Source organism: Paracoccus benzoatiresistens (genome assembly GCF_026913015.1).
GTDB lineage: Bacteria > Pseudomonadota > Alphaproteobacteria > Rhodobacterales > Rhodobacteraceae > Paracoccus > Paracoccus benzoatiresistens.
The window spans coordinates 1-55,954 of the sequence record NZ_JAPTYD010000006.1; the positions used below are offsets into that span (position 1 = coordinate 1).

Annotated in this window: 53 protein-coding genes and 1 riboswitch (1 of these 54 cut by a window edge); of the genes, 29 read left to right on the forward strand and 24 right to left on the reverse strand. The window is 67.9% G+C overall.

What is annotated here, in order from left to right:
- Window positions 1-41: 41 nt before the first annotated feature.
- The 3 genes from OU682_RS06540 to cysQ form a co-directional block, all read right to left on the reverse strand.
- Entirely contained in the window at window positions 42-938 is an 897-nt protein-coding gene (locus tag OU682_RS06540) for a UTP--glucose-1-phosphate uridylyltransferase (protein WP_268941271.1), read from the reverse strand.
- A 178-nt stretch (window positions 939-1,116) separates the two neighbouring features.
- On the reverse strand, window positions 1,117-1,917 hold the full coding sequence (locus OU682_RS06545; protein ID WP_268941272.1) for a 3-deoxy-manno-octulosonate cytidylyltransferase: 801 nt from the start codon (window positions 1,915-1,917) through the stop codon (window positions 1,117-1,119).
- Window position 1,918: 1 nt separating this feature from the next.
- Window positions 1,919-2,716 (reverse strand): 3'(2'),5'-bisphosphate nucleotidase CysQ, encoded by a 798-nt coding sequence (gene cysQ, locus OU682_RS06550; RefSeq protein ID WP_268941273.1) that lies wholly within the window; start codon window positions 2,714-2,716, stop codon window positions 1,919-1,921.
- Between the two features lie 132 nt (window positions 2,717-2,848).
- On the opposite strand from cysQ, the gene OU682_RS06555 reads away from it, so the two are divergent.
- The 8 genes from OU682_RS06555 (at window position 2,849) to OU682_RS06590 (ending at window position 12,378) form a co-directional block, all read left to right on the forward strand.
- Window positions 2,849-3,670 (forward strand): ABC transporter permease, encoded by an 822-nt coding sequence (locus OU682_RS06555; protein WP_268941274.1) that lies wholly within the window; start codon window positions 2,849-2,851, stop codon window positions 3,668-3,670.
- 165 nt (window positions 3,671-3,835) lie between these two features.
- Window positions 3,836-5,752, forward strand: a complete 1,917-nt coding sequence (gene dnaK / locus OU682_RS06560) for a molecular chaperone DnaK (RefSeq protein WP_268941275.1) — start codon at window positions 3,836-3,838, stop codon at window positions 5,750-5,752.
- 81 nt (window positions 5,753-5,833) lie between these two features.
- Window positions 5,834-6,997, forward strand: a complete 1,164-nt coding sequence (dnaJ, locus tag OU682_RS06565; protein ID WP_268941276.1) for a molecular chaperone DnaJ — start codon at window positions 5,834-5,836, stop codon at window positions 6,995-6,997.
- Between the two features lie 48 nt (window positions 6,998-7,045).
- Entirely contained in the window at window positions 7,046-7,813 is a 768-nt protein-coding gene (radC, locus tag OU682_RS06570; RefSeq protein ID WP_268941277.1) for a RadC family protein, read from the forward strand.
- Window positions 7,814-8,050: 237 nt separating this feature from the next.
- Window positions 8,051-8,611, forward strand: a complete 561-nt coding sequence (gene petA, locus OU682_RS06575; RefSeq protein WP_268941278.1) for a ubiquinol-cytochrome c reductase iron-sulfur subunit — start codon at window positions 8,051-8,053, stop codon at window positions 8,609-8,611.
- Between the two features lie 12 nt (window positions 8,612-8,623).
- On the forward strand, window positions 8,624-9,946 hold the full coding sequence (petB, locus tag OU682_RS06580; RefSeq protein WP_268941279.1) for a cytochrome b: 1,323 nt from the start codon (window positions 8,624-8,626) through the stop codon (window positions 9,944-9,946).
- 13 nt (window positions 9,947-9,959) lie between these two features.
- A complete protein-coding gene (locus OU682_RS24110; RefSeq protein WP_329609789.1) occupies window positions 9,960-11,387 on the forward strand; it encodes a cytochrome c1 in 1,428 nt (475 codons plus the stop codon).
- A 109-nt stretch (window positions 11,388-11,496) separates the two neighbouring features.
- A complete protein-coding gene (locus tag OU682_RS06590; protein WP_268941280.1) occupies window positions 11,497-12,378 on the forward strand; it encodes a ribokinase in 882 nt (293 codons plus the stop codon).
- Here the strand turns inward: OU682_RS06590 and phoB are convergent.
- The 8 genes from phoB to mutS all read right to left on the reverse strand — a co-directional run bounded on the left by phoB (window position 12,363) and on the right by mutS (window position 22,176).
- Window positions 12,363-13,052, reverse strand: coding sequence for a phosphate regulon transcriptional regulator PhoB (gene phoB / locus OU682_RS06595; protein WP_268941281.1), 690 nt, complete (start codon window positions 13,050-13,052; stop codon window positions 12,363-12,365). The two genes, OU682_RS06590 and phoB, sit on opposite strands and share 16 nt — an antisense overlap.
- Before the next feature lie 4 nt (window positions 13,053-13,056).
- Window positions 13,057-13,782, reverse strand: coding sequence for a phosphate signaling complex protein PhoU (phoU, locus tag OU682_RS06600; protein ID WP_268941282.1), 726 nt, complete (start codon window positions 13,780-13,782; stop codon window positions 13,057-13,059).
- Window positions 13,783-13,806: 24 nt separating this feature from the next.
- The gene (gene pstB, locus OU682_RS06605) at window positions 13,807-14,607 is read right to left on the reverse strand and encodes a phosphate ABC transporter ATP-binding protein PstB (protein ID WP_268941283.1); all 801 of its coding nucleotides are present in this window, start codon (window positions 14,605-14,607) and stop codon (window positions 13,807-13,809) included.
- A 20-nt stretch (window positions 14,608-14,627) separates the two neighbouring features.
- The gene (pstA, locus tag OU682_RS06610; protein WP_371832216.1) at window positions 14,628-15,989 is read right to left on the reverse strand and encodes a phosphate ABC transporter permease PstA; all 1,362 of its coding nucleotides are present in this window, start codon (window positions 15,987-15,989) and stop codon (window positions 14,628-14,630) included.
- Window positions 15,986-17,191: a phosphate ABC transporter permease subunit PstC gene (gene pstC / locus OU682_RS06615; RefSeq protein ID WP_268941284.1), complete on the reverse strand. Its 1,206-nt coding sequence runs from the start codon at window positions 17,189-17,191 to the stop codon at window positions 15,986-15,988. The genes pstA and pstC overlap by 4 nt, the downstream gene beginning before the upstream one ends.
- Window positions 17,192-17,260: 69 nt before the next feature.
- The gene (locus OU682_RS06620; RefSeq protein WP_268941285.1) at window positions 17,261-18,289 is read right to left on the reverse strand and encodes a substrate-binding domain-containing protein; all 1,029 of its coding nucleotides are present in this window, start codon (window positions 18,287-18,289) and stop codon (window positions 17,261-17,263) included.
- A gap of 141 nt (window positions 18,290-18,430) precedes the next feature.
- Window positions 18,431-19,531: a chorismate synthase gene (gene aroC / locus OU682_RS06625; RefSeq protein ID WP_268941286.1), complete on the reverse strand. Its 1,101-nt coding sequence runs from the start codon at window positions 19,529-19,531 to the stop codon at window positions 18,431-18,433.
- Window positions 19,528-22,176 carry a DNA mismatch repair protein MutS gene (gene mutS / locus OU682_RS06630; RefSeq protein ID WP_268941287.1) on the reverse strand — a complete coding sequence of 883 codons (2,649 nt, stop codon included), beginning with the start codon at window positions 22,174-22,176 and terminating at the stop codon, window positions 19,528-19,530. Before mutS ends, aroC begins: the two co-directional genes overlap by 4 nt.
- 48 nt (window positions 22,177-22,224) lie before the next feature.
- A riboswitch (TPP riboswitch) is annotated at window positions 22,225-22,325 on the forward strand.
- A 29-nt stretch (window positions 22,326-22,354) separates the two neighbouring features.
- Here mutS and OU682_RS06635 point away from each other — a divergent pair.
- From OU682_RS06635 to OU682_RS06645, 3 genes are read left to right on the forward strand one after another with little or no spacing between them, the layout of a single operon-like run.
- Entirely contained in the window at window positions 22,355-23,350 is a 996-nt protein-coding gene (locus OU682_RS06635; RefSeq protein ID WP_268941288.1) for a thiamine ABC transporter substrate-binding protein, read from the forward strand.
- A complete protein-coding gene (locus OU682_RS06640) occupies window positions 23,326-24,873 on the forward strand; it encodes a thiamine/thiamine pyrophosphate ABC transporter permease ThiP (protein ID WP_268941289.1) in 1,548 nt (515 codons plus the stop codon). Before OU682_RS06635 ends, OU682_RS06640 begins: the two co-directional genes overlap by 25 nt.
- Window positions 24,866-25,558, forward strand: coding sequence for a thiamine ABC transporter ATP-binding protein (locus tag OU682_RS06645; protein WP_268941290.1), 693 nt, complete (start codon window positions 24,866-24,868; stop codon window positions 25,556-25,558). Before OU682_RS06640 ends, OU682_RS06645 begins: the two co-directional genes overlap by 8 nt.
- On the opposite strand, the gene truB is transcribed toward OU682_RS06645, so the two are convergent.
- The 3 genes from truB to rbfA form a co-directional block, all read right to left on the reverse strand.
- Window positions 25,555-26,448 (reverse strand): tRNA pseudouridine(55) synthase TruB, encoded by an 894-nt coding sequence (gene truB, locus OU682_RS06650; protein ID WP_268941291.1) that lies wholly within the window; start codon window positions 26,446-26,448, stop codon window positions 25,555-25,557. The genes OU682_RS06645 and truB overlap by 4 nt on opposite strands.
- 66 nt (window positions 26,449-26,514) lie before the next feature.
- Window positions 26,515-27,270 carry a phosphodiester glycosidase family protein gene (locus OU682_RS06655; protein ID WP_268941292.1) on the reverse strand — a complete coding sequence of 252 codons (756 nt, stop codon included), beginning with the start codon at window positions 27,268-27,270 and terminating at the stop codon, window positions 26,515-26,517.
- Window positions 27,260-27,679 (reverse strand): 30S ribosome-binding factor RbfA, encoded by a 420-nt coding sequence (gene rbfA / locus OU682_RS06660; protein ID WP_268941293.1) that lies wholly within the window; start codon window positions 27,677-27,679, stop codon window positions 27,260-27,262. The genes OU682_RS06655 and rbfA overlap by 11 nt, the downstream gene beginning before the upstream one ends.
- Before the next feature lie 75 nt (window positions 27,680-27,754).
- On the opposite strand from rbfA, the gene dapB reads away from it, so the two are divergent.
- Window positions 27,755-28,591: a 4-hydroxy-tetrahydrodipicolinate reductase gene (dapB, locus tag OU682_RS06665; protein WP_268941294.1), complete on the forward strand. Its 837-nt coding sequence runs from the start codon at window positions 27,755-27,757 to the stop codon at window positions 28,589-28,591.
- 24 nt (window positions 28,592-28,615) lie between these two features.
- Here dapB and OU682_RS06670 read toward each other — a convergent pair whose 3' ends face one another.
- Complete coding sequence (locus tag OU682_RS06670; protein WP_268941295.1) at window positions 28,616-29,227, reverse strand: COG3650 family protein; 612 nt, start codon at window positions 29,225-29,227, stop codon at window positions 28,616-28,618.
- A gap of 102 nt (window positions 29,228-29,329) precedes the next feature.
- On the opposite strand from OU682_RS06670, the gene tsaE reads away from it, so the two are divergent.
- From tsaE to trxA, 5 genes are read left to right on the forward strand one after another with little or no spacing between them, the layout of a single operon-like run.
- Window positions 29,330-30,730, forward strand: a complete 1,401-nt coding sequence (gene tsaE, locus OU682_RS06680; protein WP_329609790.1) for a tRNA (adenosine(37)-N6)-threonylcarbamoyltransferase complex ATPase subunit type 1 TsaE — start codon at window positions 29,330-29,332, stop codon at window positions 30,728-30,730.
- On the forward strand, window positions 30,718-31,386 hold the full coding sequence (locus tag OU682_RS06685) for a nucleotidyltransferase family protein (protein ID WP_268941296.1): 669 nt from the start codon (window positions 30,718-30,720) through the stop codon (window positions 31,384-31,386). Before tsaE ends, OU682_RS06685 begins: the two co-directional genes overlap by 13 nt.
- Window positions 31,379-34,348 (forward strand): double-strand break repair protein AddB, encoded by a 2,970-nt coding sequence (gene addB, locus OU682_RS06690; RefSeq protein ID WP_268941297.1) that lies wholly within the window; start codon window positions 31,379-31,381, stop codon window positions 34,346-34,348. Before OU682_RS06685 ends, addB begins: the two co-directional genes overlap by 8 nt.
- The gene (addA, locus tag OU682_RS06695) at window positions 34,341-37,715 is read left to right on the forward strand and encodes a double-strand break repair helicase AddA (protein ID WP_268941298.1); all 3,375 of its coding nucleotides are present in this window, start codon (window positions 34,341-34,343) and stop codon (window positions 37,713-37,715) included. Before addB ends, addA begins: the two co-directional genes overlap by 8 nt.
- A gap of 59 nt (window positions 37,716-37,774) precedes the next feature.
- Entirely contained in the window at window positions 37,775-38,095 is a 321-nt protein-coding gene (gene trxA / locus OU682_RS06700; protein WP_268941299.1) for a thioredoxin, read from the forward strand.
- 36 nt (window positions 38,096-38,131) lie between these two features.
- Here trxA and OU682_RS06705 read toward each other — a convergent pair whose 3' ends face one another.
- The gene (locus OU682_RS06705; RefSeq protein WP_268941300.1) at window positions 38,132-39,034 is read right to left on the reverse strand and encodes a capsular polysaccharide export protein, LipB/KpsS family; all 903 of its coding nucleotides are present in this window, start codon (window positions 39,032-39,034) and stop codon (window positions 38,132-38,134) included.
- A 94-nt stretch (window positions 39,035-39,128) separates the two neighbouring features.
- Between OU682_RS06705 and hslV the strand changes: the two genes are divergently transcribed.
- A complete protein-coding gene (gene hslV / locus OU682_RS06710) occupies window positions 39,129-39,686 on the forward strand; it encodes an ATP-dependent protease subunit HslV (protein WP_268941301.1) in 558 nt (185 codons plus the stop codon).
- Between the two features lie 47 nt (window positions 39,687-39,733).
- On the opposite strand, the gene OU682_RS06715 is transcribed toward hslV, so the two are convergent.
- From OU682_RS06715 to OU682_RS06725, 3 genes are read right to left on the reverse strand one after another with little or no spacing between them, the layout of a single operon-like run.
- A complete protein-coding gene (locus OU682_RS06715) occupies window positions 39,734-40,225 on the reverse strand; it encodes a pyridoxamine 5'-phosphate oxidase family protein (RefSeq protein ID WP_268941302.1) in 492 nt (163 codons plus the stop codon).
- A gap of 16 nt (window positions 40,226-40,241) precedes the next feature.
- Window positions 40,242-40,826, reverse strand: a complete 585-nt coding sequence (locus OU682_RS06720) for a GNAT family N-acetyltransferase (protein WP_268941303.1) — start codon at window positions 40,824-40,826, stop codon at window positions 40,242-40,244.
- Window positions 40,827-40,833: 7 nt separating this feature from the next.
- Window positions 40,834-41,073 (reverse strand): BrnA antitoxin family protein, encoded by a 240-nt coding sequence (locus OU682_RS06725; protein WP_268941304.1) that lies wholly within the window; start codon window positions 41,071-41,073, stop codon window positions 40,834-40,836.
- Window positions 41,074-41,252: 179 nt separating this feature from the next.
- Between OU682_RS06725 and hslU the strand changes: the two genes are divergently transcribed.
- Both hslU and OU682_RS06735 read left to right on the forward strand, forming a co-directional pair.
- Window positions 41,253-42,560, forward strand: a complete 1,308-nt coding sequence (gene hslU / locus OU682_RS06730) for an ATP-dependent protease ATPase subunit HslU (RefSeq protein WP_268941305.1) — start codon at window positions 41,253-41,255, stop codon at window positions 42,558-42,560.
- A gap of 54 nt (window positions 42,561-42,614) precedes the next feature.
- Window positions 42,615-42,791, forward strand: a complete 177-nt coding sequence (locus tag OU682_RS06735) for a PLD nuclease N-terminal domain-containing protein (RefSeq protein ID WP_268941306.1) — start codon at window positions 42,615-42,617, stop codon at window positions 42,789-42,791.
- Between the two features lie 243 nt (window positions 42,792-43,034).
- Here the strand turns inward: OU682_RS06735 and OU682_RS06740 are convergent, their stop codons facing one another.
- On the reverse strand, window positions 43,035-43,616 hold the full coding sequence (locus tag OU682_RS06740; protein WP_268941307.1) for a Smr/MutS family protein: 582 nt from the start codon (window positions 43,614-43,616) through the stop codon (window positions 43,035-43,037).
- Window positions 43,616-44,272, reverse strand: a complete 657-nt coding sequence (locus tag OU682_RS06745; protein ID WP_268941308.1) for a Tim44/TimA family putative adaptor protein — start codon at window positions 44,270-44,272, stop codon at window positions 43,616-43,618. The genes OU682_RS06740 and OU682_RS06745 overlap by 1 nt, the downstream gene beginning before the upstream one ends.
- A 106-nt stretch (window positions 44,273-44,378) precedes the next feature.
- On the opposite strand from OU682_RS06745, the gene OU682_RS06750 reads away from it, so the two are divergent.
- From OU682_RS06750 to OU682_RS06760, 3 genes are all read left to right on the forward strand, one after another.
- Window positions 44,379-44,915, forward strand: a complete 537-nt coding sequence (locus OU682_RS06750) for an FxsA family protein (RefSeq protein ID WP_268941309.1) — start codon at window positions 44,379-44,381, stop codon at window positions 44,913-44,915.
- An 86-nt stretch (window positions 44,916-45,001) separates the two neighbouring features.
- Window positions 45,002-45,517 carry a protein-export chaperone SecB gene (secB, locus tag OU682_RS06755; RefSeq protein ID WP_268941310.1) on the forward strand — a complete coding sequence of 172 codons (516 nt, stop codon included), beginning with the start codon at window positions 45,002-45,004 and terminating at the stop codon, window positions 45,515-45,517.
- Window positions 45,518-45,522: 5 nt separating this feature from the next.
- Window positions 45,523-46,131, forward strand: a complete 609-nt coding sequence (locus OU682_RS06760; RefSeq protein WP_268941311.1) for an HD domain-containing protein — start codon at window positions 45,523-45,525, stop codon at window positions 46,129-46,131.
- A 41-nt stretch (window positions 46,132-46,172) separates the two neighbouring features.
- Here OU682_RS06760 and OU682_RS06765 read toward each other — a convergent pair whose 3' ends face one another.
- From OU682_RS06765 to OU682_RS06775, 3 genes are all read right to left on the reverse strand, one after another.
- Window positions 46,173-46,484, reverse strand: a complete 312-nt coding sequence (locus OU682_RS06765; RefSeq protein WP_268941312.1) for an H-NS histone family protein — start codon at window positions 46,482-46,484, stop codon at window positions 46,173-46,175.
- Window positions 46,485-46,560: 76 nt separating this feature from the next.
- Window positions 46,561-47,121 (reverse strand): ActR/PrrA/RegA family redox response regulator transcription factor, encoded by a 561-nt coding sequence (locus tag OU682_RS06770; protein ID WP_268941313.1) that lies wholly within the window; start codon window positions 47,119-47,121, stop codon window positions 46,561-46,563.
- A 65-nt stretch (window positions 47,122-47,186) separates the two neighbouring features.
- Window positions 47,187-47,816: an SCO family protein gene (locus OU682_RS06775; protein ID WP_268941314.1), complete on the reverse strand. Its 630-nt coding sequence runs from the start codon at window positions 47,814-47,816 to the stop codon at window positions 47,187-47,189.
- An 87-nt stretch (window positions 47,817-47,903) separates the two neighbouring features.
- Between OU682_RS06775 and OU682_RS06780 the strand changes: the two genes are divergently transcribed.
- The 6 genes from OU682_RS06780 to OU682_RS06805 all read left to right on the forward strand — a co-directional run.
- Entirely contained in the window at window positions 47,904-49,220 is a 1,317-nt protein-coding gene (locus OU682_RS06780; RefSeq protein WP_268941315.1) for an ActS/PrrB/RegB family redox-sensitive histidine kinase, read from the forward strand.
- A gap of 62 nt (window positions 49,221-49,282) precedes the next feature.
- Window positions 49,283-50,860, forward strand: coding sequence for a PAS-domain containing protein (locus OU682_RS06785; RefSeq protein WP_268941316.1), 1,578 nt, complete (start codon window positions 49,283-49,285; stop codon window positions 50,858-50,860).
- A 310-nt stretch (window positions 50,861-51,170) separates the two neighbouring features.
- Complete coding sequence (locus OU682_RS06790; RefSeq protein WP_268941317.1) at window positions 51,171-53,048, forward strand: TRAP transporter large permease; 1,878 nt, start codon at window positions 51,171-51,173, stop codon at window positions 53,046-53,048.
- A gap of 34 nt (window positions 53,049-53,082) precedes the next feature.
- On the forward strand, window positions 53,083-54,099 hold the full coding sequence (locus OU682_RS06795) for a TRAP transporter substrate-binding protein (protein ID WP_268941318.1): 1,017 nt from the start codon (window positions 53,083-53,085) through the stop codon (window positions 54,097-54,099).
- Window positions 54,099-54,899, forward strand: coding sequence for an IclR family transcriptional regulator (locus tag OU682_RS06800; protein ID WP_268941319.1), 801 nt, complete (start codon window positions 54,099-54,101; stop codon window positions 54,897-54,899). Before OU682_RS06795 ends, OU682_RS06800 begins: the two co-directional genes overlap by 1 nt.
- Window positions 54,896-55,954: the 5' portion of an acetyl-CoA acetyltransferase gene (locus tag OU682_RS06805; RefSeq protein ID WP_268941320.1), read on the forward strand. 111 nt of this gene lie beyond the right edge of the window; 1,059 of the gene's 1,170 nt are visible here — the first part of the coding sequence; the start codon lies at window positions 54,896-54,898; its stop codon lies off the right edge, out of view. Before OU682_RS06800 ends, OU682_RS06805 begins: the two co-directional genes overlap by 4 nt.

Below are 55,954 nucleotides of genomic sequence, written 5' to 3' on the forward strand. Positions count from 1 at the left end.
AGCCCGCACCCCCCGTCACCAGTACAGTCTGCGGCATACGCTTATTCGGCCGCCCGGCGCATCGACATGATGTCGTGAAGATATTCGGCGAATTCTTCCTTCAGTTCTTCCCGCTCCAGCCCGAAGGCCACGGTGGCCTGCAGGAAGCCTGCCTTGGAGCCACAGTCGAAGCGCTGGCCGCGGAAGCGCAGGCCATAAACGCCGCGCCCGGCCTCGATCTCGTCCGCGATGGCGTCGGTCAGCTGGATCTCCCCGCCGGAACCCGCCTTCAGCTTGTTCAGGTTCTGCATGACGGTCGGCGCCAGGATATAGCGCCCGATCACCGCCAGGTTCGAGGGCGCGGTTCCCAGCGGCGGCTTCTCGACCATGCCGCGCGCCTTGACGATGGCGCCCATGTCCTCGGCCACGTCCAGGACGCCATAAGCCTGCGCCTTTTCGGGCGCGACCTCCATGGTGGCGACCATGCTGCCGCCGGTCTCGCCATAGGCCTCGATCATCTGCTGCAGGCAGGGCGGGTCGCCCATGATCACGTCGTCGGTCAGCACCACCGCGAAGGGTTCGTCATCCGCCACCAGGCGGCGCGCGCACCACACCGCATGACCCAGGCCAAGCGCCTTGTGCTGGCGGATATAGGCGATGGCGCCCGATTCCATGTTGGTGCCGCGCAGGACTTCCAGCAGGTCGTTCTTGCCGGACTTCTTGAGGCTGCTTTCCAGTTCGTGCGCGTGGTCGAAATAATCCTCCAGCGCGCCCTTGCCGCGCGAGGTGACAAAGATGAACTCGGTAATGCCCGCGGCCCGCGCCTCGTCGATCGCATATTGGATCAGCGGCCGGTCGACCAGCGTCATGATCTCTTTCGGGATGCTTTTCGTGGCGGGAAGAAACCGCGTGCCCAGACCAGCTACGGGGAAGATGGCCTTGGTTACCTTGCGAGTCATTGTGTTGACACCTTTGTTCAATCCTTGCGGCAGCCAGTGGCCGGACGCAGCATAACGCCAAATCACCCGCAAAAGCTGCATCCCGCAACCCGAATGATAACGGCGTCGGCAGTTTGGCGCCAATGCAATCGCGGGAAATCACATTTGATTTTCAGCAAATGCGACTGATCGGCCGTTTTCAGTCCAGATTCATCGCCGCCATCATGACTTCCAGACGTGAAACGTCTTCGGGATTGTTCAGTTCCCAGAACTGGCGGCCACGGGACTCGACCTCGACGCACAGAATCCGGCGCCCGCGCTCCAGAAAACGCAATTGTTCCAGCCCTTCCAGCCGCTCCAGGGTGCCTTCGTCCCAAGTGGCGTATTCGGCCAGGGCAGCCGGGCGATAGGCATAGACGCCGACATGGTGGAAGACCGGGCTTGGATCGTCAGAACCGAAATCGCCGGACGCGAAGGGGATCACTTCCTTGGAAAAGTAAAGCCCTTGGCGGTCATGGCCGAAAACCGCCGTTGTCCCGCCGACGCGGCCCGCATGGCGGTCGGCGATCAGGTCGGCGCGCATCCGTCCGGTGCAGCGCAGGACCGGAGTCGCCACGTCCGATGCGGGATCGGCGCGAAGGCCCGCCACCAGATCCTCGACGAACCAGGCGGGGGTCAGGGGCGCGTCGCCCTGCAGGTTCACCACGATCTCGGGCGACAGGCCCAGGTTGGCGACAGCCTCGGCGCAGCGCTCGGTGCCGTTGCGACAGGTGGTGGAGGTCATCACGACCTCGGCCCCGAAACCCTGCGCATGATCGCGGATGCGGCCGTCGTCGGTGGCCACCACCACGCGATCCACGCCGGACACCGACATGGCCGCGTCCCAGCTGCGCCGGATCAGGCTGCGCGCCTGGCCCGAGGCGCCGCGCAGATCGACGAGGGGCTTGCCCGGGTAGCGGGTCGAGGCATGGCGGGCGGGAATGACGATCAGCACCGACATCTCAGGCCCGGATCAGCAGAACGCCGGGTGCGAAGGCGATGAAGAAGGGATTCTCGAAGCCCGGCTTGCCATAGGTCAGGGGCGCGTGGTCGTCAAAGCGCACGACTTCGCCCCCCGCGCCGCGCAGCACCGCGTCGCCCGCCGCCGTGTCCCATTCCATCGTGCGGCCAAGGCGCGGATAAAGATCGGCCTCGCCAGTCGCGACCAGGCAGAACTTCAGCGAGGATCCCGCGCTGGTCATGTCGCGCACCCCGTATTGCGCGATGTAATCGTCGGTGGCCGCGTCCCGGTGGGACTTGGAGGCCACGACCATCAGCGCGCGATTGTCGGGGATCGGGTTGACGCCGATGGGAATGGTCTGGCCGGGCATGTCGCCGAACGGGCCATGTTCCTCGACGGACCGGCCGTCGGCGGTGGTATAGAACAGCCGCCCCTTGGCGGGGGCATAGACCACGCCGCGCAGGGGCACGCCATCTTCGACATAGGCGATGTTGACGGTGAAGTCGCCGCGCCGCTGCACGAATTCCTTGGTGCCGTCCAGCGGGTCGACGATCAGGAAGGTCCGCGCGCTCTGCGCATGGCTCGCGGCCTGTTCCTCGGTGATCAGCGGGATGTCGGGAAACGCCGCCTGCAACCCGGCCGAGATCAGCGCATCCGCTGCTTCGTCCGCGATGGTGACGGGCGATGCGTCGGACTTGGCGCGGACGTCGAAATCCTCGGCCTCATAGATTTCCATGATGCGCGCCCCGGCCTGCAACGCGAGGCGCCGCATTTCCAGGGTCAGTCGTTCAAATTGCATCCAGTTTCCTTCCACGACAGCCGGTTCAGCGCAGCCCTGCCGATTGTGACGGCGGCCAAGCTCTCTTATGATCGGGGCGGACGGCTTGGGCAAGCGCCCGCAAGCCGGCAGGCAAGAAGGCGGGCGCAGGCATTGTTCAACGGCCGGAAGAACGACACGATCATCCAGGCTGCGGGAACGACGCTTGGCCTGATCTATCACCAGACGGTCTACAACCTGCGCAACGACCACCGCAACGCGATCGTGGGCCTGCTGCTGACCATCATGCAATCGCTGATCTTCGTGGCCTTCTTCCTGTTGTTCTTCCTGCTCTTCAAGATCCGCAGTTCCCCGATCCGGGGCGATTTCATCCTGTACATGCTGTCGGGCATCTTCATGTTCATGGTCCATGTGCAGGCCTCGGGCGCGGTGGCAGGCAGCCACTCGGTTTCGGGCGGGCTGGTCAAGCACGAACCGCTGAACCCGGCGATCCTGATCGCCTCGGCGGCCCTGGCGGTGCTGTATCGCCAGACGGTCAGTTGCGTCGCGATCCTGTGGCTGTACCACGTCGTGATCGCGCCGGTCCATTTCGACTACTGGCCGGGCTCTCTGGGGATGTATCTGCTGGCCTGGTTTTCGGGGGCCTGCACGGGGCTGGTCTTTCTGGGCATCAGGCCATGGTCGCCGCGCGCATCGAAGCTGGTGACCACGGCCTATCAGCGCATCAACATGTTCGCGTCCGGAAAGATGTTCGTTGCCAACGTGGTGCCGAATGCCATGCTGCCCTGGTTCATCTGGAACCCGCTGTTCCACATCATCGACCAGCAGCGGGGATTCCTGTTCATCAACTACACGCCGCTGAAGACCGACCCGCTTTACGCGCTGTGGTTTTCGCTGGCCGCGATGATGATCGGGCTTTTGATCAACTTCACCACCCGCAAGTACGAATCGCTCAGCTGGAGCGCGGCCGACTGAGGCTGCGCAAATTGACCTCATCGGGCGCTTGCGGGGCTTGAAACCATCCCTATATACACCCCCGAAGCGTCCGGGCAGCCGGACCTGACGAAGTTTTTGGGATCGGGCCTCGGGGGCCATAACGGACCCGAAGTCCAGACAAATCGCCGCAAGAAGGAAACATGTATGTCTAAAGTCATCGGCATCGACCTCGGCACCACGAACAGCTGCGTCGCGATCATGGACGGCAGCCAGCCCAAGGTCATCGAGAACAGCGAAGGCGCCCGCACCACGCCCTCGATCGTGGGCTTCACGGATGGCGAGCGTCTGGTCGGCCAGCCTGCCAAGCGCCAGGCGGTCACGAACCCCACCAACACCGTTTTCGCCGTCAAGCGCCTGATCGGCCGCCGCATCGGCGACGAGGCCGTCGAAAAGGACAAGAAGCTTGTCCCCTACAACATCGTGGACGGCGGCAACGGCGATGCCTGGGTCGAGGTGAAGGGCGACAAGTATTCCCCCGCGCAGGTCAGCGCGATGATCCTTCAGAAGATGAAGGAAACCGCCGAATCCTACCTGGGCGAGACGGTGACGCAGGCCGTCATCACGGTTCCCGCCTATTTCAACGACGCGCAGCGTCAGGCGACCAAGGACGCGGGCAAGATCGCGGGCCTGGAAGTCCTGCGCATCATCAACGAACCGACCGCGGCCGCCCTGGCCTACGGCCTGGACAAGAAGGACAGCAAGACCATCGCGGTTTATGACCTCGGCGGCGGCACCTTCGACATCACCATCCTGGAAATCGACGACGGTCTGTTCGAGGTGAAGTCCACGAACGGCGATACGTTCCTGGGTGGCGAAGACTTCGACATGCGCATCGTGAACTACCTCGCCGAGGAGTTCAAAAAGGAGCATGGCGTCGATCTGACCAAGGACAAGATGGCCCTGCAGCGCCTGAAGGAGGCTGCGGAAAAGGCCAAGATCGAGCTGTCCTCGTCCTCGCAGACCGAGATCAACCAGCCGTTCATCTCGATGGACAAGAACAGCGGCACCCCCCTGCACCTGGTCATCAAGCTGACCCGCGCCAAGTTGGAAAGCCTTGTCGCCGACCTGATCAAGCGCACGATGAAGCCGGTGGCCGACGCCATCAAGGACGCTGGCGTGTCGAAGTCCGACATCGACGAGATCGTCCTGGTCGGCGGCATGACCCGGATGCCCAAGGTGATCGAGGCCGTGACCGAGTTCTTCGGCAAGGAACCCCACAAGGGCGTCAACCCCGATGAGGTCGTGGCGCTTGGCGCGGCGATCCAGGCCGGCGTGCTGCAGGGCGATGTCAAGGACGTGGTCCTGCTGGACGTGACGCCCTTGTCACTGGGCATCGAGACCCTGGGCGGCGTGTTCACCCGCCTGATCGACCGCAACACCACCATCCCGACCAAGAAGTCGCAGATCTTCTCGACCGCCGAGGACAACCAGAACGCCGTGACGATCCGGGTGTTCCAGGGCGAGCGCGAGATGGCGGCCGACAACAAGCTGCTGGGCCAGTTCAACCTGGAGGACATCCCGCCTGCGCCGCGCGGCCTGCCGCAGATCGAGGTGACCTTCGACATCGACGCCAACGGCATCGTGTCGGTCAGCGCCAAGGACAAGGGCACCGGCAAGACGCAGAACATCACCATCCAGGCCTCGGGCGGACTGACCGACGAGGACATCGAGCGGATGGTGAAGGACGCCGAAGCCAATGCCGACGCCGACAAGCAGCGCCGCGAGCTGGTCGAGGCCAGGAACCAGGCCGAAAGCCTGATCCATTCGACGAAGAAGTCGCTGGAAGAACATGGCGACAAGGTCGACGGTTCCACCGTCGAGGCGATCGAACTGGCCATCGGCGCGCTGGAGGAATCGCTGAAATCGGACGACGCGGGCAAGATCCGCGGCGGCATCCAGAACGTGATGGATGCGTCGATGAAGCTGGGCGAGGCCATCTACAAGTCGCAGCAGGCGCCGTCCGACGCAGGCGGCGAGGATGGCGACCAGCCGCGCAACGTCGATGACGACATCGTGGATGCCGATTTCGAGGATCTCGGCGAAAACAAGAAGCGCGGCTGATCCGGGCCGCACCCTTTCGGGGCCGGTCCGTGCGACAAACGCGGGCCGGCCGTTTCGTTGGGGAACCAGACAGGACAGAAGATGGCCAAGCGTTGTTATTACGAGGTTCTGGGCGTGACACGCGGGGCCTCGGCCGAGGAAATCAAGAAGGCCTATCGCCAGAAGGCGAAGGCGCTGCATCCCGACCGCAACCAGGACAATCCCCAGGCCGAGGCGCATTTCAAGGAAGCCAACGAGGCTTATGATTGCCTCAAGGACGAACAGAAGAAGGCGGCCTATGACCGGTTCGGCCACGCGGCCTTCGATGGTGGCATGGGCGGCGGCTTCAATGGCCGCGGCGCTCATCCGGGCGACTTCGGCACGGCTTTTGCCGATGTGTTCGAGGATTTGTTCGGCGACATGATGGGCCGCAGCAGGGGTGGCGGTGGCGGGCGGTCCCGCGCGCAGCGCGGCCAGGACCTGCGCTACAACCTGCGCGTCAGCCTCGAGGAAGCCTATACGGGGCTGAAGAAATCCATCACCGTCCCGGGTTCCGTCGCCTGCGAGGAGTGCGAGGGCACCGGGGCCGAGGGCGCGACCCAGCCGTCCGCCTGCCCGACCTGCGCCGGCATGGGCAAGGTCCGCGCCCAGCAGGGCTTCTTCACCGTCGAGCGCACCTGCCCCACCTGCGGCGGTCAGGGCCAGATCGTCAAGAACCCCTGCAAGGCCTGCCACGGCGCCGGCCGGATCGAACGTGAGCGCACCTTGTCGGTCAACATCCCGGCCGGCGTGGAAACCGGGACCCGCATCCGCCTGGCGGGCGAGGGCGAGGCCGGGCTGCGCGGCGGTCCTGCGGGCGATCTCTATATCTTCATCGAGGTCAAGGAACACGCGATCTTCCTGCGCGACGGCAAGATCCTTGCCTGCCAGGTGCCGGTCAGCATGGCGACCGCCGCGCTTGGCGGAGAGGTCGAGGTGCCCACCATCGACGGCGGCCGCGCCCGCGTGAAGGTTCCGGCGGGCAGCCAGTCCGGCCGGCAGATGCGCCTGCGCGGCAAGGGCATGCCACCCCTGCGCCACGGCCCCGGTGCCGCGGGCGAGGCGGGTGACATGCTGATCGAACTGGTGGTCGAAACTCCGGTCAACCTGACGGCCCGCCAGCGCGAGTTGCTGCGCGAGTTCGAGGCCGAGCAGGCCGACAACAGCCCGCAATCGGACAGCTTCTTCGACAAGGTCAAGAGCTTCTGGGACGGCATGCGGGGCTGACGGGCCGCATTAACCCTTTCTTCACCGGCACGGGTCCATGCTGATGCCATGGACCCGAATCGCACCTTTGGCGAAATGCCCCTGCCCCTGTTCCAGCCCGCCCCGGACGAGGCGGACCCGGTGCCGCTGGCGCCGGGCAAGGCGCCCTCCTATCTGGCGGATCACCGGGCCCGGCTCCGCGACCGCTTCATGAAGGGCGGCGCGACCGCCATGCCCGACTACGAGATGCTGGAACTGGTCCTGTTCCGCGCCATTCCGCGCCAGGACGTCAAGCCGCTGGCGCGGCGCCTTGTCGAGACTTTCGGCGATTTCAACCGCGTGCTGACCGCCCCGGCGGCGCGGCTGGAACAGGTTGATGGCGTCGGACCCGCCGTTGTCACCGAACTGAAGATCGTCGAGGCCGCGGCACAGCGCATGGCGCGCGCCAAGGTCATGCACCGCCCGGTGCTGTCGGGGTGGGACGCGCTTCTGGATTACTGCCACACGGCCATGGCGCACCGGGAGATTGAGCAGTTCCGCGTCCTTTACCTCGACCGCAAGAACGTGCTGATCGCGGACGAGGAACAGGCCCGCGGCACGGTCGATCACGTGCCCGTCTATCCGCGCGAGATCATCCGCCGCGCTCTGGAACTGAATGCCTCGGCGCTGATCCTTGTGCACAACCACCCGTCGGGCGATCCGACCCCGTCAGAATCCGACATCGCCATGACGGCCCGCATCGCCCAGGCCGCCGACAGCATGGGCATCACCATCCACGACCATCTGATCATCGGCAAGTCGCGCGAACTCAGCTTTCGCAGCCAGGGCCTGCTGTAAGGGTCCTCACTGGCTGTCTCGGCAAAACGGCGATTTTGACAGCCCGGACCCCGGCCCTGCGACGAAATGCCAGCGCGACAAAATTCCAACATGAGCCGATGGATGGACCAGCACTGGCAGGCATACCGGCTGGACTGACAGATAATTGAAGGCTAGAACCGCCGGCGCGAAGGCTGCGATCACGCGGCCCGGATTGTCGTATCGGCCGGTCCTTCGGCCTGAATTGGAGAATGACCCGTGTCCCACGCAGACGAACACGTAGGCACCCGGAGGGATTTCCTCTATTATGCCACGGCGGGCGCAGGCACGGTGGCTGCCGGAGCCGCCGCCTGGACGCTTGTGAACCAGATGAATCCCTCGGCCGATGTCCAGGCGCTCGCCTCGATCCAGGTCGATGTCAGCGGGGTCGCGGAGGGCACCCAGCTGACCGTCAAGTGGCTGGGCAAGCCCGTGTTCATCCGCCGCCGCACCCCCGAGGAGATCGAGGCCGCCCGCGCAGTCGATGTGGGCGAACTGATCGATCCCAACGCGCAGAACGCCAACGACCCGACGGCCCCCGCCACCGACGAGAACCGCACCCTGGACGAGGCCGGCGAATGGCTGGTCCAGATCGGCGTCTGCACCCATCTGGGCTGCGTGCCGATCGGCGACGGCGCCGGCGACTTCGGCGGCTGGTTCTGCCCCTGCCACGGTTCGCACTACGACACCGCCGGGCGCATCCGTCGCGGCCCCGCGCCGCAGAACCTGCATATTCCCGTCGCCGAGTTCCTCGACGACACCACCATCAAGCTGGGCTGAGGAGGGATCTCGATGGCCGGAATTCCGCACGACCATTACGAGCCCGGGACGGGCTTCGAAAAGTGGCTCCACCGCCGCCTGCCGATTGTCGCGGTGATCTATGACACGATCATGATCCCCACGCCCAAGAACCTGAACTGGATGTGGATCTGGGGCATCGTCCTGATGTTCTGCCTGGTGCTGCAGATCGTCACCGGGATCGTCCTGGTGATGCACTACACGCCGCATGTCGACATGGCCTTCGCCAGCGTCGAACACATCATGCGCAACGTGAACGGCGGCTACATGCTGCGCTACCTGCACGCGAACGGCGCATCGCTGTTCTTTGTCGCGGTTTATCTGCACATCTTCCGCAACCTTTACTACGGCAGCTACAAGGCGCCGCGCGAAGTCACCTGGATCATCGGCATGCTGATCTATCTGGCGATGATGGCGACCGCCTTCATGGGCTATGTGCTGCCCTGGGGCCAGATGTCCTTCTGGGGCGCGACCGTGATCACCGGCCTCTTTGGCGCGATCCCGGGCGTCGGCGGCGCGATCCAGCAATGGCTGCTCGGCGGACCGGCCGTGGACAACGCCACGCTGAACCGCTTCTTCTCGCTGCACTACCTGCTGCCCTTCGTCATCCTGGGGCTGGCGATCGTCCACGTCTGGGCCTTCCACACCACCGGCAACAACAACCCCACCGGGGTCGAGGTGCGCCGCACCAGCAAGGAAGACGCAGCCAAGGACACCCTGCCCTTCTGGCCGTATTTCGTGATGAAGGACCTGTTCGCGCTTAGCGTCGTGCTGGTCCTGTTCTTCGCGGTGGTGGGCTTCATGCCGAACTACCTGGGCCATCCCGACAACTATATCGAGGCGAACCCGCTGGCGACCCCGGCCCACATCGTCCCCGAATGGTACTTCCTGCCCTTCTACGCGATCCTGCGCGCCTTCACGGCCGATGTCTGGATCGTGCAGATCGCCAGTTTCCTGTCCTTCGGCATCATCGACGCCAAGTTCTTCGGCGTTCTGGCGATGTTCGGCGCGATCCTGGTCATGGCGCTCGTGCCCTGGCTGGACACCAGCCGGGTCCGTTCGGGCCGCTATCGCCCGCAGTTCAAATGGTGGTTCTGGCTGCTGGCCTTCGACTTCGTGCTGCTGATGTGGTGCGGCGCCATGCCGGCCGAGGAACCCTATGCGACGATCTCGCTGATCGCATCGGCCTACTGGTTCGCCTACTTCCTGGTCATCCTGCCGCTTCTGGGCGTGATCGAGAAGCCCGAGCCGATGCCCGCCACGATCGAGGAAGACTACCTTGCGCATTACGAATCGCCCACGCGCATGGCCGAGTAAGGAGAGCGACACAATGATCCTGAGAACCAAGACGCTCTCGGCCGCTCTGGCCCTGGCGATCTCTGCCGGGGGCACGGCCCTTGCGCAGGACGCGGCAACCCCCGTCCCGGCCCCGCAAGGGGGCCAGACGCAGCAGTCGTCCGAACCGACCGCCACCCCGGCCCCTGCCGGGCAGACTGACGCCGGGCAAGCCGGCGCGGCTCCGGCCGAGGCGCCCGGCGCTCCGGCCGAGGCCGGGTCGGGCGTGACGCCGAGCGGGGAAAGGGCAACCGCCCCCACGCAGTCGTCCGAACCGGTGACGACCCAGGACCCTGCCGAGGAAACGCCGATGGAGGCCCCCACGGTCCCGTCGGCGGCCCAGACCGACACAGTCGAGGAACCCGGCGCCGGGACCGGCGATGCCGCCCCGGCCGAAGGCACGACCGAGGCGGCACCCGCCGCCGAGGAAGCGCCCGCTGCCGAGGGAGCCGCCCCGGCCGAAGCACCTGCTGCCGAGGCACCTGCCGAGGAAGCGCCTGCTGAGGAAGCGCCTGCCGCGGAAGCCGAGGCTGCGGGCGAGGAAGCGGGCGGTCCTGCGGCCAATGCCGCCCAGATGACCGAGGGCCAGGAAGCCGCCGTTCCGGCGGAAACGACCGGGCAAGTCGTCGCAGAAGAAGGCCATGACGACATCGAGGGCCATGCCGCCGAGGGCGAGCAGCCGGCTGCAGATCACGGCGCCGCGCATATCGAGGACATCGCCTTCAGCTTCGAGGGACCGTTCGGCAAGTTCGACCAGTTCCAGCTGCAGCGCGGCCTGCAGGTCTATACCGAGGTCTGCGCCGCCTGCCACGGCATGAAGTTCGTGCCGATCCGCACGCTGCACGACAATGGCGGCCCCGGCCTGCCCGAGGATCAGGTCCGCGCCTATGCCGCGAACCTGACGCCGGTGCTCGATCCCGACACCGGCGAGGAGCGCCCGCGCTTGCCGACCGACCACTTCCCGACGGTCACCGGCGACGGCATGGGTCCCGACCTGTCGCTGATGGCCAAGGCCCGCGCGGGCTTCCACGGCCCCTATGGCACAGGCATCAGCCAGCTGGTGAATGGCATCGGCGGACCGGAGTATATCCACGCGGTCCTGACCGGCTATACCGGCGAACAGGTCGAACAGGCAGGCACGGTGCTTTACCAGAACACCGCCTTCCCCAGCGGCAACATTGCCATGCCGCCGCCCTTGTCGGATGACCTGGTCACCTATGAGGATGGCACGCCCGCGACGGTCGACCAGATGGCCCGCGACGTGTCGGCCTTCCTGATGTGGACGGCCGAACCAAAGCTGACCTATCGCAAGCAGGTCGGGCTGGTTTCGGTGCTGTTCCTGATCGTGCTGACCTCGCTGCTGTATCTGACGAACAAGCGGCTGTGGGCGCCCCACAAGCGCAAGCTGCACCACAAGCACTGATCGGCAATCCCGACGATCCGGACGCGCCCCTTGCGGGGCGCGTTTTTCATTGCTGGACAAGCCGCGCGCTTCCGGCAACATCGCCGCAAGCAGCGGAGGATGCGCTTTCATGGCAATCTGGAATCTCGGTTCGATCAATATCGACCATGTCTATCGGCTGGACCACCTGCCCCGTCCGGGGGAAACGCTGGCGGCGGCCAGCTATGTCCAGGGACTGGGCGGCAAGGGCGCGAACCAGTCCGTCGCCTCGGCATGCGCGGGAGCCGACACCCATCACCTGGGCGCCATGGGGCCCGCCGACGACTGGGTCATCGACCGCCTGTCCAGGCGGGGCGTCGTGTCCACCGACATCCTGCGGCTGAGGGACCAGGCCACCGGCCATGCCATCATCCTGCTGGACGGCCAGGCCGAAAACGCGATCGTCATCCATCCCGGCGCCAACCGGGCAATGACGCCCGACATGCTTGCGGGGCCGCTGTCGGAAATCAGGCCGGGCGATACGCTGCTGATCCAGAACGAGACCAGCTGCCAGGTCGAAGCCGCCCGGACGGCCCGCGAGGCAGGCGCCCGCGTGATCTATTCCGCCGCGCCCTTCGACATCGAAGCCGTGCGCGCGATCCTGCCCCATGTCACGATCCTGGCCGTGAACGCGGGCGAGGCCGAGGCCTTGTTCGCGGCCATGCCCGGCGACCTGCCGGTCGAGGGCCTGCTGATCACCCGCGGCGCGGAAGGGGCCGAATATCGCGACCTGACCACCGGCACCATACACCGGCAGGCGGCGTTCAAGGTCCATCCTGTCGATACGACGGGGGCGGGCGATACCTTCGCGGGCTATTTCGCGGCATCGCTGGACCGCGGCGATCCGGTGCCGGAAGCCCTGCGCCTGGCCTCGGGCGCGGCCGCGCTGAAAGTGACACGGCCCGGCGCCGGAGAGGCGATCCCCACATTGCCCGAGGTGCTGGACTTCCTGGCCGGTCAGCCCAGCGAATAGCCGGTGCCGCGCACGGTGCGGACCGGATTGTTGCCGCCGTTCTGCATCAGCGCCTTGCGCAGCCGGCCCACATGCACGTCGATGGTGCGGGTATCGACATAGATGTCGCGCCCCCAGACCCTGTCCAGCAGCTGTTCGCGCGTCCAGACCCGGCCCGGCTTTTCCATCAGCGTGGACAAGAGCCGGAATTCCGTCGGCCCCAGATGCAGCGCCTGGCCCGCGCGAAAGACGCGATGCTCGGCCGCATCCAGGATGATGTCCCCGAAGGACAGCCTTTCGCCCATGCTGGCGGGCCGCGTCCGGCGCAGCTGCGTGCGCAGCCGGGCCATCAGCTCGACCACCGAATAGGGCTTCACCACATAATCGTCGGCCCCGGTTTCCAAGCCCCGGACGCGGTCGGTTTCCTCGCTGCGGGCCGACAGCATGATGATGGGGATGGATCGCGTCGCCGGATCGGCCTTGACCTGGCGGCAGACCTCGATGCCCGACACCTTGGGCAGCATCCAGTCCAGAACCATCAGGTCGGGCTGTTCCTCCTGGACCAGCAGCAGCGCGTCCTCGCCATTGTCGGCGACCACGACCTCGAAGCCCTCGGCCTCGAGGTTGTATTGCAGGACCTCGCGCTGCGCGCCCTCATCCTCGACCACCAGGACGCAGGGGGATTGCCGCGCCACGGCGTCACACCCCTGCGCTTGCGTCCGGACCCATGCCCGGCACGCTGTTGTCCTTGGGGCGGCTTTCGTCGGGCAGTTCGCCGGTCACGAGATAGATCACCTGTTCCGCGATGGCGGTGGCGAGATCGCCCATCCGTTCGACGTTCTTGGCGATGAAATGCAGGTGCATGCAGGCGGTGATGTTGCGCGGGTCTTCCATCATGTGGGTCAGGAACTCGCGGAACAGGGCGTTGTACATCTGGTCCACTTCCAGGTCGCGCTGGCGCACGTCCTCGGCCAGTTGCGCGTCGCGGCGGATATAGCTGTCCAGCGCGTCCTGGACCATCTTCCCGACCGCGTGGCTCATTCGGCGCAGCGCCAGGCCCGCCCCGTCGATGGGCGGCATCTGGGCCAGCACATGGGTGCGCTTTGCCATGTTCTTGGCATAATCGCCCACCCGTTCCAGCGAATGGGCGATCTTCATCACCGCCAGCACCATGCGCAGGTCGGTGGCCGTGGGCGCGCGCAGCGCGATCAGCCGGGCGGCTTCCTCGTTCACCTGCAGTTCCAGCGCGTCGATGGCCTTGTCGCGGCGGCGGACCTGTTCGGCCAACTCCTCGTCACGGGTTTCCAGCGCCGTGGCGGCGTCCGAAATGGCGGCCTCGACCATGCCGCCCATCTTGACGGCCAGGGCCTGGATCGTTTCCAGGTCGCGGTCGAAGGCCGATAAGATGTGCTTCTCGCGGTTCATGAATCCTGCCCCTTGTGTGAAATGTCAGCCGATCCGGCCCGAGATATAGGCCTCGGTCCGACTGTCCCTCGGCTTGGTGAAGATGTCGTCGGTGTCACCGTATTCGACCAGGTTCCCCAGGTGGAAGAAGGCCGTCTTCTGGCTGACCCTGGCTGCCTGCTGCATCGAGTGCGTGACGATCACGACCGAGAACTGTTCGCGCAATTCCTCGATCAGTTCCTCGATCTGGGCGGTGGCAATGGGGTCCAGCGCCGAACAGGGCTCGTCCATCAGCAGCACCTCGGGCGAGGTCGCGACGGCGCGGGCGATGCAGAGCCGCTGCTGCTGGCCGCCCGACAGGCCGGTGCCGGGCTCTTGCAGGCGGTCCTTGACCTCGTTCCACAGGGCCGCGCCGCGCAGGGCCTTTTCGACGATGCCGTCCAGCTCGCCCCGGTTGCGGGACAGGCCGTGGATGCGGGGGCCGTAGGCGACGTTGTCATAGATCGACTTCGGGAAGGGGTTGGGCTTCTGGAAGACCATGCCGACCTTGGCGCGCAGCTGCACGGGGTCCACGCGGCGGTCATACACATCCTCGCCGTCCAGCAGGATCTGCCCCTCGACCCGGGCGATCGGGATGGTGTCGTTCATGCGGTTGATGCAGCGCAGGAAGGTGGACTTGCCGCAACCCGACGGGCCGATGAAGGCCGTCACGGTCTTGTCCTGGATGTCCACGTCCACGTCCTTCAGCGCATGCTTGTCGCCGTAATAGACCTGGACCTTGCGGGCCTGGATCTTGATGTCGTTCAGGTTCACGGCATTCTCCACGCGGCGGTTCGTATCGTACATTGTGGACTCCTTCCGGGGGATTACCAGCGGCGCTCGAACTTGCGGCGCAGCCAGATGGCCAGCACGTTCATGCACAAGAGAAAGATCAGCAGGACGATGATCGCGCCCGAGGCCCGCTCGATGAAGGCCGGGTCCGACCGCTGCGTCCAGTTATAGACCTGCACGGGCAGCGCGGACGCCGGATCGAACAGCCCCGACGGCAGCCCGCCCGGCACGTCGCGGATGAAGGCAACCATGCCGATCAGCAGAAGCGGCGCGGTCTCGCCCAGGGCCTGGGCCAAGCCCAGGATCATGCCAGTCAGGATGCCGGGCGTGGCCAGCGGCAGGACATGGTGGAAGACCGACTGCATCTTCGAGGCCCCCACCCCAAGCGCCGCGTCGCGGATCGACGGCGGAACCGCCTTCAGCGCGGCCCGGGTCGGGATGATGATGCGCGGCAGCGTCATCAGCGTCAGCACCAGGCCGCCCACGATCGGCGCTGATTGCGGCAGGCCCGCGAAGTTGATGAAGGCCGCCAGACCCAGGATACCGAAGACGATCGAAGGCACCGCGGCCAGGTTCGAGATGTTGACCTCGATGATGTCGGTGATGCGGTTCTTGGGGGCGAATTCTTCCAGGTAGATGCTGGCCGCGACACCGATCGGCACCGCCAGGACCAGCACCACCAGCATCATGTAGAACGACCCCAGGATCGCCACGCCCAGGCCCGCGGCCTCGGGCCGCTGGTCCGATGCATCGGCATAGCGCAGGAAGTTCCAGTTGAAGCGGGTGACCATCTCGCCCCGGTCGGCCAGTTCCTGAGCCAGTTGCAGCTGCTGGGGCGAGGTATTGCTGTCGCGTTCCGCGCTTTCCATCGTCACGCGGCCCTTGAAATAGCCGTCGATCCGCCCCCCCGTCAGCACGTCGAATTCGACCGTCTGGCCGACCAGTTCGGGTTCGGCCAGGACGCGGTCGCGGACCTGGGCCGAGGCCTCCTTGGAGATCAGGTTGTCGATGTCCTTTTCGGACAGGCCTTCGATCTGGAGGCCGTGGCGGGCGACCGTGGCCTCGACCGCGGCGTCCAGGACCTTGCCATAGGACAGGGTCAGCACCTTGGCCATCTCGGCCGGGTCGCGGTTGCCCTTGGGATCCAGGATCTCGGCATCCAGTTCGACCGGGATGTTCAGGTAGGTCTGTCGGAAGGCGCCCGCGCCGCCCGTCAGGATCGTCGCCAGCAGCACCACCAGCGCGATCATGGAAATCGCGATGGCTGCAACGCCATACAGGCGGAAGCGCTTTTCGGCGGCATTGCGGGCCTTGGTCCGCGCATCCTGTTCCAGAAGCGAGGCGGACGGCTTGCGGTCGGCCATGTCGGTCGGGCGGGACAGCGGCATATCGGTCATTCGTATTGCTCGCGATATTTGCGCACGATGTAGAGCGCGACCACGTTGAGGACGAGGGTGATGGCAAAGAGCGTCAGCCCCAGGGCGAACGCCACCAGCGTCTCGGGCGAGTTGAAGTCGCTGTCGCCGGTCAGCTGGCTGACGATCTTGACGGTGATGGTGGTCATCGCCTCCAGCGGATTCAGGCTCATCTGGGCTGCGGCGCCCGCGCCCAGCACGACGATCATCGTCTCGCCGATGGCGCGGCTGGCGGCCAGCAGGACGGCGCCGACGATGCCCGGAAGCGCTGCGGGCAGCACCACCTGGCGCACGGTCTCCGACGGGGTGGAGCCCAGGCCCAATGCGCCGTCGCGCAAGGATTGCGGCACGGCGTTGATGATGTCGTCGGACAGCGAACTGACGAAGGGGATCAGCATGATCCCCATGACCAGCCCCGCCGTCAGGACCGAGGTGCCGGAATTGCCCAGGCCCAGCGGCTGCGCGAAATAGTCCCGCAGCAGCGGGCCCACGGTGATCAGCGCGAAAAGGCCATAGACGATGGTGGGAATGCCGGCCAGAACCTCGATCGCGGGCTTGACGAAGCCGCGCACCCGGCGCGAGGCGTATTCGGACATGTAGATCGCGGCAAACAGCCCGATCGGGACCGCAACCAGCAGCGCGATGGCCGAGACATACATCGTCCCCCATAGCAGCGGCACGATGCCCAGCTGCGAATTTCCCTGAAAGCGCGGCGTCCATTCGGTGCCGAAGAGGAAGGTCTTCCAGTCGTAGATCTGGAAGAAATGTCCCGTCTCGAAGACCAGCGACAGCACGATCCCTGCGGTGGTGACGATGGCGATCAGCGAACACAGCATCAGAAGGCCCAGCACCATCCGCTCGACCACGTTGCGGGCCTGGAACTCCTGCCCGATCCGCATGACGCCAAGCCCCAGCCCCCCGATGGCGGCGACCAGGGCAAGGATGCCCACGACCGCCCCGGTCTCATCCGTCAGCACGTCCGTCAGCCGCAGGGCCGAGGCCACGGCCAGCACCGCCAGCGGCGGCAGCAGCGCGGTCAGCGCGACGCTGCAACCGTGATAGTTCGGTCGGCTGTGCAGCCTGCGGGCATCGGAGCCGACCGAGGCAAGGGCCCTGCCGCGACCGACGACATAGCCGGCTGCGGCCAGCAGGAAACTTGCAAGAAGGGCCCATGACAGCGGCATTCGGGCAATCCCATGTGAAAAGACGAAAGGGCGGCAGGCGGCCGGGATTCCCCGCCGCCTGCCCGTGCGTTATTGCATCACGGTCTGGTTGGCCACGGCTTCCTGGGTCGCGGCCAGTTCCGGATCCGACACCAGGCCGTATTCGGCCAGCGGGCCGTCGGGGCCGGCCAGTTCGTCCGACACGAAGAATTCGACGAATTCCTGCAGGCCCTGGATCTGGCCGATATGCGCCTTCTTCACATAGAAGAACAGCGGACGCGACACCGGGTATTCGCCCGAGGCGATGGTCTCGGTCGAGGGGGTCACGCCATTGATCGTGCCGACCTTCAGCTTGTCGGTGTTGTTCTCAAAGAAGGACAGGCCGAACACGCCGATCCCGTTGGGCGAGCTTTCGATGCGGGCCAGCGTCTCGGTATAGTCGCCGTCGATGTCCACGGCGCGGCCGTCGGTGCGCAGCGTGGTGCAGGCCTCCTCGGCCGCGTCCTCATCCATGCCCGAGGCCACGAAGGCTTCCATGGCGCCCGACTCCTCGCAGCCGGCCATGATGACCTTTTCCTCGAAGACTTCGCGGGTGCCGTGCTTGGTGCCGGGGATGAAGGCCAGGATTTCCTGCTCGGGCAGGTCCGGGTTCACTTCGTTCCAGTTGGCGGCGGTGTTGTCCACGACCTTGCCGTCCTTCACGACCTTGGCGGACAGGGCGTTGAACCAGGCGGCGGGTGTATAGGCGAAATCGGGGCCGGCCGCGGCATTGGCGAAGACGATCCCGTCATAGCCGATGCGGACCTCCATGATGTCGGTCACGCCGTTGGCGGTGCAGGCCTCGCGTTCGGCATCGCGGATCGGGCGGCTGGCATTGGCGATGTCGATGGTGTTTTCACCCACGCCCTCGCAGAACTTCTGCAGCCCGCTGCCGGTGCCGCCGGATTCGACGACCGGGACCGGGAAGTCGGCGTTTTCGCCAAACACCTCGGCCACGATGGTCGCATAGGGCAGCACGGTGGACGAACCCGACACCTGGATCTGATCGCGGGCGGCAGCGGCCGTGGCCGAGGCGGCGATCACGGCCAGGGCCGAGACGGTGAATTTCACGGTGGACATGGATCTCTCCTGTTACTTCACGCCCAGGGTGGGGCTGTGCGTGACCTAAGCGCCACAGGTGACGCTTGTGCGACGACTATGTAACAACCGAATGACACTTGTGGTCCGATCGTCGTCGAAATTCCATCGGCGGAGGATTCGTCAGCCGATCCGCCCCCGTGCGCCCCCGGTCTGGGCCCGGTCCATCAGCAGGTGATCCAGGATCACGCAGGCGGCCATCGCCTCGGCGACGGGAACGGCGCGGATACCCACGCAGGGATCATGGCGGCCCTTGGTGATCAGGTCGATCTCGGCCCCGTGCCGGTCGATGGTGCGGCGGGGCGTTGTGATGGAACTGGTCGGCTTGACCGAGAAGCGGACCACGATCGGCTGGCCGGTGCTGATGCCGCCCAGGATGCCGCCCGCGTGGTTCGACAGATAGATGGGACCGTCATTGCCCATGCGGATCTCGTCGGCATTGTCGGTGCCGGTCAGGGCAGCCGCAGCCATCCCCTCGCCGATCTCGACGCCTTTGACGGCGTTGATCGACATCATCGCGGCGGCCAGGTCGGTGTCCAGCTTGGCATAGATCGGCGCGCCCAGTCCGGGGGGACAGCCCTCGATCAGCACCTCGATGGCGGCGCCGACGCTGTTCTGGTCCTTGCGTATGCCGTCCAGGTAGTCGGACCATTGGTCCACGGCCGTGGCGTCGGGCAGGAAGAACGGGTTCTCGCCGATGGCATTCGCATCGAATCTTGCCCGGTCAAGGTGCAGGCTGCCCATCTGCACCATGTATCCGGTGATGCACAGATCGGGCAGCAGGTCGCGCAGCACCGCCTGCGCCACGCCCCCGGCCGCGACCCGCGCCGCCGTCTCGCGCGCGCTTGACCGCCCGCCGCCACGATAGTCGCGGTGCCCGTATTTCAGGTGATAGGTGATGTCGGCGTGCCCGGGCCGAAAGGCCTGCGCGATCTCTCCATAGTCCTTGGACCGCTGGTCGGTGTTCTCGATCATCAGCTGGATCGCGGTGCCGGTGGTGCGCCCTTCGAAGACGCCGGACAGGATGCGGACCTGGTCGGCTTCGCGCCGCTGGGTTGTGTGCTTGCTGGTTCCCGGGCGGCGGCGGTCCAGGAATTGTTGGATGAAGGCTTCGTCGATCGCCACGCCGGGGGGCACGCCGTCCACCGTGGCGCCCAGCGCCGGGCCGTGGCTCTCGCCCCAGGTGGTGAACCGGAACTCGCGGCCGAAGGTGTTGAAGCTCATGCGGTTTCTCCGGTCAGGGCTTTCAGTTCATAGATCAGATCCAGCGCCTCGCGCGGGGACAGGGCGTCGGGGTGGATGTCCTTCATCCGCGCCTCCAGCGGGCTTTCCTTGGCCCTGGCAGGTGGTGGCGCGGGGGGCACGGCGCGGAACAGCGGCAGGTCGTCGATCAGGGCCGCGGGACGCGCCGCACCCTCGCGTTCCCCCGATTCCAGCGCGTCCAGCACCGCGCGGGCCCGTTCGACCACACTGGCAGGCAGCCCCGCCAGCCGCGCGACCTGCACGCCATAGCTGCGGTCGGCGGCGCCCTTCCTGACCTCGTGGAGGAAGATCACGTCGCCTTCCCATTCGCGCACGGCGACGGTGGCGTTTTCCACGCCATCCAGCTTGGCCGACAGGGCCGTCATCTCGTGGTAATGGGTGGCGAACAGCGCCCGGCAACGGTTCATCTCGTGCAGATGCTCCATCACGGCCCAGGCGATGGACAACCCGTCCCAGGTCGCGGTGCCGCGCCCGATCTCGTCCAGGATCACCAGGGCGCGGTCGTCGGCCTGGTTCAGGATCGCGGCGGTTTCCACCATTTCCACCATGAAGGTGGACCGGCCCCGCGCCAGGTCGTCGGCGGCGCCCACCCGGCTGAACAGCTGGCTGACCACACCGATATGCGCACGCCGCGCAGGGACAAAAGCCCCCGCCTGCGCCAGCACGGCGATCAGCGCATTCTGGCGCAGGAAGGTGGATTTGCCGGCCATGTTCGGGCCTGTCAGCAGCCAGATCGCGGGCGTCTCGCCTTCGGTCAGCGCGCAGTCGTTGGCGACGAAGCTTTCGGCCTTGCGCTTCAGCGCACGTTCCACGACCGGGTGGCGGCCGCCCTCGATCACGAAGGCGCGGCTGTCATCCACCTGCGGACGCGTCCAGCCCTCGCCCGTGGCGATGCCGGCGAAAGCTGCGGCCAGGTCGATCTCGGCCAAGGCGCGGGCCGCCTGGCCGATGGCTGCGGCCTGATCCAGCACCGCCGCGCGCAGGCGGTCGAAGATGCCGCGCTCGATCTCCAGCGCGCGGTCGCGGGCGTTGAGGATCCGGGTCTCAAGCTCCGACAGATCGACGGTGGTGAAGCGGATCTGGTTGGCGGTGGTCTGGCGGTGGATGAAGGTCGCGTTCAGCGGCGGCGCCATCATGCGTTCGGCATGGGTCGTTGTCGTTTCGATGAAATAGCCCAGCACGTTGTTGTGCTTGATCTTGAGGCTTTGCACCCCGGCAAGCGCCGCATAGTCCGCCTGCATCCCGGCGATGACGCCGCGACCCTCGTCGCGCAGGCGGCGGGTCTGGTCCAGATCCGCGTCATGGCCGCTGGCGACAAAGCCGCCGTCGCGGGCCAAAAGCGGGGGCTCGGCCACCAGCGCATCGTCCAGCAGCCCGATCAGGTCGCCGTGGCCGGTCAGGTCGCGCGCGGCATCGGCCAGGACCGGCGGGGCATCGTCCGGCAGCCGGGCCGCGATCGCAGCCCCCTGCGCCAGCCCCGTCCGGATCGCCGCCAGATCGCGCGGCCCGCCCCGGTCCAGCGCCAGCCGCGACAGCGCGCGGTCCATGTCGGGCACGCGCGACAGCCGCTCGCGCAGGTCGGCCATCAGGCGCGGGTCGTCCACCAGCATCGCCACCGCGTCCTGGCGTGCATGGATCAGCGCCAGATCGCGGGAAGGGGCGCTGATGCGGCGTTCCAGAAGCCGCGCGCCCGCCGCCGTCACCGTCCGGTCGATGGCCGCCAGCAAACTGCCCTCGCGCCCGCCCGACAGAGCCTGCGTCAGTTCCAGGTTGCGCCGGGTCGCCGCGTCGATCCCCATCGCCCCGCCCGCCCGTTCGCGCACCGGCGGGCGCAGAAGCGGCAGCTTTCCCTTCTGCGTCAGGTCCAGGTAATCGACGATGGCCCCCATGGCCGACAGTTCGGCCCGGGAAAAGCTGCCGAACCCGTCCAGCGTTTCCACGCCATACAGCGCGCAAAGCCGCCGCTGCCCCGCCGCGCTGTCAAAGGCCGAGGCATGCAGGTCGGTCAGCGCCGCCCCGGCATCAGTCGCCAGATCGTCCAGCCCCGAGCCGTCCGCCGCCAGCAACTCGCGGGGCGCAAGACGCGCCAGCTCCGGCGCCAGCCGGGCCTGGGCGCAGTCCATCACCTGGAAGACGCCGGTCGAGATATCCACCCAGGCCAGCGCGCAATCATCCCGCACCTGGGCAAAGGCCGCCAGATAGTTGTGGCGCCGCGCCTCCAGCAGCGATTCCTCGGTCAGGGTGCCGGGGGTGACAAGGCGCACCACGTCGCGGGCCACCACCGACTTGGACCCGCGCTTCCTCGCCTCGGCCGGGTCCTCCATCTGCTCGGCGATGGCGACGCGGAACCCCTTGCGGATCAGCGTCAGCAGATAGCTTTCCGCCGCATGGACCGGCACGCCGCACATCGGGATGGGCTCGCCCGCGTGGGTTCCGCGCTTGGTCAGGGCGATGTCCAGCGCGGCGGCGGCGGCGACCGCGTCGTCGAAGAACATCTCGTAGAAATCGCCCATCCGATAGAACAGCAGCGCGCCGGGATTGGCATCCCGGATCGCCAGGTATTGCGCCATCATCGGGGTGGGCTGATCGGTGGTGTCCTTCGTCATGGCCGCTGTTCTAGCCGCTTGCGCCGGCCTGCGAAATCCCTACATTCAGGCCCTACCTCGGGGGGCCTTTCCTGGCTGAGACGCGGCATCGCGGACCCGTTGAACCTGATCCGGCTAGCACCGGCGGAGGGAAGGTGACGCTGTCCTTTCTTTCGTGACCCTGTGAAAGGAGGCAGCGATGAGAATCCCCCTGCTTGTGGCCCTGCTGGCCGCGACCCCGGCCATGGCGCAGGATGGGGACGTGAAGAACCGGCCCGTCCTGACCGTCTATGCGGGCGAATCCATCACCAGCGAATGGGGTCCCGGCCCGAAGATCGAGGAAGGCTTCGAGGCCTTCTGCGCCTGCGACCTGCGCTTCGTCGCCGGGGACGAGCTGTCCCGCCTGCTGATGGAGGGCGAGCGGTCTGATGCCGACATCGTCTTCGGCCTGAACACCGACGTGACCGCCCGCGCCCGCGCATCGGGCCTTTTCGCGCCGCACGGGCAGGATACCAGCGGGTTGTCGCTGCCGATCGAATGGACGGACGACATCTTCCTGCCCTACAACTGGGGCGAGACGGCCTTTGTCTATGACGAAACCCGTCTCGAAAACCCGCCTGCAAGCTTTGCCGAACTGCTGGACGCGCCTGACGACCTGAAGATCGTGATCCAGGATCCCCGCTCATCCGTCTCGGGGCTGGCGCTGCTCTTGTGGGTGAAATCGGTCTATGGCGACGATGCGTCTGATGCCTGGGCCAAGCTTGCCCCCAAGGTGCTGACCGTGACCAAGGGCTGGTCCGAAGCCTACGGCATGTTCACCGAGGGCGAGGCCGACATGGTCCTGTCCTACACCACCTCGCCCGCCTATCACATCGAGGCGGAGGATGACGCCACCAAGAAGGCGGCGATCTTCCCCGAGGGCCACTACTTCATGGCCGAGGTGGCGGCCCAGGTCCGCACCACCGACCAGCCAGAACTGGCCCGGAAATTCATGGACTGGATCCTGACCCCCGAGTTCCAGGCCGTCATTCCGCTGGCCAACTGGTCCCTGCCCGCCAAGCTGCCGCAGGACGACTGGCCGCAGGTGATGCGCGACCTGCCGCGCCCCGAAAAGACCCTGTTCTATTCCGAAGACGAGGCCGAGGCGGCTCGCCAGCCCGCGCTGGACGAATGGCTGCGGGCATTCTTCGGCTGACCCGGGCCGAGGCGGGGGGCGCGGTTGTCGCCACCGGCCTGACGGCCCTGATCGGGGGCACGCTTGCGGCGGTCGCCTGGGCCGCGCAGGGGCTGACGGGGCTTGGCCCCTGGGACTGGCGCGCGGTCTGGTTCACCCTGTGGCAGGCCGCGCTGTCGGCCATGCTGTCGGCGGGACTGGCGGTCCCCGTCGCCCGCGCCCTTGCGCGGCGGCGCTTTCCGGGGCGCGGGGCGCTGGTGACGCTGCTGGGCGCACCCTTCATCCTGCCGGTGATCGTGGCGATCATGGGGCTGGTCTCGGTCTTTGGCCGCAACGGCGCCGTCAATGACGGACTGCGGGCCCTGGGTCTTCCCGAGATCACCATCTATGGCTGGCAGGGCGTGATCCTGGCGCATGTGTTCTTCAACCTGCCCTTGTCGGTGCGGCTGATCCTGCAAGGCTGGCAGGCCATCCCCTCGGAACGGTTCCGGCTTGCCGAAAGCCTGGGCTTCGGCCCCGGCGACGTGGCCCGGCATCTGGAACGCCCGATGCTGCGGGCAGTGCTGCCCGGCGTCTGGCTGGCGGTGTTCCTGGTTTGCCTGACCAGCTTCACCGTCGCCCTGGCGCTTGGCGGCGGTCCCCGTGCGACAACAGTCGAACTGGCGATCTATCAGGCCTTCCGCTTCGATTTCGACCTGGGCCGGGCGGCGAGCTTGGGGCTGATCCAGATCGCCCTCTGCGTCGGGGCGATGGGGGTGGCGCGGTGGATCGCGGTCCCGGCGGCTTTCGGGGCGGGGCTGGATGCCGACCACATGCCCGCGGCACCCGGAGGCTGGCACCGGATCAGCGACGCCCTTGTGATCACAACCGCCGCCGGGTTCCTGGTCTGGCCCATGGCCGCCGTCATCACGCGCGGCCTGCCCCGCATTCCGGCCCTGCCCCCCGAGGTCTGGGAGGCAGCAGCGCGGTCAGTGGTCATGGCGCTGATCTCGGCCCTGCTGGCGCTGAGCTTGTCGCTGACCCTTGCCCTGTCGCTTGCGCGCGGGCGGATGCGCTGGATCGAGACGGCGGGCATGCTGCCGCTGATCGCCTCGCCCCTGGTGCTGGGGACGGGGCTGTTCATCCTGGCGCGGACCTGGTTTCCACCGCAGGCGCTGGCCCTGCCGGTGACGGTCGCGATCAATGCGGTCATGGCCCTGCCCTTCGGCCTGCGGGCGCTGATCCCGGCGGCGCGGACCCTGCAGGGGGATTACGGGCGGCTGGCCGATTCGCTGGATCTGCGCGGGCTGGCCCGGCTGCGGCTGCTGACCCTGCCGCGGCTGGCCCGCCCCCTGGGCTTCGCGGGCGGGCTGGCGGCGGCCCTGGCGATGGGGGACCTGGGTGTGATCACGTTGTTCGGCGGCGACCGGCCGACCCTGCCCCTGCAGCTTTACCAACTGATGAATTCCTACCGCATGGCCGATGCCTCGGCCTGCGCGGTGCTGCTGATGGCGATCAGTTTCGGATTGTTCTGGATTTTCGACCGGGGAGGCCGGCTTGCTTGACTTTGACGGCATCCGCGTGACGCGCGGCAGCTTCACCCTGTCGGCGGATCTGAGCATACCCACCGGCGCGCGGGTGGCGGTGATCGGCGCATCCGGATCGGGAAAGTCCACGCTGCTGTCGCTGGTGGGTGGCTTCCTGCCGCCCGACCGGGGGCGCATCCTTCTGGACGGGCAGGACATCACCGGCCTGCCGCCGGGGCAGCGCCCGGTCTCGACGCTGTTCCAGGACCAGAACCTGTTCCCGCATCTGACGGTGGCGCAGAACGTGGGCCTTGGCCTGCGCCCCGACCTGCGCCTGTCCAATCCGCAGCACGCCCGCGTGACGCAGGTGCTGGCCGAGGTCGGGCTGGAGGGGATGGAAACGCGCAAGCCCGCCAACCTGTCGGGCGGTCAGCAAAGCCGGGTGGCCCTGGCCCGCGTCCTGTTGCGCGCGCGTCCCGTGCTGCTGCTGGACGAACCCTTCGCGGCGCTTGGACCTGCGCTGAAGGCCGAGATGCTGGCCCTGCTGGGCCGCATCGCCGACCAGACCGATGCCACGGTGCTGATGGTCACGCACGATCCCGACGACGCCCGCAGCTTCGCGCCGCAGACGATCCTGGTCGATGGCGGGGTGGTCCATGCCCCTGCGCCGACCGGGCCGCTGCTGGACAATCCTCCGCCGGGCCTGCGGGCCTATCTGGGCTAAAGGTTGAACACCCGCTCGGGCTGCACCAGACCGCCTTGATAACGCCCGATGCAGACCGGGCCCTTGGCATCCGCCACCCAGACCAGATCGCCCCATTCCGCCGATCCCGTCACCTGCCCGGGATTGCCGTTGCGGATGCGGACCGCGCCTTCGGGCGTGGCGCGCAGCATCGGCAGGTCGGCCAGCGCGGTTTCCAGTGGCAGAAGCCGGCCATCCAGCCAGTCCTGCGCCTCGCGGTCGATCCTGTCGAAGGGAACGCCGTCGCTGACCTCGAACGGGCCGGACCAGGTGCGGCGCAGATGGGCGACATGGCCCAGGCAGCCAAGCGCGCGGCCAAGGTCGCGCGCGATGGAGCGGACATAGCCGCCCTTGCCGCAGACCATCTCCAGCCGGGCGCTGTCGGGGCCAGTCTCCAGCAGGGTCAGGCTTTCGACCCACAGGGGACGGGCGGCCAGATCCAGTTCCTCGCCCTCGCGCGCTAGGTCATAGGCACGCTCGCCATCGACCTTGACGGCGGAAAAGGCCGGGGGGATTTGCATGATGTCCCCGGTGAAGGAGGGCAGCGCGGCCTCGATGACGGCGCGGTCGGGGCGCGTGTCGGACCGGCGCACCACCTCGCCCGAGGCATCGTCGGTGGTCGTCTCGGCGCCCCAGGTGACGGTGAAGTCATAGCATTTCAGCGCATCGGTGACGGTGGCGACGGTCTTCGTGGCCTCGCCCAGGGCTACGGCCAGCACCCCGGTCGCGTCGGGGTCCAGCGTGCCGGCATGTCCCGCCTTTTTCGCATCCAGCGCCCAGCGCACCTTGGCCACCACCGCGGTCGAGGTGACGCCCGCGGGCTTGTCCACGATCAGCCAGCCATTGATGTCGCGGCCCTTCTTGCGTGCCATCGGATCCCCCGTGAAATCGAAGGCGGCGGCATAGCCAGCCGCCCGCACAAGGTCAACCGGCCCAGATCAACCGGCGCTGTCGACCAGCCCGATGATCGGCCCCAGCGACCGCCCGAAATCCGCCCGGTTCATCCCCGGCGCGTAAAGCCGGCTGATCGAGCCGTCGAAATACAGCGCATCACGCACGCCAAGCCCGTCGCGGAACAGCCGCCCAAATTCATGGAAGGTGACGGCGCGGTCGGAAATCGCGAACCACGCGGTCTGACCGTCGGGCGACACGCCGACGCCATTCCTGACATAGCGGCTGTCCGAATCGACCAGGAAGCGCGGGTGCAGGTCGCCGTCGATCACCAGCATCGGGCCGGACTGGGTGGCAAGGCGGCAATCCGGGCGGGCCGCAGCAAAGGCGCGGCTTTCGATCACCTGGAAGGGACGCGCGCCGCCGGTGCAGAAGACCCCGTTCGGCAGCATCCCGAAATTGTCGCGGCTTGCCCCGGTCACGATGGGCTGCAGTTCCACACCCTCGATGACCAGCAGGCCCACCGGGCGGTAATCGGCGTGATACATGCCCGCGTTCATCGCGAAGGCCAGGCTTTCGCCCTGCCCCAGCGTCGCGCGGACATTGCTGAAGTTGCGCAGGGGCTTGCCTTGGGCATCGTCCTGCCACAGCCGCAGCGCGGGTTCCTGCCCGGCCGAGACCTCGCAGACGACATAGCCCTGCCCGTCATGGGTCATGCGCCCGCAGCCTTCCGCCGCTGCCGGGATCGCCAGGGCCAGCAGCATTCCAAGCGCCACGCCCAGGGGGCGCAGGTCAATCCTCATCGCCGTCCTCGTCCGCGCCTTCCACGTCGCGGCGGACGCGTTCGTCGGCGAACATGCGGCGGGTGTCGTCCAGCCGGTCGAAGGTCTCGTCCAGCTGGAAGCGCAGCTGCGGCGCGTATTTCAGCGTCATGGCCTTGGCGACCAGGTGGCGCAGCTCGGCCGAATTGCGGCGCAGCGCGGCCAGCGCATCCTCGGCATCGTGGCCGCCGAGCGGCAGCACATAGGCCGTGGCCACCTTCAGGTCGGGCGAGGTGCGGACCTCGCCCACGGTGATCGAATGGCGGTTGAGATCGGGGTCGTGGACATCGGCGCGCAACAGCACGTCGGACAGGGTGCGGCGGATCAGCTCGCCCACGCGAAGCTGGCGCTGCGAGGGGCCGGGCCCTTGGGAAAAACGGTTCTGTGCCATGCGTCCCGATGTAGGGGGTCGCGGGCTGCGCCGCAACGGGATAAGAGGCGGGAAAGCACCAGCCGGAGGCCCTCCATGAGCGATTTGCAGAACACCGACGCGCCGGCCCTGCCGGGGATCGTCGTCACCGGCGCCTCGGGCCGGATGGGGCAGATGCTGATCCGGCTGGTAAGGGAGAACCCCGAGGTCCGGCTGGCCGGCGCCCTGGAACGCCCCGGCCACCCCTGGGTGGGCCGCGACCTGGGCGAATGCCTGGGCGGTGCGCCGGTCGGCATGGTGGTCAGCGACGATGCGGTATCGACCATCGCGCAGGCCCAGGCGGTGATCGACTTCACGACGCCCGCCGCGACCGTGGCCTTTGCCGAACTGACCGCGCAGGCCCGCGCCGTGCATGTCATCGGCACCACTGGGCTGGAGCAGTCGCACCTGGACTATCTCAAGGCCGCCGCCCGCCATGCCCCGATCATCCGCGCGGGCAACATGAGCCTGGGCGTGAACCTGCTGGTGGGCCTGACCCGCAGGGTCGCCGCCGTGCTTGGCACCGACTGGGACATCGAGGTGGTCGAGGCCCATCACCGCCACAAGGTCGATGCGCCCTCGGGCACCGCGCTGATGCTGGGCGAGGCCGCGGCCGAGGGGCGCGGCAGGACGCTTGCCGAGTTGCGCAGCCCGGCGCGCGAGGGGATCACCGGCGCGCGCGAGCCCGGCAGCATCGGCTTTGCCGCCATCCGGGGCGGCGACGTGGTGGGCGAGCATGACGTGATCTTCGCGGGCCAGGGCGAGCGGGTCGTGCTGCGGCACCTGGCGACGGATCGCGCGATCTTCGCGCGCGGCGCGATCCGCGCGGCGATCTGGGGCCAGGACAAGGGGCCGGGCGAATACGACATGCAGGACGTGCTGGGGCTGAACTGACCGCCAGCCCCGCCGCCCGCCCGGTCAGGGCTGGATGGAACAGCAGCCCGACAGCATCCGGGGCTGGTTGCCCTGGATCACCAGTTCGGCCCGCAGCCCGAACAGCCGGTCGGACATGCCGTCCGAACACAGCTGCGGCGTGCTGACCAGGGTCATGCCCTCGGCCACGACGGCGCGGGTGGGGTCGCGGAAAACGCCGGTGGACAGCACCGACTGGACCTTGCGCATGTCGTTCGGCGTGTCGGGCCCGCCCAGCACCACGCTGTCACCCTGCGGGATGAAGGCCCAGAACGGCTCGGTCCCGAAGCATTGCCAGCCCTGCGGCAGCGCGCCTTCGTTCCAGACATCGGTGCGATAGGTAAGGAAGCGGCTGTTGACCCAGCCCGACCCCTCGCCGGTGTTGACGCGCACCCAGCCGCGGCGTTCCTCGACCACCTCGATCCGGGTGGCGTCCGGGGCCAGCGTGCCGATGACCGGCGCGGTGGGATTGGGGTCGGCGCGGATGTTCAGCACGTCGTCCGCTGCGACGCCTGCCACGTCGAACAGCGTGGGCAGGATGTATTCCTGGGTGGCGGCGGCAGGACTGGCCAGGGCCAGCATCAGGGCCAGGGTCGGGGCAAGGGTAGTGCGCGGCATGGGATCTCCTTCGGCGCGCAGTCTAGCGGCTTTGCCGCCACATGCCACCGGGGGCGTTCACGGATGGTTCCCCCGGCGCATGGAAGCCGCTAGAACGGGTCCATGACGACGCGCCTGATTGCCGACGAAGACCTGACCGCCGCCCTGGCGCGGATGCTGGCCGCCACGGCCCGGCCCGGCCAGGCGATCCTGCTGGACGGCCCGGTTGGCGCCGGCAAGACCCATTTCGCGCGCGCCTTCATCCGCGCCCGCCAAGGCGATGCGGCCGAGGACGTGCCAAGCCCGACCTTCACGCTGGTCCAGACCTATGACGACCCGCTGGGAACCGAGATCTGGCACGCGGATCTCTACCGCCTCACCGATCCTTCCGAACTGGACGAACTGGGCCTGGACGAGGCGCTGGAAAGCGCCATCTGCCTGATCGAATGGCCCGACCGGCTGGAGCGCCTGCCGGATGGCGCCACCACCGTCGCCCTCGCCGCCCACGGGAATCCCGACCTGCGCCGCATCACCCTGATCGCGCCCGATGCCGCCCGGATCGCGCAGCGCGCCGCTTTCGTCGCAGGCGCGGGGTGGGCCGACGCGCGCGTGCTGCCGCTTGCGGGCGATGCCTCGGCCCGGCGGTTCTTCCGGCTGGCGGGGCCGCAAGGCAGCGCGGTCCTGATGGACGATCCCTCGGGCGCCTGCGGGCCCTTCCTGGCGATGACCGGCTGGCTGCGGGATCGCGGCTTCGGCGCGCCCGCGATCCTTGCGCAGGACGGGGCCGCCGGCCTGCTGCTGGTCGAGGATCTGGGCGACGACCTGCTGGCGCGCGTGCTTGAACGCGATCCGGCGATGGCGCCCGCGATCTATGACCGGGTCACGGATTTCCTGGTCGATCTGCACCGCCATCCGGTTCCGGATTTCGTGGCGCCGCTGGACGGGCCGACCCTGGCCGAACAGGTCGGGCTGTTCGCCGAATGGTATCCGCAGGCGGCGGGCGGGACGGGCGGCGAGAAGATCGCCCCCCTGGTCGCCCGCCTGCACGCGGAACTGGCCGCCGATGTGCCGCCGGTCCTGTCCCTGCGCGATTTCCATGCCGAGAACCTCCTCTGGCGGGGGGATGCCCCCCTGGGCCTCATCGACTACCAGGACGCGGTGGCCTGCCATCCGGCCTATGACCTGGTGTCCGCCCTGCAGGATGCCCGCCGCGACGTGGACCCGGCCATCGAAGCCGCCTGCATCACGCGCTATCTGGCCGCGACCCGGCTGGACGCGGATCGCTTCCGCGCGGCCTATGCCCTGCTGGGCGCGCAGCGGAACCTGCGGATCATGGGCATCTTCACCCGGCTGTGCCTGCGCGACGGCAAGCCGCGATACCTGGACTTCATGCCGCGGGTCTGGGGCTACGTGCGGCGCAACCTGGCCCATCCGGCCCTGGCGCCGCTGGCCGGGGCCGTTGCCGCCCTGCCCGCCCCCGACGAGGCCGTCATCGAAAGGATCCGTTGCCGATGCGCCCGCTGATGATCTTTGCCGCAGGACTGGGCACGCGGATGCGGCCGCTGACGGACACGCGCCCGAAACCCCTGATTCCGGTCGGGGGCCGGACGCTTCTGGACCGCGCGCTGGACATGGGCCGGGCGGCGGGCGCCGGGCCGGTCGTCGTCAACACGCATTACCTGGGGGACCAGATCGCCGCCCATCTGTCGGACCGCGACGTGGCGGTCAGCCATGAGCCGGGCACGATCCTGGATACCGGCGGCGGGTTGCGGCAGGCGCTGCCCCTGCTGGGCCGCGGTCCGGTGATGACGCTGAACCCGGACGTGGTCTGGACCGGGCCGAACCCGCTGGCCGCGCTGAACGCCGCATGGCGCGACGACATGGATGCGCTTCTGATGCTGGTGCCGCTTGCGCAAGCCGCGGCGCGGCGGGGGGCGGGGGATTTCTCGCGGGACGCGGGTGGCCGGATCAGCCGCCGGGGCGAATATGTCTATGGCGGCGCGCAGATCATCCGCCCCGACCGGCTGGCCGATATTCCCGACCGGGTGTTTTCCCTCAACCGCCTGTGGGACCTGCTGATCGCCGACGGCCGCGCCTTCGGCATCGTCCATGGGGGCGGCTGGTGCGACGTGGGTTATCCCGAGGCGATCCCCCTGGCCGAGGAGGTGCTGCATGGCTGAGCCCGTGTTCCGCGGCCTTTACGCCCTGCCGCCCGGCATCGACTTCGCCCATGAATTCGTGGCGGGGTTCCTGGACCGCATGGCAGGCCAGCCGCCGGAGGCAATGGCGCGCGTCACCATCTATGCCAATGCCTCGCGCACGCTGGCGGAGCTGAAATGCGCCTTCGACCTGCGCGGCCCCCTGCTGCTGCCGCGCCTGCTGCCGGTCACGAACCTGGAGATCCCCGCCCTGATGGGCCAGCCCACCAGCGCCCCCCTGGCCCGGCGACTGCAACTGTCCCGGCTGGTGGCAAGGCTGCTGGATGCGCGGCGCGACCTGGCGGCGGGCCATTCCATCGCCTTTCTGGCGCGGTCCCTGGCCGACCTGATGCACGAGATGCAGACCGAAGGCCTGACCCCCGAGGCGCTGGAAGCCATCGACACCGGCGACCACGCCCGCCACTGGCAGAATGCCCTGGCCTTTCTGCGCATTGCCGCGCGCTTTCACCTGGACGGCCCGCCCGTGGACCGGGCCGCGCGCCAGCGCCTCGCGGCCGAAACCCTGGCGCAGGACTGGGCGCGGGGCGCGGGCCTGCCGGAAGGGCCGGTGATCGTCGCGGGCTCGACCGGATCGCATGGCGCCACCGGGCTGTTCATGGAGGCCGTGGCCGCCCTGCCCGAAGGCGCGGTGGTGCTGCCCGGCTTCGACTTCGACCAGCCCGCGGCGGTCTGGGACAGTCTGGAAAAGGGGGCCGAGGATCATCCGCAATCCCGTTTTGCCCCGCTGGTCCGCACCCTGGGCCGCCCCGTCCGCTGGACAAACACGCCGCCGCCGGTGCCCGACCGGAACCGGCTGCTCTCGCTGGCCTTGCGGCCTGCGCCCGTCACCGACCAGTGGATCGCCGAGGGCCCGCGCCTGCCCGACCTCCTTGCGCCGACCGAGGGCCTGACCCTGATCGAGGCCGACCAGCCGGGCCAGGAGGCCGAGGTGATCGCGCTCTTGCTGCGCGACGCCGCCGAACGCGAGGCCCGCGCGACGCTGATCGCCGCCGACGGGAACCTGATCCGCCGCGTGAACGCCGCGCTGGACCGCTGGCATCTGCGGCCCGACGAAAGCGCGGGCCAGCCGCTGTCGATGACCGCGCATGGGCTGTTCCTGCGCCAGGTCGCCGCCCTGTTCGGCCAGGCGCTGACCATCGACCGGCTGCTGATCCTGCTGAAGCATCCGCTGACGATCACCGGATCGACCCTGGTGGGCACGAACGATGCCCGCAGGATGGCCCGCGATCTGGAACTGGAACTGCGCCGCAACGGCCCGGCCTTTCCCGACGGCGAATGCCTGCGCGCATGGGCGGCGCGGGGCGACCAGGTGCGCAAGATCTGGGCGGAATGGCTTGCCGACACGCTGGACCGGATCACCCCCCTGGCCCGGGACCGCGCGCCGCGTCCCCTGCCCGACCGGCTGCGCGACCTGGTTTCCCTGGCCGAGGCCCTGGCGGCCGGCCCCGGCGGCGACCCCGCGGCCTCGAAGCTGTGGCACGACACGGGAAGCACGGGGCGCGAAAAGGGGGGCAACCTGCTGCGCGCGGCGATTGATCACCTGGCCGAACACGCAGCCGAAGGGCCGAGCCTCAGCCCGACCGAATTCTGCGCGCTGCTTCTGGACGAACTGCGCCAGCATTCCGTGCGGATCGAGGGCGGCGCCCATCACCTGATCCACATCCGCGGCCCGCGCGAGGCGCGGATCGTGGGCGAGGGCACGGTGATCCTGTCGGGCCTGAACGAGGGCGGCTGGCCGCAGCCGCTGGCGCCCGATCCGTGGCTGTCGCGGCAGATGCGGCAGGCCGCGGGCCTGCCCTTGCCGGAAACCCTGATCGGGCTGGCGGCCCATGACTTCCAGCAGGTCATGGGCGTGGGCCAGGTGGTCCTGACCCGCGCCCGCCGCGATGCCGAGGCCGAGACGATCCCGTCGCGCTGGCTGAACCGGCTGACCAACCTGATGAACGGCCTGCCCGAACGAAGCGGCCCGCAGGCCCTGGCGGCCATGCGCGCGCGCGGCAATGCCTGGCTGGTCAAGGCCGCCGCCCTGTCGCGCGCGCCCGTGACGATCAGGCCCGCCGCCCGCCCCTCGCCCATCCCTCCGGTCCCGGCCTTCCGGGAACTGCCGGTCACGGATGTCTCGCTGCTGATCCGCGACCCTTACGCGGTCTATGCCAAGCGCGTCCTTGGCCTGCGCCCGCTGCCCTCGCTGCGGCCCGAACCCGATGCGTCCTTGCGCGGCCAGACGCTCCACGCCATCGTCGAGGCGCTGGTGGCGTCGAAACCCGCGCCCGACACGCCCCACGCGGTGCTGAAGGCCCAGTTCCTGCGCCTGACGGCCGAGATCCTGGCCCGCGACGTGCCCTGGCCCGCCGCCCGCGCCTTCTGGGCTGCGCGAATGGAACGGATCGCGGACCGGATCGTCGCGGACGAACTGGACCGGCTGTCCCAGGGCCGCCCGGTGGTCGTGGAAAACCGCGGCCGCGTGGCGCTTGGGGGGATGGACTTCACGCTGACCGCCCGGCCCGACCGGATCGACCTGCTGCATGACGGGCAGGTGATGATCTATGACTACAAGTCCGGCAAGCCGCCCACCGACAAGCAGATCGCGGCCTTCGACAAGCAGTTGATCCTGGAGGCCGCGATGGCCCGGCGCGGCGGCTTTGACTCGCTTGGCCCGGCGGATGTGGCGGGCATCAGCTATATCCAGCTGGGCGGAGAGGGCGAAACCCATCCCCGCGACTATTCCCCGCAACTGGAGGCCGAGAACTGGGAAGGCTTCGTGCGGCTGGTCGTGGCCTATCTGTCGGGCGAGATCGGCTTCACCTCGATGCGGGCGCCCGAGCAGACCAGCTATGCGGGCGATTACGATCATCTGGCGCGCTATGGCGAATGGTCGCTGGCCGATGCGCCCCGTTCGGAAAAGGTGGGTGATCATGGATGAAGCCAGCCTCAACCAGATCGCCGCGGCCGATCCCGGCCGGTCCACCTGGCTGACGGCCAATGCCGGATCGGGCAAGACCCGCGTGCTGACCGACCGCGTGGCGCGCCTGCTGCTGGCGGGCACGGCGCCCGAACGGATCCTGTGCCTGACCTATACCAAGGCCGCCGCGACCGAGATGCAGAACCGCCTGCTGAAGCGGCTCGGCCAATGGGCGATGCTGCCCGAGCCCGAACTGCGCCGCGAACTGGCCGAACTGGGCGAGGGGGGCGATCCCGACCTGGCCCAAGCCCGCCGCCTGTTCGCCCGCGCCATCGAGACGCCGGGCGGGCTGAAGGTCCAGACCATCCACAGCTTCTGCGCGGCCCTTTTGCGGCGCTTCCCGCTGGAAGCCCGGGTGCCGATGGGCTTCATGGAACTGGACGACCGTTCCGCCCGCGCGCTGCGCGCCCAGATCGTCGAGGACATGGCCGAGGAAGGTGCGCCCTCGATCGGGGACCTGACCTCGCTGGTGACGGGCGACAACCTGGACGCCTTCCTGGCCGGCCTGTCGGAAGCGGACTTCCCCCGCGAACCCGATCCCGCCCCGATCTGGCGGTCGATGGGTCTGCCGCCGGGACTGGATCAGGACGGGCTGCTGGCCCAGGTCTTCGACGGGAACGAGGGGGATCTGTTCGCCGCCCTGATGCCGATCCTGCAGGGCAGCGGCGCCAAGGACGGCAAGCTGGCCGACCAGCTTTCGCGGGGCAACTGGCGCGAACCCGGCCTGCCCGAGCTGCATCTTCTGTGCAAATGCCTGCTGTTCGGCGAAAAGGCCCGCGTGCCCTTCGGCCCCAAGATCGGCGACATCCCGACCAAGGCTCTGCGCGAGGGCCGCTGCGCCCCCTTCATGGCGGATTTCGAGGCCTTGATGCAACGCGTGGCCGATGCGCGGCCCTTGTGCATGGGCCTGGCGCTGGCGCAGAAGACGCTGGCGCTGCACCGCTTCGGCCATGAATTCACCCGCAGGCTTTCCATCGAGAAGGCCACGCATGGATGGCTGGATTTCGACGACCTGATCCGCCGCACCGCCGAGCTGCTGGAGGAATCCAGCATGGCGCAATGGGTGCTGTGGCGGCTGGACGGCGGCATCGATCACATCCTGGTCGACGAGGCGCAGGACACCAGCCCCGAGCAGTGGCGGGTGATCCGGCGGTTGACCGATGAATTCACCAGCGGCGCCGGGGCGCATGACCGGCCGCGCACGCTGTTCGTGGTGGGCGATCCCAAGCAGTCGATCTATTCCTTCCAGGGTGCCGACATCGCCGTCTTTGAATCGGTGCGCGACCGCTTCCGGCAAGATTTCGAGGCCGTCCGCCAGCCCATGCAGCAGCGCGGGCTGGCCCATTCCTTCCGGTCCTCGCCCGCGATCCTGTCGCTGGTCGACACGGTCTTTTCGGGCGACGCGGCCGAAGGCCTGGGCGATCCGCCCCGCCACATCGCCTTCCGCGACAGCATGCCCGGCCGCGTGGATATCTGGCCGCCCCTGCCCGAACCCGAAAAGCCCGAGGAAGGCGATTGGACCCGGCCCGTCGATGCGCCGGCGGAAAACGCCGCCGACACGCAGCTGGCCCGCGCCGTCGCGCGCCAGGTCCGCCAGATCATCGGCACGCCGATCCGCGACGGCAAGACCGGCCAGGTCCGCGCCATCGGGCCGGGCGACATCCAGATCCTCGTGCAGCGGCGGGCGGGGCTGTTCGACGACCTGATCCGCGAGCTGAAGGCTGCGGGCCTGCCCGTGGCCGGGGCCGACCGGCTGAAGCTGGCGGCCGAACTGGCCGTGCGCGACATCACCGCCACGCTTTCGGTCGTCTCGACGCCCGAGGACGACCTTTGCCTGGCCGCCGTCCTGAAATCGCCCCTGTTCGGGCTGTCCGAGGATGACCTGTATCGCCTGGCCGCCGGGCGCGGGCGGCAGTTCCTGTGGGAACGGCTGCGCGAATCGCCCTATCGCGCGGCCTATGAGATGCTGTCCGACCTGATGAACCAGGCCGATTACCTGCGCCCCTATGACCTGATCTCGCGCCTGCTGATCCGCCATGGCGGGCGGGCGGCGCTGTTGTCACGTCTCGGCCCCGAGGCCGAGGACGGCATCGACGAGCTTCTGTCCCAGGCCCTGGCCTATGACACGGTGGAAACGCCCTCGCTGACGGGGTTCCTGGTCTGGCTGGGCAGCGACGACGTGCAGATCAAGCGGCAATTGCCCGGCGGCTCGGGCGGGTTGATCCGGGTGATGACGGTGCACGGGTCCAAGGGGCTGGAAAGCCCGGTGGTGATCCTGCCCGAAACCAAGAAGCGCAGGCCGGGGCGCGGCCAGCCGCTGATCCGGCTGGACGACATGCCCGCCTGGCGGGGTCCCGCCGCCGAGCGGCCCGATCCGGTGGCCCTGGCCGTGGCAAGCCACGAACAGCGGCAAGAGGAAGAACGCCGCCGCCTGCTTTACGTCGCGATGACCCGGGCCGAAAGCTGGCTGATCGTGGCCGCGGCGGGCGACACGGGCGATGGGCTGGACTCCTGGCATTCCATGGTCGCGGTCGGCGCCGTGCGCTGCAGCAGCCTGGAGCGCACCACGGTCGAGATCGAGGGCATCGGCAGCGCCGAGCGGCTGTTCTTCGGCGACTGGCCCGACGAGGAGGTGGCCCTGGACGCGACCTTCGCTCCTCCGGCGCGTCCGCCCGAATGGGCAAATCGCCGCACGCCCCCGCCGCCGCCCCGCGTGCTGGCCATCGCCGCGACCGCGCTTGGCGGGGCCAAGGTCATCGGCCAGGGGAGCGATGATGCCGACCCCGCCGCCGCCATGCTGCGCGGCACGCGGCTGCACCTGCTGCTGGAACACCTGCCGCACCTGCCCGCGGGCGACTGGCCGCGCATTGCCCGCGGCCTGCTGGCGGGGGCCGAGGGCGGGCTGCCGGACGCCGAGGACCTGGCCGAGCTGCTGGCCGAGGCCGCGGCGGTGATCATCGCACCCGCGCTGACCGAGGTCATGGCCCCCGACCCCTCGGCCCAGGTCCTGACCGAGGTGGCCCTGACCGCCCCCCTGCCCGGCATCGGTCCGATCCATGGCGCCATCGACCGGCTGATCATCACCGAGGCGCGGATCCTTGCCGTGGACTACAAGTCGAACGTGGTCGTCCCCGACCGTCCCGAGGACACGCCCGAGGGAATCCTGCGGCAGATGGCGGCCTATCGCGCGGCGCTGCGGATGATCTGGCCCACCCGCGCGGTCGAGATCAGGGTGCTGTGGACCGCCACGCGCAGCCTGATGCCAATCCCCGACCCGATCCTGGACCGCGTCATGGCCGCCCTTGACCCAAGGGCCCTGGCTTCATAGCTGTTGGAACGAAGCCTTTTTGCCGCATTCCGCCGGCATCCCCTGCAAGGAGCGAAACCATGGCCACCCAGCCCGTCACCGACAGCCAGTTCGACACCGAGGTCCGCCAGTCCGACACCCCCGTGATCGTGGATTTCTGGGCTGAATGGTGCGGCCCCTGCAAGCAGATCGGCCCCGCCCTGGAAGAACTCTCCGAGGAATACGCCGGCAAGGTCAAGATCGTGAAGGTCAACATCGACGAGAACCAGGAACAGGCCGCGGCCCTTGGCGTGCGCGGCATCCCGGCCCTGTTCATGTTCAAGGGCGGCGAGGTCGTGTCGAACCGCATGGGCGCCGCCCCCAAGGCCGCGCTGAAAAGCTGGATCGACGAATCGATCTGATCCGCGGCGCGTGACGCGACGGACAGGGCGGCGGCCTTACACAGGCCAGCCGCCCTTTTCCATGGCGGCCAGCAACCGGTCGTCGGCATCCGGCGCCATCATGTCCAGGCTCGTCCGGCGCAGGAACCAGTCCAGATAGGCGGCGAAGTCCGGCCGGTGGCCCTCCGCGCGGGCCAGGGCTGCCTTGGCGCCAAGATCGGCCACGTTCAGCGCGATGTGGTGGAAATCGGACATCCCGAACAGGACCACAGGCTTTTCCAGGATCAGCCCGTCGAACCCCACCGCGCTGTTCTGCGTGGCCACCAGGGCGCAGTCGCGCAGCAGCCGCGCCGTGTCGCCGCCGATCGTCAGGTTCGGGTATCGCCGGGCCAGGGCGTCCAGGGCGCGGCGATCCTCGGCATCGTAGGTTTCCTTGGGGTGCAGGGTGGCAATGGCCCGGCGGCCGGTGCGGGCGACGGCCTCGACCATGTCCACCGGGCTCATGGTCTGGAACGACCGGCAGTCGCGCAGCCGGCCTTGCAGCGGGATCAGGACGTGATCGCCCCGGACGGGATCCGGCCCCGGCAGCACGCGGCCCCGCAGGCGGCCGGCGAAATCGCGGGTCGCGTCGGCATCGACCGTGGCGGGATCGAAGCGCGCGAGGGCCACCGGCCAGTTCCAGCGTTCCCCATGACGCTCCAGCCGCCAGAAGGGATAATGATAGGCCCGCCGGAAGGTCAGCGCACGATCATGCGTGGGGCGTTCCATGTGGAAAAGCGCATAGCCCGGCAGATCCGGGGCAGCCTTGCGCGCGGCCTCGCCCGACCAGTGGATGGCGACCTGCCAGCCGCGATCCGCCAGCAGGCGCGTCATCCGGTTCAGGAAGCCCAGCTTGCCGGCCCTGGCCGTCTGCAGCATCGGCGGATGCAGATAGATGCGGAGGATGCGGGGCTGGTCCATGCGGGCCACGCTAGGGCCCGTGGGACAGGCGGGCAATGGGTTGCGAAGGCGGGGACGCGGTCATATCTGCAACCGAAACGGAAGGAAGACCCTTATGGCGGATGACAGATTTCCTGGCTGGCATGGCACGACGATCCTGGCGGTGCGGCGCGGCGGCAAGGTGGTGGTCGCGGGCGACGGGCAGGTCAGCGTCGGCCAGACGGTGATGAAGGGCACGGCCCGCAAGGTGCGCCGCCTGAACCCCGGCGGGCGCGACGTGGTGGTGGGCTTTGCCGGATCCACCGCGGATGCCTTCACCCTGCTGGAACGGCTGGAAAAGAAGCTGGAAGCCGCGCCCGGCCAGTTGCAGCGCGCCTGCGTCGATCTGGCCAAGGACTGGCGGATGGACAAGTACCTGCGCAACCTCGAGGCCATGCTGATCGTCACCGACGGCCAGGGGCTTTATGTCGTGACCGGCGCGGGCGACGTGCTGGAGCCCGAACACGACGTGGCCGCCATCGGCTCGGGGGGCAACTTCGCGCTCGCCGCCGCGCGGGGCCTGCTGGAGAGCGATCTGGATGCCGAGAGCGTGGCCCGCAATGCGATGGCGATTGCGGCCGATATCTGCGTCTATACGAACGGCAACCTGACGGTTGAAGTGATCGACGCCTGAACGCGCGCGGATACCGGGCGGACGCCCGGTATCCTGCAGAAAAGCGGCTACAGCCGGACGGTGGCCACGTTGTCCTTGTAGCTTTCCTTGGGATCGCTGATGCCAAGCGCCACCATGGCGCCTGCAACGATGCTGGACGCGTCCAGCCAGATTTCGGCCTTCTGGGGATCGAAGCGCAGCAGGGCCAGCTTGGGGTCGTCCTTGCCGTGTTCGTACCAGGCGGCGACATGCGCGTTCCACAGGCGGTCCACGACTGCCGGGTCGGTGTGCTCGGTCAGCGTGCCCTCGATCGAGGCCCAGAGGTCATGGCCCTTGGACACGAATTGAACGCCGGCATCCTGCGTGCTGCCGCCCAGCTTCTGCACCAGGGCATTGTCCTTGGAGGTGAAGAACCACAGCGGCCCGTGATCCCCTTCCTCGATCTGCGAGGTCATGGGCCGGGTATGGCCATGTTCGCCGCCGACAAGGCCCAGCATCACGGTCATGTCGGACCGCAAGGACTTCCATAGGCGAGCTTTCAGTTCGTCGGGCGTAGGCATCTCGGATCCTCCGGTATCAGGTGTCCGGGCCAACGTGGCGCCCGGCCGATTGTTCCGAGGCGGGCCTTCCGTCCTCCGGCTCCTCGTGTCTCATCAGAAGGCAGTCGCCGGTGCGCCCGGACAGATCCGCGATCTCGCGAAACCCGGCCTTTCGATAGGCGCGGATCGCCCGGTGGTTGGACCTGTCGGGGTCGATGACGATGCTGCGATGCCCTTCGGCCCGCAGCATGGCCACGAACCGTGCCAGAACCCACGAGCCGATCCCCTTGGACACCTGATCGGGCGGTCCGATGGACAGATCGACGCCCACCGCATCGTCGGGCAGATCCATCACCCAGGACGCATCCGACAGCCAGGGTTCCACCCGCGCGTCGGTGATCCGCCAGACCTGGATATAGCCCGTGGGTTCGCCGTCCAGATGAAACAGGAAGGCCCGCGTCGTGTCGCGCCCTTCGATGATGTCGCGGATATAGCCAAGCTCGGTCTCGACATCCGCGCTCCACCATTCGCGCCAATGCGGCTGGTCCATCCAGCGCGCAAGCAGCGGCAGGTCGGCGGCGGTGACGGGAACAAAGGACAAATCCGGGGGCGGCGGCGTCATGGGAGCCTCATCCCGCCTTCTTCGCCTCCATATAGGCGCGCAGCACCGCGTTCATCCGTGTCTGGTAGCCCTTGCCCTGCGACTTGAAGAAATCCAGCACATCCGGGTCGATGCGGAGCGACACGGCCTTCTTCGGCTCGGGGATCACCAGACGGGCGGTGGACCAGTCCACCTCGAAATCGTCCTCGTCCTCGCCCTCGAAATCGCCCTCGCGGGCTAGGGGGTCCCAGTCAGTCCGGCCCTTCATCTGCCGGAGTTCCTCCAGCTATAGGGTCCTGAAATCTCCTCTCTCGTATCGCCGCTCATCCAGCACCTCATGGTATCGTCGCGTCATCATTGTATATACAATTCGCAATACAAGCGCGCAACCCTTCAAAACCCTGCCGCGACTGTTTATCTGCGGGTCAACTAAACAAAGGCAGACCCATGACCGACCTGACCCCGCGCGAGATCGTATCCGAACTGGACCGCTTCATCATCGGCCAGAAAGAGGCCAAGCGCGCCGTGGCTGTGGCCCTGCGCAACCGCTGGCGCCGCAAGCAACTGGGCGACGACCTGCGCGACGAGGTTTACCCGAAGAACATCCTGATGATCGGCCCCACCGGCGTCGGCAAGACCGAGATCAGCCGCCGTCTGGCCAAGCTGGCCAATGCCCCCTTCATCAAGGTCGAGGCGACCAAGTTCACCGAGGTCGGCTATGTCGGCCGCGACGTGGAACAGATCGTCCGCGACCTGACCGATGCCGCCATGATCGACACCCGCGACCGCATGCGCGAGGAGGTCAAGGCCCGCGCCCACAAGTCCGCCGAGGATCGCGTGATCGAGGCCCTGGCCGGCAAGGACGCGCGCGAGGGCACCCGCCAGATGTTCCGCGACAAGCTGAAGCGGGGCGAACTGGACGACACGGTGATCGAGCTGGAGGTGCAGGATACCTCCAATCCCTTCGGCGCGATGGAAATCCCCGGGCAGCCGGGCCAGCCGCTGGGCGGCATGATGGACCTGTCGGGGCTGATGAAGGCCTTCGGCGGGCGGCGCGTGCGGCGCAAGGTGTCGGTGGCGGAAAGCTATGAGCTGCTGATCGCCGAGGAAGCCGACAAGCTTCTGGACGACGATGCCGTCAAGGCCGCGGCGCTGGAAGCCGTGCAGCAGAACGGCATCGTCTTCATCGACGAGATCGACAAGGTCTGCGCGCGCAGTGACGCCCGCGGCGGCGATGTCAGCCGCGAGGGCGTGCAGCGCGACCTGCTGCCGCTGATCGAAGGCACCACCGTCAGCACCAAGTACGGCCCGGTCAAGACCGACCACATCCTGTTCATCGCCTCGGGCGCCTTCCACGTCGCCAAGCCCAGCGACCTGCTGCCGGAACTGCAGGGCCGCCTGCCGATCCGGGTGGAACTGCGCGCGCTCACCGAGGAAGACTTCATCCGCATCCTGACCGAGACCGACAACGCCCTGACGCGGCAATACACCGCCCTGATGGCGACCGAGGGCGTCACCGTGGGCTTTGCCGACGACGGCATCGCCGCCCTGGCCCGCATCGCCGCCGAGGTGAACGCCGCGGTCGAGAACATCGGCGCCCGCAGGCTTTACACCGTGATCGAGCGCGTCTTCGAGGAACTGTCCTTCAGCGCCCCCGACAAGGAGGGCGAGACCGTCCAGGTCGATGCCGCCTATGTCGAGCGCCATCTGGGCGATCTGTCGCGGTCCACGGATCTGTCGCGCTATGTCCTCTGACGGAACCGCCGCGCGCGGTTCCGGGTTGGCCCCCCGCAACAAGGGGGTCTGATCATGGGTTACGTCTTCGGGATCATCATCTTCGTGCTGGATGTCTGGGCCATCGCCTCGGTCATCAACACGAACACCAGCTTGGGGACCAAGATCCTGTGGATCGCCCTGATCGCGATCCTGCCGGTGGTGGGGCTGATCATCTGGTATTTCGCCGGCCCCAAGGCGAATTACCGCTGATCCTTCCGGGTGCCGGGACTGGCCCGGAGAGCCATTCCAGCTGACAGATTTGCCGCAGCCGTTTCCCGAAAGGGGCGCTTGCGGCGTCTTCCGTCATGCCTTCTGCTGGCGGCCGGTGCGCCGCAGCGCACGCTGATGATGATGATGCGTGAAGGGGCTCCCGTCCCGCCTTACCGGACCCGTCCGGATCGCCCCGCCCGATGATCGGTCGGGTGCGCCATATTTCCTGGTCCTCGCCCCGCCCTACGCCCCGCGCCGCAAATAGACGTAATAGGCCCCCTCGCCGCCGTGGCGGTAATGGGCCGGGGTGACCTGCTGGACGACAGGGGCCAGCGGCGGCATGTGCAGCCAATGGGGAACCTGGTGGCGCAGGGCGCCGGGCCGGGTCGGCAGGGGGCCGTGATCGCCCCGTCCCTTGCCGGTGATGACCAGAACCAGCCGATGCCCTCGGGCATGGCAGGACAGCACGAAGCCGATCAGTTCGGGATGGGCGGCGGCAAGCGTCATTCCGTGCAGATCCAGCCGCGCCTCGGGGGCGAGCTTGCCTTGGGACATGCGGCGATGAACCTTGTGGTCCATGCGCAGGGGCTGCTGCGCCAGGCGCTGCGCGGGGCTGGAAGGCATGTGCAGCGGCGGCGGCTTCGGCGCCGCCATCTGGCCGATGCTGAAGGCGGGGACCGACAGGCGGAGTGCGGCGGGCTTGGGCGCCTGACGCATCTGCGCATCGGCGGGCTTGGGCCGCTCGGGATGCATCGGCATGGCAGTGCGGGCGACGCGCGCCCACAGATCCTTGTCCTCGGGGGTCAGGCCCCGGCGCCGGCCCATCAGCCGGTCGCGACCAGTTGCCAGTTCGGATCGTCCTGACCCATGCGGCGGGCAAAGGTCCAGGTGTCGCGCTGCTTGCGCGCGGCCTTGGGATCACCCTCGACCACATTGCCCTGGGCATCCCGCGTGGCCGAGATCAGCTCGCCCACGAAGCGGACCGAGACTTCGCCCATGCCCGTGGCGGGATCGTATTCGGCGCCGGCCAGCGCGGTGTCGCGGGTGCCGATATACTGCGCCGTCACCGTCTCGCCCCTGGCGGCGCGGGCGTCGATCACCGACTGGAAGGCAGCGGCCACGGGTTCGGCCAAGAAGGGCCGGACCTCGGTCAGGTCCCCGCGCTCGAAGGCCATCAGGATCATCTCATATGCCGATTTCGCGCCATTGAGAAAACTGCCCACGCCAAAGGACGGCTCGGCCACCTTCATCGCGCCCAAGGCCCTGGCGGTCGCGCTGCCCGCCTCGGCATGGTCGAGGATGTCGTGGTCGGGCTCCTCGGCCGTGCCTTCGATCACGTCGAAACGCGGGCGCGGCCGGTCGGGGGCATCGACCTGCGGCGGCTCGAACCCGTCGCGGGTGCCCAGCACGTTGCGCAAACGCAGGATCAGGAAAATCGCGATCCCCGCCAGGACAAGCAACTGCAGCAACGGATTGTTCATGCGACTGGCCTCACGTGGTCTTGGCTGGTAACTGCGATCTGCGCCATTATGTAGGGATTGGGCCGGGGCAAGTCCAGTTATCCCCTGGCCGGGAAAGGGAATGGGCATGTGGCTGTTGTGGCTGTTCGTGGCGCTGCCGATCGTCGAGATCGCGCTGTTCATCCAGGTGGGCGGATTGATCGGGGTCTGGGCCACGCTGGGGCTGGTGGTGCTGGCGGCCCTTCTGGGCATGGCGGTGATCCGCAGCCAGGGCGCCCATGCCTGGCTTGAAGCGCAGCGCAGCCTGGCGCAGTTGCGCGATCCCTCGCGCCCGCTGGCCCATGGCATGATGCTGCTGATCGCGGGCCTCCTGCTGATCGTGCCGGGATTCTTCACCGACCTGGTCGCGCTGCTGCTGCTGATCCCGCCGGTGCGCGATCTTGTGATGCGGCAGGCCGGGCGGCGGATGCGCGTCCGGGCCGTCCATGTCGGCCGGCGCGAGGCGCATCGCCCGCCCTATGCCGACGGGGTGATCGATGCCGATTACGTGGTCGAGGACGAGCCCGCAGCCCGCAGCCCGCGCCCGCCCCTGGATCTGCCCGAGGATGTGGAGGGCAATCCGCCGTCCCCGCGCCGCGGCGGATCGGGCTGGACGCAGCATTGAGGACGCGGACCCAGGCCGTGGATTGAGGACAGCGGCCGCGCCTGATAGAACGCGGCGCAAGTCTCAATCCTTCAAGGGGAAAACCCATGGCCGACGAAAACACCGCCAACGGAACGGCGCAACAGGCGACGCCGCAGGTGCGCATGCAGATCCTGGCGCAATACATCCGGGACCTGTCCTTCGAGAACGCGGTCGCCACCAAGGGCGCCCCCCAGGGCGAGGTCCAGCCCGAGATCACCGTGCAGGTCAGCCTGGACGCCCGCAAGCGCGCAGGCGACAACCAGTACGAGGTGATCTCGAAATTCCGCGTGACCTCGACCAACAAGGGCGACAACTCGACCCTGTTCCTGGCCGAACTGGATTACGGCGGCGTCTTCCTGATCGAGGGCGTGCCTGACGATCAGATGCACCCTTTCCTGATGATCGAATGCCCGCGCATGCTGTTCCCCTTCGTGCGGCGCATCATCTCGGACGTGACGCGGGACGGGGGCTTCCCGCCCTTCAACATGGACCCGGTCGATTTCGTGGCGCTGTATCGCCAGGAACTGGCCCGTCGCGCGCAGTCGCAGCAGGGCGCGCCCGCCGATCAGCGCCTGTCCTGACCGCGATGGCGGCAAAAACGCGCCGGGCCTGGCAGCGCATGCTGTCGGGCCGGCGTCTGGATCTGCTGGATCCGACGCCCGTCGATATCGAGATCACCGACATCGCCCATGGCCTGGCCTTCGTGGCCCGCTGGAACGGCCAGACCAAGGGCGACTGGCCCTATTCGGTGGCGGAGCATTCCCTTCTGGTCGAGGATATTCTGGCCCGTCTCAATCCCGGGATCGAGACGCGCTGGCGGCTGGCGGCGCTTTTGCACGATGCTCCGGAATATGTGATCGGGGACATGATTTCCCCGGTCAAGTCCGCCCTCGGCGCTGAATATAGCCGCATGGACGAGCGGCTGACGGCGGCCATCCATCGCCGCTTCGGTTTGCCCGCGGCATTGCCTGCGGCAATCAAGGCGAAAATCAAGGCAGCCGACCGCATTTCAGCGCGGCTGGAGGCCGTTCAAATCGCCGGCTTCGGCATTCCCGAGGCAAAGCGCCTATTTCCGCTGCAAAATGAAATGATTTTGTCTGTATTGCACATTCAATTACGCCCCCCGGCCGAAGCGCGAGAGGCATTCCTGGAACGCTTCGGGATGCTGATTGCGGCCGCGGAAGGGCCCGCATAGGAAAGGCCGCCCCGGCGGGACGGCCTTTCGCAGAAAGCGCCTCAGATCAGAAGGTCTTCCAACTGCTTGCCGCCCTCGAGGCTATCCTGCACCCAGCGGGGCTTTCGGCCACGGCCGGTCCAGGTCATCGTCGGATCGTCAGGATTTGCATATTTCGGTGCAACCGTTCCGGTTTTTCGTGGCTTCGCGCCCGTCAGGTCGGCCAGGTTGAAACCGTGCTCTCGCGCGGCTTCCTCTATTGCGGCCAGAGCCTCGCGGCGTTTGCGGTCTTCATAAGAATTAATCGCGCGGTCCAGTTTTGCCCGAAGATCACGCAGTTCCTTGAGCGTCATCTTGTCCAGGTCGAAGTTCATTTTTTTTTGCCCATTCTGAATTGGTGAAAACAATCTGATATAACTTTGGTGAAATTACAAGCGGTCCAATTATTAACTAACGCGGCCCGCGTTTGGCCAGAATGCGCTGAAGCGTGCGGCGATGCATATGCAGGCGGCGCGCTGTTTCGCTGACATTGCGGTCGCATTGCTCGTAAACGCGCTGGATATGCTCCCATCTGACCCGGTCCGCCGACATCGGGTTTTCCGGAGGCGGGGGCAGGGATTCCCCGTTCGACAGTAACGCAGACGTTACGTCGTTTGCGTCCGCCGGCTTTGCCAGATAATCGGTGGCGCCCATTTTCACGGCTGCGACGGCCGTGGCGATGGCGCCATATCCCGTCAGGACGATGATGCGGGCATCCCGGCGCAATTCCCGCAAGGCCTCGACCACATCCAGGCCGTTGCCATCCTCCAGCCGCAGGTCGATCACGGCATAGGCGGGCGGGACGTCGCGGATCATCGCCAGGGCATCGGCGACACGCGTGGCGGTGCGCGGGGCGAAGCCGCGCTTTTCCATCGCCCGTGCCAGCCGCGTCACGAAGACTTCGTCGTCATCCACCAGAAGCAGCGACGGATCGGGGCCCAGCGCCAGCCGGGGAAGGGGTTCTTCTTGCATGTCGCGCGTCCCACCTTGAGTAAGCAGCAACACTGCCGCAACACCCGGACAGGGGCAATCACTTCTCAGCCAAGGGCATCGACGAAGCAGCCCACGCGTTCGGCCATCACCTCGGGCGGGGTGTCGCGGCCAAAGAAATCGACCGTCCTGTTGCCTGGCAGGACCAGATAGGTATTGGTCATGTGATCGACCAGGTAATAATCCTGATCCTCGGCGTCATTGGCCTTGTAGTAATTGCGCCAGCCCTTGTTGACCGCCGCGATTTCCTCCTCGGATCCGGTCAGGCCGATCATGCCGCCGGGAAACTGGCTGGTGAACTCGGCCACGACCTGGGGGGTGTCGCGTTTCGGATCGACGGTGACAAAGACGGTCTGCACCTCCTTGCCCTGTTCACCCAGCAGGGCGGCGGCCTCGGCATTGCGGGCGCTGTCCATCGGGCAGACATCGGGGCAGAAGGTATAGCCGAAATAAAGAAGCGAAGGCTTGTCGAAGACCTGCTGGGCGGTAACGCGCTGCCCGTCCTGCCGCGTCAGGGTGAAATCGGTGCCGAAGCTGTCCATTCCGCCCGCCACCGCGCTGCCGCCGCAATCGGCGAACTGGGCGCCGCCCCCGCGGCCGGCCAGATAGATGCCGCCCGCCGCCAGCAGGGCGAGGGCTGCGACAGATCCGATGATCAGGATTTTGCGGTCGGCCATGGTCGGCTCCTTCATGCGGGAAAGCGGCGCATTGATCGCCGATCCCGCCCCGCGTATCAAGGTCCGCATCGTCGCACCGGGGCCCGCATGGCCGATCCGTCCTTTTCCCCTTCCCCCGCCCCTGCCCCTTCCGAGGCAGAGCCGATCCGCATGCGCACCCTTGTGCTGCTGCGCTGGTTCGCGATCGCGGGCCAGCTGGCGGCGGTGATCGTGGCCCGCGTCATGGGGGTCGGCTTCGCGCTGGAGCCCGTGCTGGCCCTGATCGGGGCGGCCGTCGCCATGAACCTGTGGCAGGTGCTGTCGCCGCCGCGCCGGACCTCGGCCCGGCTGGCGGTCGTGCAGCTGACCTTCGACCTGATCCAGATCTCCGCGCTGATGGCGCTGACAGGCGGGCTGGCCAATCCCTTCGCGCTGCTGGTCCTGGCGCCGGTCACGGTTGCCGCGACCTCGCTTGACACGCGCGAGACGGTGGCCCTGGGCGTCGCCACGATGGTGCTGATCTCCGCCGTCTCGTTGTGCGCCCTGCCGCTGCATGACGCGGACGGGCAGGAACTGGTTCTGGCGCCGATGCTGGCGCTTGGTCACTGGACGGCGCTGATGATCGGCGTGGTGTTCTTCGCGGGCTATGCCCACCGGGTCACGGTCGAGCTGCAGGCCACGGCGAATGCGCTTTTTGCCACGCAGATGGCGCTGGCGCGCGAACAGCGGCTGCAACACCTGGGCGGCGTCGTGGCGGCGGCGGCGCACGAGATGGGCACCCCCCTGGCCACCATCAAGCTGATCGCGGCCGAACTGGCGGACGAGCTGGCCGGCCGCCCCGATCTTCAGCAGGATGCCATCGCCCTGCGGGATTCGGCGGTGCGCTGCGCCGAGATCCTGCGCAGCATGGGCCGGGCGGGCAAGGACGACCTGCACCTGCGTGCAGCCCCCCTGCGCGCCGTGCTGGAAGATGCGGCCGAGCCTCATGCGGGCCGCGGCCCCGCGGTCGAGATCAGGGCCGACAGCCTGGACATCCGCCGCGATCCCGCCATCATCCATGCGCTGCGCAACCTGATCCAGAACGCCGTCGACTTCGCGGCAAGCCTGGTGGTGGTCGAATCGCAGATCGGCAATGGCTGGCTGTGCGTGACGATCCGCGACGACGGCCCCGGCTATTCGCCCGCGCTTTTGTCGCGGATCGGTGATCCCTACCTGACAAGCAGGCGCGGGGGCGCGCAGCGCGAAGGCTATGACGGGATGGGCCTGGGCCTCTTCATCGCCAAGACGCTGCTGGAACGATCCGGCGCGCGGCTTGGCTTTGCCAATGGCGGGCCGGGCGCGGTCGTGACCGTGCGCTGGCCGCTGGACCGGATCGCCGCCGATGCGCGCGCGCCACTGGGCGACAATCCCGCGCAGGGGGCTTAGGGATTTAACTGTTTGTTAAGCCTGCTCCACCTATGCTTCGGCCAAACGGGGAGGAGCAAACGATGTCCCTGCATGGAATCGGGCTGATCCTGATGGCGGCCCTGACCGGGACGGCCTCGGTCGTGCTGGCGACGATGCTGGTCCGCTGGTGGGACCGGCGGTCCGGACAGGTTCGGCCCCGCCTGCCGCAGGGGCTGGAAAGCAGCCTGAAGCCGATGGTGCTGCTGTTCCGGGACCAGGTTCTGGTGGATGCGACGCCGCCCGCCCGCGCGCTTCTGGACCGCTTTTCCGCGCCCGAAGGCGACTGGACGCGCCTTCTGCAATGGATCGGCCCGCGCTTTCCCGACGCGATCGAGGCCCTGGGGCGCATCGACCGGCTCGGCCGCTTCGAATCCCTCGGCAAGACGGGATCGGGCAGCGCGGCGCTGCGGCTGGTGGCCGAAGGGATCGACCCGGGCCTTTTGCGCATCACCATCACCGATCCGCAGGCGGAATATGCCGGTATCGTGGTCGATTCCATGTCCCAGCAGGCGATGGAGGAGGAGCTGGACCTGCTGCGCCGCTCGCTGGACCAGACGCCCATGCTGGTCTGGCGCCAGGACGCCGAGGAACGGGTGACCTGGGCCAACGCCGCCTACCTGCGCAAGGCCGAGGCGCAGTCGGCCGAGCCCATCGGCTGGCCCCTGCCCCGGCTTCTGGACTCGCCCCGTCCCGTGCCCGGCGCAGGCACCCGGACGCGCCGGGCATCCTTGACCCAGAACGGCGCGGTGTCCTGGTACGACTGCCACAGCCACCAGGTCGGCGACCAGACCATGATGTTCGCCCTGCCCGCCGATGCGGCGGTGCGCGCCGAACGCAGCCTGCGCGAATTCGTCCAGACCCTGACCAAGACCTTTGCCGACCTGCCGATCGGCCTTGCGATCTTCGACCGCCAGCGGCAGTTGCAGTTGTTCAACCCGGCGCTGATCGACCTGACCAACCTGCCGACGGGTTTCCTGACGGCGCGGCCCACGCTGTTCGACCTGCTCGACAAGCTGCGCGAGTTGCGCATGGTTCCCGAGCCCAAGGATTTCCGCAGTTGGCGTCAGCAGATGAGCAACCTGGAAAGCGCCGCCGCCACCGGCCACCATGTCGAGGAATGGTCCCTGCCCGGCGGGCAGACCTATCGCGTGACCGGCCGCCCCCATCCCGACGGCGCCGTGGCCTTCCTGTTCGAGAACATCACCTCCGAGATGAGCCTGACCCGCAAGTTCCGGGCCGAGATGTCGCTTGGCAGCAGCATCCTCGACAACATCGGCGAGGCGGTGGCGGTCTTTGCCCCCGGGGGCCAGGTCGCGATGACGAATCAGGTGTATCGGAACCTGTGGCCCGCCGCCGCCGACAGCCTGGGGGGCGCGCTGGCCTGCTGGCAGGCCCATGCCGAGCCCGGGCCGGGGCTCGAGGCGCTCCGGGCACGGCTGTCGGGTCAGGACGGATCGCGCGACAGCGGGTTGATCAGGGGTCCCGGCGGTCAGTTGCTGGGATGGTCGGTGACCCGGCTTCCCGCCGGACGGCAGATGGTCTGTTTCCGCCTGCCCGATCCGGCAACGCAGCCCGAAGCCGTGGATCAGCACCTGCTGGCGGCGGGCGCGGCGACCTGACGCCGCCCGGCGGCAGGGTTTTCACGTCGCAGGTTTCCGGAACTTGATCCGCAGGGTCGAGGCGGCCTTCTTTCCGTGGCACGGCGGATCGTCACGTTCTTGCCGCGGAACAAGTCGGTAATCATTCCATCATGCGGAACCCTCTTGGCGCGGCGCCACCACTGGCGGCGTCAAGAGGCGCAAATTTGTGGTTGCCACGCCCGCCATGTTGCCCCTATCCCTTGCAAAGGAGAGGCGATTTCCAGATCCACGATGTGGACTCGGGCGGCGGCAGGAGGAAGCCGTCATCGCCGGACAGGGGAAAAAGCGGATGCACCAGACGGATGCACATGCCGATGCCGAGCTGGCGCTTGGCGGGATCGAGGCGCTGGCGGAACCGAAGCGCGCCGAGGCCTGGATGCGCCCGGTCGAGATCGCGGCGGCCGGCCTGCTGGTGGTGATGATCGTCACCGTTCTGGCCAATGTCTTCTTCCGGTACGTCCTGGCAAAGCCGCTGATCTGGGGGGACGAGGTCGCATCCATCAGCTTCATCTGGATGGCGATGCTGGGCGCCGCCCTGGCCGTGGACCGGCACGAACACATGAAGCTGACGGTCTTCCTGCCGCTGCTGCCCGCCCGGCTGGCCCGCGTGCTGGAGATCGCCGGCAGCGTTCTGGTCGGCGTTCTGCTGGTCCGGCTGTTCCCCGTTGCCGTCGAATACGCCTACGAGGAATCCTTCGTCACCTCGCCCGCGCTTGGGCTGCCAATGTCCTGGCGCGCCTCGGCCCTACCTGCGGGGATCGGTCTGATGACGCTGCTGATGGTGCTGTCGGTCATCCGCACGCGCGAATGGGGCACCATCCTGGGCACGTTGGTCGCAGCGGGGGCCATTGCCGCCGCCCTGTGGTTTGCCAAGCCTGCGGTGCTGGCCCTGGGCAACTGGAACCTGCCGCTGTTCCTGGGCCTCTTCGCGGGGGCCCTGCTGGTCGTGGGCGTGCCGATCGCCTTCTGCTTTGCCCTGGCCACCCTGGGATACCTGACCTTCGCCACCAACGCGCCGGTCTTCGTGATGATGGGCCGCATCGACGAAGGCATGTCCTCGCTGATCCTGCTGTCGGTGCCGGTCTTCGTGCTTCTGGGCTGCATCCTGGACGCGACCGGCATGGGCCGGGCCATCGTGGGCTTTCTTGCGTCCCTGTTCGGGCATGTGAAGGCGGGGATGAGCTATGTCCTGCTGGGGTCGATGTTCCTGGTGTCAGGCATCTCAGGCTCCAAGGTGTCCGACATGGCGACCGTGGCGCCCGCGCTGTTCCCCGAGATGCGCCGCCGGGGCCATTCCGCCCCTGAAATGACCGCGCTGCTGGCGACGGGCGCGGCCATGGCCGATACCGTTCCGCCGTCCATCGTGCTGATCGTGCTGGGATCGGTCGCCGGTGTCTCGATCGCCGGTCTGTTCACCAGCGGCTTCGCCATCGCCATGGTGCTGCTGGTCGTCCTGGCCGTGCTGGCCCGCTGGAAGGCGCGGGGCGAGCGGATGGAGGGCGTGCGCCGCGCGCGCCTGGCCGTGATCGGCAGGACCGCCCTGATCGCCGCGCCCGCCCTTGTGCTGCCCTTCATGATCCGCAGCCTGGTCGGCGGCGGCGTCGCCACCGCGACCGAGGTCAGCACCATCGCCACGCTCTACGCCTTCATCATCGGCGCGGTGCTTTATGGCGGAATTCCCCTGCGCCGCGTGGGGGGCATGCTGGTGGAAACCGCCGCCATGTCGGGCGCGATCCTGCTGATCCTGGGGGCTGCATCCGCGATGGCCTGGGCGCTGACGCAATCGGGCTTCGCGCGCGACCTGATGGTGCTTGTCACCAGCCTGCCCGGCGGATGGCTGGTCTTCATGCTGGCTTCCATCGCGATCTTCCTGGTGCTGGGCTGCGTCTTGGAAGGCCTGCCCGCCATCGTGCTGCTGGCGCCGATCATGTTCCCCATCGCGCGCGGCCTGGGGATCCACGACATCCATTACGCCATGGTGATCGTCACGGCCATGAACATCGGCCTGATGGCGCCCCCCATCGGCATCGGCTTCTACATCGCCTGCAAGATCGCCAACGTGCCCGCCGAACAGGTGATGGCGAAGATCTGGCCCTATCTGGCCGCGCTGATGGTGGGGCTGCTGGCCATCGCCGCCGTGCCCTGGTTCTCGACCGCATTGCTTTGACCCGTTTCTTGATACCTCAGGGAGGAGGATTTTCATGAGCATCACCCGCCGCACCATCTTGCTGGGCGCTGCCGCAGGCGCGCTTGCCACGCCGTTCATCCGGGTCCGTCCGGCCATGGCGGCCGAGTTCAGCTACAAGGTTGCCAACAACCAGCCCCTGGATCATCCCAGCAACGTCCGCCTGGCCGAGGCGCAGAAGGCGATCCTGGAGGCCACGGGCGGCCGGTTCGACCTGCAGATCTTCCCGTCGAACCAGCTGGGTGCGGATACCGACGTGCTGGGCCAGCTGCGCTCGGGCGGGGTGGAGTTCTTCCAGCTGTCGCCGATCATCCTGTCCACGCTGGTGCCCAATTCCTCGATCAACGGCGTGGGCTTCGCCTTCCCCGACTACGACACCGTCTGGAAGGCCATGGATGGCGAGCTGGGCGCCTATGAGCGGGGCCAGATCGAGGGCGCGGGCCTGGTCGTGATGGAGAAGATCTGGGACAACGGCTTCCGGCAGATCACCTCGTCCGCGAAACCCGTCACGACCCCTGCCGACCTGGAAGGCTTCAAGATCCGCGTGCCCGTGTCGCCGCTCTGGACCTCGCTGTTCACGGCCTTCGGATCGGCCCCGGCCTCGATCAACTTCGCCGAGGTTTATACCGCGCTTCAGACCGGTATCGTGGACGGGCAGGAAAACCCGCTGGCGATCATGAAGGTCGCCAAGCTGTGGGAGGTGCAGAAATACTGTTCCATGACCAACCACATGTGGGACGGCTTCTGGATGCTGGGCAACCGCCGCGCCTGGAATGCCCTGCCCGAGGACGTGCAGCAGGCCGTCGCCGACAACTTCAACGCCGCCGCCGTCAAGCAGCGGGCCGACATCGCCCAGATGAACGCCACGCTGAAGACCGACCTGGAGGGCCAGGGCTTCGTCTTCAACGACGTCGATCCCAAGGCCTTCGAGGACAAGCTGCGCGAGGCGGGCTTCTATGCCGAATGGAAGAAGACCTATGGCGACGAGGCCTGGGCCATCCTGGAAACCGCCATCGGCAGGACGCTGGCCTGATGCGCGACGGCGCCGCCCCTGCCCATCACGACACCGGCGGCACGCAGGCGGTGGCGCGTGCGCTGTCGCTGTTGTCGCTGGTGGGGCGGGGCGGCGCGCAGGGCCTGGGGCTGGGGCAACTGGCGGCGGCCTCCAGCTTGGCGCGGCCCACGGTCAGGCGGCTGCTGCTGGCGCTTGGCGCGGCGCGGATGGTCGAGCAGGACCGCGCGACGCGCCGGTATCATCTTGGCCCCGAGGCCTATCTTCTGGCCAGTTTCGCCGCCGAGCGCCATGGCATCCTGCATCATGCGTGCGAGGGGATGGTGCGGCTTGCGCGCGAAACGGGCGACACGGTGCTGCTGACCGTGCCGCAGGACGACCACACCCTGTGCCTGGAACGGATCGAGGGCGATTTCCCGGTTCGCACCCACGCCCTGATGCGCGGCGACCGCAAGCCGGCGGGCGTCGGCGCGGGCGCCCTGGCGATCCTGGCCGCCCTGCCGGTCCCCGAGGCCGACGCGCTGCTGGCCCGGGTGGCGCCGCTGGTGGGCGACCTGATGCCCGCCCTGGCGGAGGATCTGGCCCGGGCCCGCGCCCATGGCCATGCCCTGAACCCCGGCCGCATCGTGCCGGGGTCCTGGGGACTGGGCGTGGCGATCCCCTGGCCGGACGGGCGCCCCGCCGGCGCGCTCTCCGTCGCCGCCATCGAAAACCGCATGACCCCGGCGCGGCAGGCCGATCTGGTCGCCGCGCTTCACCGCGAGGCCGAGGCGATCGCCGCGCGCCTTGCCGAACTTGACCCGCAAAGGAGGAAGGCATGACCGATCCCCTGATCGTCGGATGGGCGCACACGAAATTCGGCAAGGCCGAGGCGCCCGATACCATGGCCCTGATGGCCGAGGTCGCGCTGCCCGCGCTGGAACACGCGGGGCTGACCCCGGATGCCGTGGATGGCATCTTCACTGGCGTCTACAACAACGGCTTCCAGCGGCAGGACTTCCAGGGCGCGCTTGTCGCCATGGGCAGCCCGGAACTGGCGGGCGTGCCCTTCATGCGCACCGAAAACGCCTGCGCCACCGGATCGGCGGCGCTTTACGCGGCGGCCGACTTCATCGCTTCGGGTCGCGGCAAGGTGGCCCTGGTGATCGGGGCCGAGAAGATGACGGCCATTCCCATCGCAGACGTGGGCGGCGTGCTGCTGTCGGCCAGCTACGTGGCCGAGGAAGGCGATACCCCCGGCGGCTTCGCGGGCGTCTTCGGCCGCATCACCGACAGCTATTTCCAGCGGAACGGCGACCGTTCCGAGGAACTGGCCATGATCGCCGCCAAGAACCACGACAACGGCACGCGCAACCCTTATGCGCATATGCAGAAGGCCTTCGACCTGGCCTTCTGCAACACGCCCTCGGACAAGAACCCGCTGGTGGCGGGACCGCTGCGGCGCACCGATTGTTCGCTGGTTTCCGACGGGGCGGCGGCGATCGTGCTGGCCGCGCCCGAGGTGGCCGAAACCCTGGCCCGCGCCATTCGCTTCCGCGCCCGCGCGCAGGTGGGAGACATGCTGGCCCTGTCGCGCCGCGACCCGACCGAATTCGCGGGCGCGCATCGCGTCTGGCGCAAGGCCCTGGATCAGGCGGGGCTGTCGATCACCGACCTGTCGCTGGTGGAAACCCACGACTGCTTCACCACCGCCGAGATGATCGAATACGAGGCCATGGGCCTAGCCCCGCGCGGCCAGGGCTGGCGCGTGATCCGCGAGGGCACGACCCGCATGGATGGCGCGCTGCCCGTGAACCCCTCGGGCGGGCTCAAGTCGCGCGGCCATCCGATCGGCGCGACCGGGGTGTCGCAGCATGTCATGGCCGCGATGCAGCTG

Excerpts from the sequence above, each read along its gene's own strand:
- OU682_RS06635 (WP_268941288.1), top strand. The coding sequence starts at position 22,355 with ATGAGAATCCCCCTGCTTGTGGCCCTGCTGGCCGCGACCCCGGCCATG.
- hslU (WP_268941305.1), top strand. The coding sequence starts at position 41,253 with ATGACCGACCTGACCCCGCGCGAGATCGTATCCGAACTGGACCGCTTC.
- tsaE (WP_329609790.1), top strand. The coding sequence starts at position 29,330 with ATGACGACGCGCCTGATTGCCGACGAAGACCTGACCGCCGCCCTGGCG.
- truB (WP_268941291.1), bottom strand. The coding sequence starts at position 26,448 with ATGGCACGCAAGAAGGGCCGCGACATCAATGGCTGGCTGATCGTGGAC.
- radC (WP_268941277.1), top strand. The coding sequence starts at position 7,046 with ATGGACCCGAATCGCACCTTTGGCGAAATGCCCCTGCCCCTGTTCCAG.
- OU682_RS06735 (WP_268941306.1), top strand. The coding sequence starts at position 42,615 with ATGGGTTACGTCTTCGGGATCATCATCTTCGTGCTGGATGTCTGGGCC.
- OU682_RS06750 (WP_268941309.1), top strand. The coding sequence starts at position 44,379 with ATGTGGCTGTTGTGGCTGTTCGTGGCGCTGCCGATCGTCGAGATCGCG.
- pstA (WP_371832216.1), bottom strand. The coding sequence starts at position 15,989 with ATGACCGATATGCCGCTGTCCCGCCCGACCGACATGGCCGACCGCAAG.
- mutS (WP_268941287.1), bottom strand. The coding sequence starts at position 22,176 with ATGACGAAGGACACCACCGATCAGCCCACCCCGATGATGGCGCAATAC.
- petB (WP_268941279.1), top strand. The coding sequence starts at position 8,624 with ATGGCCGGAATTCCGCACGACCATTACGAGCCCGGGACGGGCTTCGAA.
- aroC (WP_268941286.1), bottom strand. The coding sequence starts at position 19,531 with ATGAGCTTCAACACCTTCGGCCGCGAGTTCCGGTTCACCACCTGGGGC.
- secB (WP_268941310.1), top strand. The coding sequence starts at position 45,002 with ATGGCCGACGAAAACACCGCCAACGGAACGGCGCAACAGGCGACGCCG.
- OU682_RS06775 (WP_268941314.1), bottom strand. The coding sequence starts at position 47,816 with ATGGCCGACCGCAAAATCCTGATCATCGGATCTGTCGCAGCCCTCGCC.
- addA (WP_268941298.1), top strand. The coding sequence starts at position 34,341 with ATGGATGAAGCCAGCCTCAACCAGATCGCCGCGGCCGATCCCGGCCGG.
- trxA (WP_268941299.1), top strand. The coding sequence starts at position 37,775 with ATGGCCACCCAGCCCGTCACCGACAGCCAGTTCGACACCGAGGTCCGC.
- OU682_RS06540 (WP_268941271.1), bottom strand. The coding sequence starts at position 938 with ATGACTCGCAAGGTAACCAAGGCCATCTTCCCCGTAGCTGGTCTGGGC.
- OU682_RS06590 (WP_268941280.1), top strand. The coding sequence starts at position 11,497 with ATGGCAATCTGGAATCTCGGTTCGATCAATATCGACCATGTCTATCGG.
- hslV (WP_268941301.1), top strand. The coding sequence starts at position 39,129 with ATGGCGGATGACAGATTTCCTGGCTGGCATGGCACGACGATCCTGGCG.
- dapB (WP_268941294.1), top strand. The coding sequence starts at position 27,755 with ATGAGCGATTTGCAGAACACCGACGCGCCGGCCCTGCCGGGGATCGTC.
- phoU (WP_268941282.1), bottom strand. The coding sequence starts at position 13,782 with ATGAACCGCGAGAAGCACATCTTATCGGCCTTCGACCGCGACCTGGAA.
- dnaK (WP_268941275.1), top strand. The coding sequence starts at position 3,836 with ATGTCTAAAGTCATCGGCATCGACCTCGGCACCACGAACAGCTGCGTC.
- OU682_RS06715 (WP_268941302.1), bottom strand. The coding sequence starts at position 40,225 with ATGCCTACGCCCGACGAACTGAAAGCTCGCCTATGGAAGTCCTTGCGG.
- OU682_RS06795 (WP_268941318.1), top strand. The coding sequence starts at position 53,083 with ATGAGCATCACCCGCCGCACCATCTTGCTGGGCGCTGCCGCAGGCGCG.
- OU682_RS06640 (WP_268941289.1), top strand. The coding sequence starts at position 23,326 with ATGGCTGCGGGCATTCTTCGGCTGACCCGGGCCGAGGCGGGGGGCGCG.
- OU682_RS24110 (WP_329609789.1), top strand. The coding sequence starts at position 9,960 with ATGATCCTGAGAACCAAGACGCTCTCGGCCGCTCTGGCCCTGGCGATC.
- OU682_RS06705 (WP_268941300.1), bottom strand. The coding sequence starts at position 39,034 with ATGGACCAGCCCCGCATCCTCCGCATCTATCTGCATCCGCCGATGCTG.
- OU682_RS06770 (WP_268941313.1), bottom strand. The coding sequence starts at position 47,121 with ATGCAAGAAGAACCCCTTCCCCGGCTGGCGCTGGGCCCCGATCCGTCG.
- pstC (WP_268941284.1), bottom strand. The coding sequence starts at position 17,191 with ATGCCGCTGTCATGGGCCCTTCTTGCAAGTTTCCTGCTGGCCGCAGCC.
- OU682_RS06740 (WP_268941307.1), bottom strand. The coding sequence starts at position 43,616 with ATGGGCCGGCGCCGGGGCCTGACCCCCGAGGACAAGGATCTGTGGGCG.
- OU682_RS06780 (WP_268941315.1), top strand. The coding sequence starts at position 47,904 with ATGGCCGATCCGTCCTTTTCCCCTTCCCCCGCCCCTGCCCCTTCCGAG.
- OU682_RS06790 (WP_268941317.1), top strand. The coding sequence starts at position 51,171 with ATGCACCAGACGGATGCACATGCCGATGCCGAGCTGGCGCTTGGCGGG.
- OU682_RS06685 (WP_268941296.1), top strand. The coding sequence starts at position 30,718 with ATGCGCCCGCTGATGATCTTTGCCGCAGGACTGGGCACGCGGATGCGG.
- rbfA (WP_268941293.1), bottom strand. The coding sequence starts at position 27,679 with ATGGCACAGAACCGTTTTTCCCAAGGGCCCGGCCCCTCGCAGCGCCAG.
- OU682_RS06725 (WP_268941304.1), bottom strand. The coding sequence starts at position 41,073 with ATGAAGGGCCGGACTGACTGGGACCCCCTAGCCCGCGAGGGCGATTTC.
- OU682_RS06655 (WP_268941292.1), bottom strand. The coding sequence starts at position 27,270 with ATGAGGATTGACCTGCGCCCCCTGGGCGTGGCGCTTGGAATGCTGCTG.
- OU682_RS06720 (WP_268941303.1), bottom strand. The coding sequence starts at position 40,826 with ATGACGCCGCCGCCCCCGGATTTGTCCTTTGTTCCCGTCACCGCCGCC.
- OU682_RS06800 (WP_268941319.1), top strand. The coding sequence starts at position 54,099 with ATGCGCGACGGCGCCGCCCCTGCCCATCACGACACCGGCGGCACGCAG.
- pstB (WP_268941283.1), bottom strand. The coding sequence starts at position 14,607 with ATGTACGATACGAACCGCCGCGTGGAGAATGCCGTGAACCTGAACGAC.
- OU682_RS06545 (WP_268941272.1), bottom strand. The coding sequence starts at position 1,917 with ATGTCGGTGCTGATCGTCATTCCCGCCCGCCATGCCTCGACCCGCTAC.
- addB (WP_268941297.1), top strand. The coding sequence starts at position 31,379 with ATGGCTGAGCCCGTGTTCCGCGGCCTTTACGCCCTGCCGCCCGGCATC.
- OU682_RS06670 (WP_268941295.1), bottom strand. The coding sequence starts at position 29,227 with ATGCCGCGCACTACCCTTGCCCCGACCCTGGCCCTGATGCTGGCCCTG.
- cysQ (WP_268941273.1), bottom strand. The coding sequence starts at position 2,716 with ATGCAATTTGAACGACTGACCCTGGAAATGCGGCGCCTCGCGTTGCAG.
- dnaJ (WP_268941276.1), top strand. The coding sequence starts at position 5,834 with ATGGCCAAGCGTTGTTATTACGAGGTTCTGGGCGTGACACGCGGGGCC.
- OU682_RS06765 (WP_268941312.1), bottom strand. The coding sequence starts at position 46,484 with ATGAACTTCGACCTGGACAAGATGACGCTCAAGGAACTGCGTGATCTT.
- OU682_RS06620 (WP_268941285.1), bottom strand. The coding sequence starts at position 18,289 with ATGTCCACCGTGAAATTCACCGTCTCGGCCCTGGCCGTGATCGCCGCC.
- OU682_RS06785 (WP_268941316.1), top strand. The coding sequence starts at position 49,283 with ATGTCCCTGCATGGAATCGGGCTGATCCTGATGGCGGCCCTGACCGGG.
- OU682_RS06760 (WP_268941311.1), top strand. The coding sequence starts at position 45,523 with ATGGCGGCAAAAACGCGCCGGGCCTGGCAGCGCATGCTGTCGGGCCGG.
- OU682_RS06745 (WP_268941308.1), bottom strand. The coding sequence starts at position 44,272 with ATGAACAATCCGTTGCTGCAGTTGCTTGTCCTGGCGGGGATCGCGATT.